The 46,683-nt window shown below is 61.1% G+C and carries 41 protein-coding genes and 1 pseudogene (1 of these 42 running past the window's edge); 6 read left to right on the top strand and 36 right to left on the bottom strand.

Features of this window, described 5'->3' with window-relative positions:
• Together cobA and CUN63_RS29765 are read left to right on the top strand one after the other, a co-directional pair.
• A protein-coding gene (cobA, locus tag CUN63_RS29760) for a uroporphyrinogen-III C-methyltransferase (RefSeq protein WP_129444729.1) crosses the window boundary here: on the top strand, nt 1–831 show its 3' portion. 9 nt of this gene lie to the left of the window's left edge; 831 of the gene's 840 nt are visible here — the last part of the coding sequence; the start codon falls outside the window, past its left edge; it ends in the stop codon at nt 829–831.
• The gene (locus CUN63_RS29765) at nt 828–2,321 is read left to right on the top strand and encodes a nitrite reductase (RefSeq protein WP_129444730.1); all 1,494 of its coding nucleotides are present in this window, start codon (nt 828–830) and stop codon (nt 2,319–2,321) included. The genes cobA and CUN63_RS29765 overlap by 4 nt, the downstream gene beginning before the upstream one ends.
• A gap of 169 nt (nt 2,322–2,490) precedes the next feature.
• Here CUN63_RS29765 and CUN63_RS29770 read toward each other — a convergent pair whose 3' ends face one another.
• The 22 genes and pseudogenes from CUN63_RS29770 to gabT all read right to left on the bottom strand — a co-directional run bounded on the left by CUN63_RS29770 (nt 2,491) and on the right by gabT (nt 25,576).
• A complete protein-coding gene (locus CUN63_RS29770; RefSeq protein ID WP_129444731.1) occupies nt 2,491–3,234 on the bottom strand; it encodes an SDR family NAD(P)-dependent oxidoreductase in 744 nt (247 codons plus the stop codon).
• Between the two features lie 110 nt (nt 3,235–3,344).
• Nucleotides 3,345–3,848, bottom strand: a complete 504-nt coding sequence (locus CUN63_RS29775) for a nitrous oxide reductase accessory protein NosL (protein ID WP_129444732.1) — start codon at nt 3,846–3,848, stop codon at nt 3,345–3,347.
• Nucleotides 3,849–3,881: 33 nt separating this feature from the next.
• Nucleotides 3,882–4,712 (bottom strand): ABC transporter permease, encoded by an 831-nt coding sequence (locus CUN63_RS29780; protein WP_129444733.1) that lies wholly within the window; start codon nt 4,710–4,712, stop codon nt 3,882–3,884.
• Nucleotides 4,709–5,632, bottom strand: coding sequence for an ABC transporter ATP-binding protein (locus CUN63_RS29785; protein WP_129444734.1), 924 nt, complete (start codon nt 5,630–5,632; stop codon nt 4,709–4,711). The genes CUN63_RS29780 and CUN63_RS29785 overlap by 4 nt, the downstream gene beginning before the upstream one ends.
• Nucleotides 5,629–6,918 carry a nitrous oxide reductase family maturation protein NosD gene (locus CUN63_RS29790; RefSeq protein WP_129444735.1) on the bottom strand — a complete coding sequence of 430 codons (1,290 nt, stop codon included), beginning with the start codon at nt 6,916–6,918 and terminating at the stop codon, nt 5,629–5,631. The genes CUN63_RS29785 and CUN63_RS29790 overlap by 4 nt, the downstream gene beginning before the upstream one ends.
• Nucleotides 6,919–6,945: 27 nt before the next feature.
• A complete protein-coding gene (nosZ, locus tag CUN63_RS29795) occupies nt 6,946–8,868 on the bottom strand; it encodes a TAT-dependent nitrous-oxide reductase (protein ID WP_371928239.1) in 1,923 nt (640 codons plus the stop codon).
• A gap of 53 nt (nt 8,869–8,921) precedes the next feature.
• The gene (gene nosR, locus CUN63_RS29800) at nt 8,922–11,135 is read right to left on the bottom strand and encodes a transcriptional regulator NosR (protein WP_129444737.1); all 2,214 of its coding nucleotides are present in this window, start codon (nt 11,133–11,135) and stop codon (nt 8,922–8,924) included.
• A 268-nt stretch (nt 11,136–11,403) separates the two neighbouring features.
• Nucleotides 11,404–12,792, bottom strand: a complete 1,389-nt coding sequence (gene hemN / locus CUN63_RS29805; protein WP_129444738.1) for an oxygen-independent coproporphyrinogen III oxidase — start codon at nt 12,790–12,792, stop codon at nt 11,404–11,406.
• 22 nt (nt 12,793–12,814) lie between these two features.
• On the bottom strand, nt 12,815–14,158 hold the full coding sequence (locus CUN63_RS29810) for a coproporphyrinogen III oxidase (RefSeq protein ID WP_129444739.1): 1,344 nt from the start codon (nt 14,156–14,158) through the stop codon (nt 12,815–12,817).
• Nucleotides 14,159–14,274: 116 nt separating this feature from the next.
• On the bottom strand, nt 14,275–14,718 hold the full coding sequence (locus CUN63_RS29815) for a CopD family copper resistance protein (protein ID WP_129444740.1): 444 nt from the start codon (nt 14,716–14,718) through the stop codon (nt 14,275–14,277).
• A gap of 903 nt (nt 14,719–15,621) precedes the next feature.
• Nucleotides 15,622–16,062, bottom strand: a complete 441-nt coding sequence (locus CUN63_RS29825) for a CBS domain-containing protein (RefSeq protein ID WP_129444742.1) — start codon at nt 16,060–16,062, stop codon at nt 15,622–15,624.
• A gap of 40 nt (nt 16,063–16,102) precedes the next feature.
• Entirely contained in the window at nt 16,103–16,480 is a 378-nt protein-coding gene (gene nirD / locus CUN63_RS29830) for a nitrite reductase small subunit NirD (RefSeq protein WP_129444743.1), read from the bottom strand.
• A complete protein-coding gene (nirB, locus tag CUN63_RS29835) occupies nt 16,480–19,041 on the bottom strand; it encodes a nitrite reductase large subunit NirB (RefSeq protein WP_129444744.1) in 2,562 nt (853 codons plus the stop codon). Before nirB ends, nirD begins: the two co-directional genes overlap by 1 nt.
• 94 nt (nt 19,042–19,135) lie before the next feature.
• Entirely contained in the window at nt 19,136–19,381 is a 246-nt protein-coding gene (locus CUN63_RS29840) for a hypothetical protein (RefSeq protein WP_129444745.1), read from the bottom strand.
• A 20-nt stretch (nt 19,382–19,401) separates the two neighbouring features.
• Nucleotides 19,402–19,970, bottom strand: a pseudogene (locus tag CUN63_RS32480) (OprD family outer membrane porin).
• A complete protein-coding gene (locus CUN63_RS32490; RefSeq protein ID WP_256657625.1) occupies nt 19,949–20,131 on the bottom strand; it encodes an OprD family outer membrane porin in 183 nt (60 codons plus the stop codon). Before CUN63_RS32490 ends, CUN63_RS32480 begins: the two are co-directional and overlap by 22 nt.
• Before the next feature lie 14 nt (nt 20,132–20,145).
• On the bottom strand, nt 20,146–20,523 hold the full coding sequence (locus tag CUN63_RS32495) for an OprD family outer membrane porin (protein ID WP_256657626.1): 378 nt from the start codon (nt 20,521–20,523) through the stop codon (nt 20,146–20,148).
• A 66-nt stretch (nt 20,524–20,589) separates the two neighbouring features.
• Complete coding sequence (locus CUN63_RS29850) at nt 20,590–21,795, bottom strand: DUF1624 domain-containing protein (protein WP_129444746.1); 1,206 nt, start codon at nt 21,793–21,795, stop codon at nt 20,590–20,592.
• Nucleotides 21,796–21,823: 28 nt separating this feature from the next.
• Complete coding sequence (locus CUN63_RS29855; protein ID WP_256657627.1) at nt 21,824–22,594, bottom strand: DUF4198 domain-containing protein; 771 nt, start codon at nt 22,592–22,594, stop codon at nt 21,824–21,826.
• Nucleotides 22,595–22,997: 403 nt separating this feature from the next.
• Nucleotides 22,998–23,486 (bottom strand): Lrp/AsnC family transcriptional regulator, encoded by a 489-nt coding sequence (locus CUN63_RS29860; protein WP_008055821.1) that lies wholly within the window; start codon nt 23,484–23,486, stop codon nt 22,998–23,000.
• Nucleotides 23,487–23,531: 45 nt separating this feature from the next.
• Nucleotides 23,532–24,188: an HAD family hydrolase gene (locus tag CUN63_RS29865; RefSeq protein ID WP_129444748.1), complete on the bottom strand. Its 657-nt coding sequence runs from the start codon at nt 24,186–24,188 to the stop codon at nt 23,532–23,534.
• 95 nt (nt 24,189–24,283) lie between these two features.
• Nucleotides 24,284–25,576 (bottom strand): 4-aminobutyrate--2-oxoglutarate transaminase, encoded by a 1,293-nt coding sequence (gabT, locus tag CUN63_RS29870; RefSeq protein ID WP_129444749.1) that lies wholly within the window; start codon nt 25,574–25,576, stop codon nt 24,284–24,286.
• Between the two features lie 272 nt (nt 25,577–25,848).
• Here gabT and CUN63_RS29875 point away from each other — a divergent pair, with 272 nt between their 5' ends.
• Nucleotides 25,849–26,775 (top strand): glyoxylate/hydroxypyruvate reductase A, encoded by a 927-nt coding sequence (locus CUN63_RS29875; protein WP_129444750.1) that lies wholly within the window; start codon nt 25,849–25,851, stop codon nt 26,773–26,775.
• 122 nt (nt 26,776–26,897) lie between these two features.
• Here the strand turns inward: CUN63_RS29875 and CUN63_RS29880 are convergent, their stop codons facing one another.
• The 13 genes from CUN63_RS29880 to CUN63_RS29945 all read right to left on the bottom strand — a co-directional run bounded on the left by CUN63_RS29880 (nt 26,898) and on the right by CUN63_RS29945 (nt 43,117).
• Nucleotides 26,898–27,977 carry a tartrate dehydrogenase gene (locus CUN63_RS29880; protein WP_129444751.1) on the bottom strand — a complete coding sequence of 360 codons (1,080 nt, stop codon included), beginning with the start codon at nt 27,975–27,977 and terminating at the stop codon, nt 26,898–26,900.
• A gap of 25 nt (nt 27,978–28,002) precedes the next feature.
• Nucleotides 28,003–29,460, bottom strand: a complete 1,458-nt coding sequence (locus CUN63_RS29885) for an NAD-dependent succinate-semialdehyde dehydrogenase (RefSeq protein WP_129444752.1) — start codon at nt 29,458–29,460, stop codon at nt 28,003–28,005.
• 261 nt (nt 29,461–29,721) lie between these two features.
• Nucleotides 29,722–30,879: an acetylornithine deacetylase gene (gene argE, locus CUN63_RS29895; RefSeq protein WP_129444753.1), complete on the bottom strand. Its 1,158-nt coding sequence runs from the start codon at nt 30,877–30,879 to the stop codon at nt 29,722–29,724.
• The gene (locus CUN63_RS29900; RefSeq protein ID WP_129444754.1) at nt 30,876–32,030 is read right to left on the bottom strand and encodes an FAD-binding oxidoreductase; all 1,155 of its coding nucleotides are present in this window, start codon (nt 32,028–32,030) and stop codon (nt 30,876–30,878) included. The genes argE and CUN63_RS29900 overlap by 4 nt, the downstream gene beginning before the upstream one ends.
• A complete protein-coding gene (locus CUN63_RS29905) occupies nt 32,027–33,418 on the bottom strand; it encodes an NAD(P)/FAD-dependent oxidoreductase (RefSeq protein WP_129444755.1) in 1,392 nt (463 codons plus the stop codon). The genes CUN63_RS29900 and CUN63_RS29905 overlap by 4 nt, the downstream gene beginning before the upstream one ends.
• Nucleotides 33,400–33,708 (bottom strand): (2Fe-2S)-binding protein, encoded by a 309-nt coding sequence (locus tag CUN63_RS29910; protein ID WP_129444756.1) that lies wholly within the window; start codon nt 33,706–33,708, stop codon nt 33,400–33,402. Before CUN63_RS29910 ends, CUN63_RS29905 begins: the two co-directional genes overlap by 19 nt.
• A complete protein-coding gene (locus CUN63_RS29915) occupies nt 33,705–35,546 on the bottom strand; it encodes an ABC transporter ATP-binding protein (RefSeq protein WP_129444757.1) in 1,842 nt (613 codons plus the stop codon). The genes CUN63_RS29910 and CUN63_RS29915 overlap by 4 nt, the downstream gene beginning before the upstream one ends.
• Nucleotide 35,547: 1 nt before the next feature.
• Nucleotides 35,548–36,423, bottom strand: coding sequence for an ABC transporter permease (locus CUN63_RS29920; protein ID WP_033062146.1), 876 nt, complete (start codon nt 36,421–36,423; stop codon nt 35,548–35,550).
• Nucleotides 36,420–37,376, bottom strand: a complete 957-nt coding sequence (locus CUN63_RS29925) for an ABC transporter permease (protein ID WP_129444758.1) — start codon at nt 37,374–37,376, stop codon at nt 36,420–36,422. Before CUN63_RS29925 ends, CUN63_RS29920 begins: the two co-directional genes overlap by 4 nt.
• A 45-nt stretch (nt 37,377–37,421) precedes the next feature.
• On the bottom strand, nt 37,422–39,059 hold the full coding sequence (locus CUN63_RS29930) for an ABC transporter substrate-binding protein (RefSeq protein WP_129444759.1): 1,638 nt from the start codon (nt 39,057–39,059) through the stop codon (nt 37,422–37,424).
• 94 nt (nt 39,060–39,153) lie between these two features.
• Entirely contained in the window at nt 39,154–40,428 is a 1,275-nt protein-coding gene (locus CUN63_RS29935) for an FAD-binding oxidoreductase (RefSeq protein WP_129444760.1), read from the bottom strand.
• 57 nt (nt 40,429–40,485) lie between these two features.
• Nucleotides 40,486–41,154: a haloacid dehalogenase type II gene (locus CUN63_RS29940; protein WP_129444761.1), complete on the bottom strand. Its 669-nt coding sequence runs from the start codon at nt 41,152–41,154 to the stop codon at nt 40,486–40,488.
• A 490-nt stretch (nt 41,155–41,644) separates the two neighbouring features.
• On the bottom strand, nt 41,645–43,117 hold the full coding sequence (locus CUN63_RS29945) for an aldehyde dehydrogenase (protein ID WP_129444762.1): 1,473 nt from the start codon (nt 43,115–43,117) through the stop codon (nt 41,645–41,647).
• Nucleotides 43,118–43,359: 242 nt separating this feature from the next.
• Here CUN63_RS29945 and CUN63_RS29950 point away from each other — a divergent pair, with 242 nt between their 5' ends.
• Nucleotides 43,360–44,217, top strand: a complete 858-nt coding sequence (locus tag CUN63_RS29950) for a GNAT family N-acetyltransferase (RefSeq protein ID WP_129444763.1) — start codon at nt 43,360–43,362, stop codon at nt 44,215–44,217.
• Between the two features lie 42 nt (nt 44,218–44,259).
• The gene (locus CUN63_RS29955; RefSeq protein WP_129444764.1) at nt 44,260–44,973 is read left to right on the top strand and encodes a cupin domain-containing protein; all 714 of its coding nucleotides are present in this window, start codon (nt 44,260–44,262) and stop codon (nt 44,971–44,973) included.
• Between the two features lie 27 nt (nt 44,974–45,000).
• Here the strand turns inward: CUN63_RS29955 and CUN63_RS29960 are convergent, their stop codons facing one another.
• Entirely contained in the window at nt 45,001–46,227 is a 1,227-nt protein-coding gene (locus tag CUN63_RS29960; protein ID WP_129444765.1) for an RtcB family protein, read from the bottom strand.
• 242 nt (nt 46,228–46,469) lie between these two features.
• Here CUN63_RS29960 and CUN63_RS29965 point away from each other — a divergent pair.
• Nucleotides 46,470–46,683: transposase domain-containing protein (locus CUN63_RS29965; protein WP_178082690.1), on the top strand; the 214-nt coding region annotated here is incomplete at its 3' end.

The raw sequence follows: 46,683 nt of genomic DNA on the forward strand, positions 1-46,683 counted from the left end.
TCAATTGCTATACCGGCCTCACTTGAGTCCCCGTTCCGACCGGGCGAAGTTGCCCTGGTCGGCGCCGGCCCCGGCGATCCACGCCTGCTGACCCTGCGCGCTTGGAGCCTGCTGATGCAGGCCGACGCCGTGGTCTATGACCGACTGATCAGCCCCGAACTGCTGTCGTTGATCCCCCTCACCTGCGCCCGCCATTACGTCGGCAAGGCCAGCGGCTGCCACAGCCTGCCCCAGGAACAGATCAACGAACTGCTGGCCGACCTCGCCGATCAAGGGCAGCGCGTGGTCCGGCTCAAGGGCGGCGACCCGTTCATTTTTGGTCGCGGCGCCGAGGAGCTGGAGTACCTGCTGCAACGCGGCATCGACTGCCAGGTGGTGCCGGGCATCACCGCCGCGTCGGGTTGCAGCGCTTACGCAGGCATACCGTTGACCCACCGCGACCTGGTCAATTCCTGCCGATTCATTACCGGCCATTTGCAGCGCGATGGCGAGTTGTCGCTGCCCTGGAGCAGCCTCGCCGACAGTAGCCAGACGTTGGTGTTTTACATGGGCTTGTCGAACCTGGGGATCATCGCTCAGCGTTTGATCGAAGCCGGGTTGTCGGCCGACACACCGGCGGCGCTGATCAGCAACGGCACGCGTCCCGACCAGCACGTCGCCCGTGGCAAGCTGCACCAATTACCGACCCTGGCGCTGGATTGTCCACCGGGCATTCCGACACTGACGGTGATCGGCACCGTGGTCGATCTGTTTGGCGCAGAACAACTGGAATACCCGGCGCGGCTTTACCCGGCCCAAGCACTGCAACGCCACGCCAAGGTGGCGATATGAGGCGCATGATCCTTGCCCAGCTTTTATGGGTCAGTACGGCCCAGGCCGGCGCAGCGGCTCCGGCATTTGAACAGGCGGCGGAAAACTATCAGCAGCATTGCCAGAGCTGTCACGGCATTAACCGTCTCGGCGGTGCGGGGCCGGCGTTGTTGCCGGAGAGTCTCAGCCGGATCAAACCAGACGAAATTCGCAGCGTGATCCAGAACGGCCGCCCCGCGAGCCAAATGGCCGGGTATGCCACTGTGTTCAGCCCCACGCAGATCGACGCGCTGGTGGATTACCTTCAGCAACCGCCCGCCACCCCGCCCACCTGGAGCAATGACGAAATTCTCGGCAGTCACTCGATGCTCGCGGATCTCGGCAAACTGCCCACCACGCCCCAGCATGGCGCCGACCCGCTGAACCTGTTCGTGGTGGTGGAAGCCGGCGACCATCACATCGACATCCTCGACGGTGACCGCTTTGAAGTGCTGGCGCGGTTTGCTTCGCACTTTGCCGTGCATGGCGGGCCGAAGTTTTCGCCGGACGGACGCTTCGTCTACTTCGCCTCCCGTGACGGCTGGATCAGCCTGTATGACTTGCACAACCTGAAGTTGATCGCCGAGGTCCGCGCCGGTCTCAACACCCGCAACCTGGCGGTGAGCAAGGATGGACGCTGGGTGCTGGTGGGCAACTATTTGCCCGGCAATCTTGTAGTGCTCGATGCCCGCGATCTGTCGCTGGTCAAAACCATTCCCGCCATCGGTCAGGACGGCACCGCGTCACGGGTCAGCGCGGTCTACTCCGCCCCGCCGCGGGACAGTTTTATCGTGGCGCTCAAGGACGTGAAGGAAGTCTGGGAACTGTCCTGGGCCGGCACACCGGATTTCGAACCACGGCGGATCCCGGCCGGGGACTTTCTCGACGATTTCTCTTTTTCACCGGACTACAAACAGCTGCTGGCCACGTCGCGCAAGGCCCAGGGCGGTCAAGTGATCGACCTCGACAGCGGCAAGGTGGTCACCGACATACCGCTGCCGGGCATGCCGCATTTGGGCTCGGGGACCTATTGGAAACGCAACGGCGAGTGGGTGTTCGCCACGCCGAATATCAGCAAGGGGCTGATCTCGGTCATCGACTTCAAGACCTGGAAACTGATCAAGGAAATCCCGACCCTGGGGCCGGGTTTCTTCATGCGCAGTCACGTCAACTCACGGTATGCCTGGAGCGACGTGTTCTTCGGGCCCGACAACGATGCGATCCACCTGATCGACAAACAGACCCTGGAGATCGCCCACACGCTGCGCCCGATGCCCGGCAAAACCGCCGCTCACGTTGAGTTCACCCGTGACGGTCGTTACCTGCTGTTGAGCATTTGGGCCACCGACGGTGCGCTGATCGTTTACGACAGCAACTCCCTGAAGGAGATCAAACGTATTCCGATGAACAAGCCTTCGGGCAAGTACAACGTGGGGAACAAGATTGAGTTTGCCGAGGGGACTTCGCACTAGGCCTTGGGTGTATATCCGTTTCTTCGGTAACGGCGGCTGGCGGTTTCGCTCTTACAGCGAGTCACTTGGAAAAGCCCCAAGTAACCCGCCGTAAGGGCGGAACCCTAAGTGGCCGTTACCGTAACAACGGATATGTACTCTATGTACTCCGAACGTAAACATTTACCCTTCAGCCCAAGGTGTAACCGTTATCGACCTTCCAGTCCTGACCATAGACACCCCGTGCACCCTGCGACAGCTGAAAGACAATCACATTGGCCACCGCCGCCGCGTCGAGAAAGTGACCCGGCAGCAGGCGTTTGGTGAGGTGAGTAGCGGTGTCTTCAAGCTGATCTTCGCTCAACCCCAAGTTGTCCCACATCGAGGTCGCCGTCGGTCCCGGCGAGACCAGATTAATGCGTACATCAAAACTAGCAAATTCCACCGCCAGCGTCCGCGCCTGAGCCGCGAGCGCAGCCTTGCTGGCAATGCAGGCGGCCAACCCGGGGAAGCTCGAACCGGTCAGGAAACTCCCGACAAACACCACCGACGCCGGGTTCGCCAATTCACCCCGCAACGCCGCCAGCGTATTCAACGCCCCAGCACCGTTGACCGCCCACTGGCGCTGGAAGGCCTGCATATCCAGGCTGTCGGCCATTTCGGCAATCCCCGCGTTGGGCACCAGATAGTCCACGGGACCCATCGCCGCCGCGCGCTCGGACAGTTCGCGCAGGTCTTGCTGGCTCGTGACGTCCCCGGCAAACCACTGCAACCGTTCGCCGTAGATCTGCTGCAAGGCCGGCAATTCACCGAGGGTCCGCGACATCGCAAGCACCTTGACCCCGCGCGGTAACAGCGCGGCGCACAGTGCCAGGCCAATCCCGGAGCTGGCACCCGTGACCACCGCCAAACGATCCTGAAACTCGGTTTTCATCATTTACTCCTGGGCATCACGGATGCCAAGCACTGGGGACATAGCGAGTCCCTATCTTTGAACAGGAGAAGAAAAAACGACTTGACGGCGATCAGATTTTTTCGACGTCGTTAGTGTTGCTGCAGCAGCGCCGGAGTGATCTCGCTGAACCGCAGCAAGTGACCGCCCTGTTCAGCGGCAAGCTTTTCAGCGGCCTCGCGACTGGAGAAGGACGCCAGCACCACGCCCATGGCACCTTTGAGTTGGGTGCCGACCACGTAGAACGCGTCTTTGGCATCGATCAGGTGAGCGTCATCCGGCGCATTCCAAGGGCTACGGCCCATGTCGTGGACATACAGTCTGGCATCGCCATGATGATTTTCCGGCTGCAACCACCAACCGATCATTTCCGCCGTGGAGCAGAACTTCTTGACCCCGGCCCGCTCGACGACCTCGCCCTTGGGCCCGGGGAATCCGTTGATGATCATTCCGCAGACATGGCATTCATCACTGGGATGAAAGGCTGCAGCGGCGCTGCTGTAGGTGGCTTGTGCCGGGTTGTCACAGGCCGTCAGCAACAGACACATCATCAGGCCCACCACAGCGCGGACCGTCGTCAGATAAAACGTGCTCATCGTCAACTGCTCCAAAACTATCAAAGTGGAAATTCATGTCGCCCGGCGACGAAACAACAGCCAGGCCGAGCCCAATGGCAGCGCCACCCAGAGCGACAGGCACAGCCAGAGCATCGAGCCCGGCATCGGCAAATCGCTGCCCAGCGTCAGCACACCCGCGGTACTGGCGCCGGGCTCAAAACCGGAGAGGTTGATCAGGCGGTAGATGTCAGCGGGGTTGAGCAGCAGCAACCAGGGCAGCACTTTGGGGTTGAACTGCCCTTCGCTGAGCACCAACAGCGCCAGCAAAGCCAGATCGAACACCAGCACGAAGAAGAACCAGACACCCAACGCCAGCCCGGCCGCCGTGGATTTCTCGGCGGACACACTGCTCAGCACATAGGCCAGCCCCAGAAACCCCCAGCCCAGCAACGTCGACGACGCCATGAACCGGCCAAAGGCCCAGAGCAGCAGGCTCAGTTCGACATCGTCCACCAGCACCGCGATGGCCAGCATGGCGCAGCCGAAACCGATCAGTGTCGCCAGCGCCAGGATCAACCCGTGGCCGACGAACTTGCCGAGCAGGATCTGCCCGCGACCCAGCGGATACGTCAGCAACAGCAGCAACGTGCCGCTCTCGTCCTCGCCGACGATGGCGTCATAGGCCAACAGCAACGCAATCAACGGCATCAAAAACGTCGCCAGACTGGCGAGGCTGGCGATGGTAGCCGGCACCGACGTGAAACCCAATTGCCCGGAGGCCGCGGCGCCCAGCCAGGCGATGCCGATGGCCAGCACCGCGAACAACACACTGATCGCCAGCAACCAGCGATTGCGCAAACCGTCGCTGAATTCCTTGCGGGCCATGTTCCAGACAGCGTTCATACGGCCTCCCCGATCGGCGCCGCAGCGGCCCGGCTCATGTAGTAGCGGTAAATATCTTCCAGAGACGGCTGATGGATTTCCAAGTCAGCCGGTTCGTCTTCATTGAGCAGTTGGCGCAACAGCCCGAGCTTGCTGCCATTGAGCGCGGCGACTTCAAGACCTTCGACGCCCCAGCGCTCGGTGACGTGCCCGGCGTTGTTCCAGCGTTGCTGCAAGGGCCCGGCGTGCTTCAGGCCGTTGGCGCGAATCAGCGTCGGCAACCCGGCTTCCTCGCGCAAACTGTGCAGACTGCCCAGAGCCAGCAGGCGGCCCTGGGTCAGAATCGCTGCGCGGTTGATGTGCGCCTCAACACCCGGCAACACGTGAGAACAGAGAATGATGCTGGTGCCCTGGCTGCGCAGGCGATCGAGCAAGCGATAAAGATCCTGGGTGGCGATGGGATCGAGGCCGACGGTCGGCTCGTCTAGCAGCAACAAACGCGGCTCGCCGAGCAGCGCTTGCGCCAGCCCCAGGCGTTGGCGCATGCCTTTGGAGTAGGTCTTGACCCGCCGATACGCCGCACCGGCCAGGCCGACCTCCTCCAGCAGTACGTCCACCTGAGCGGACGCGGCGCCTTTGAGTCGCGCGAAATGGCGCAAGGTCTCACGACCGCTCAGCTGCGGGTAAAAGGTCACGTTCTCCGGCAGATAACCAAGCAAGCGCCGCACGTGGGGATCACTGGGCAAACGGCCGAACACCCTGACCTGCCCTTCGCTGGGCTGGAGCAGGCCAAGCACCAGTTTCATGCTGGTGGTCTTGCCCGCGCCGTTGTGCCCGAACAAACCCAGCACTTCACCTTCCGCCAGGCTGAGGTTCAACCGATGCAACACGGTGGCGCGCCCATAGCGCTGGCTCACGCCTTGTAGGTCGATGACGTTCATGCGTTGGGCTCCTGGGTCAGGGTTTGAGTGGATGACTTCATCAGCGGATGACTGTCGAGCACTCCCGGCGATTTCATCACCGGAAAGGCCCGTTGCACCCAGCGCAGCAACTCGATGCCGGGGCTGTTCATCAACAGTCGCACCTGCGGGTACAGCCACAGCAGACGGTCGACGTTGTCATTGGGTTCGTAGGCGATATCGCCGAGGCCGTCGTTGTTGCGGTCCCAGCCCAGGTAATCGCTCCAGTAATTGCCCCGGCCATCCGCTGACCATTCCTGCAAGCGGGTGGCGACGTACTTGACCTGCCGCTGGTTGCCAACAAAAGCGTTGTCGGCGATGCGGTTATCTTCCGAGCCCGCGGTGAGATGGATGCCCACGGCGCTGTGCTCGAAGTGGTTGTGTTCGATGCTGTTGAACAGCGAGTTGTAGATGAACAACGCCTTGCCCTCGGCGCCGCTGATCATGCTGTCGCCGGTCGAGCCGTCGCGCACGTCAGTGACGAAGTTGTCACGCAAGGTTGAATAGGTGATGTAGTTCATCAGGATCCCGTAGTTCTGATCCTGTTCGGAGCGATTGCCGATCACCGTGAGCTTGCGGCTTTGCATCAAGGCGTAGCCGGTGCGGGTACGGCGGGTGGTGTTACCGATCAGTTGGTTATCGTTGGCGAACATGTAATGCACGCCGTAGCGCAGGTCTTCCAGGGTATTGCCTTGCAGCAGGTTGCCGTTGGAGGTGTCGATGTAGATGCCATCGCGGGTGTCGCGCACCTGGTTGCCAATGACCTTGGCGCCATGCACGGCATACAGATGAATGCCGTTGCCGCGATCTTGCGAGCGCATCGTCGGATCACCCTGAATGCGGTTGTCGATCAGGCTCACATCCGCAGTGCCGTCGACCCAGATACCGAACCCCTGGCCTTGCAGGCGATTGCCTTTAATCACCGCGCCATGGGCCTTGGGCTGGATAAACACTGCCGCGTTCATGGCCGTGAGGTCGTGGCCCCAGTCCAGAAAGGTGCAGCCCTCAATGCCGACATCCGGCGCACTGATGATCAAACCGTTGCCCTGCCCCTCGCCCTGAAATACCGCGCCCGGCTCGCAGACAATCTGCATCGGTTGATCGACGCTGAACGAACCACGGTATTCCCCTGCCGGCAGGTGCCAGCGTTGATCGGCATCCACCGTCAACGGCAACGTGGTGATGGGTTGCACCGCCAGCGCGCTGCCGGACATCAGTAGGAGCGCAAGCGCAATGACCTTCACCGGGTTTCCCTTGCTATCAGTCATTGCTTCGCTCCTGTCGATGGGCAACGGTCAGGCCTTCTCGACCTTCATGCGACCGACCATTTCCATGTGCAGCGCATGGCAGAACCAGCTGCAGTAGTACCAGTGCAGGCCGGCCTTGTCGGCGATGAAGGTGATCGATGAGGTCTGCTGCGGGCTGATCTCCATGCTGACGCCATGGTTGGTCATCACGAAGCCGTGGGTCACGTCTTCAATCTGGTCGATGTTGGTGATGGTCACCGTGACCTCGTTGCCCTGCTTGACGGTGAACTCCGGCAGGCCGTAGGCCGGGGCCATCGAGGTCATGTAGACGCGGACTTTGTTACCGTCGCGGATGACCTTGTTGTCGGTCTCCAGCTTGATCCCGTCTTTGGCGGCGATCGCTACGGTCTCGGCGAAAAACGGGTCGTTGCGGTCCCAGATCTTCTTGGTCTTGATCTGGTCGCGGCGGGCCATGACGCAGTCGTGGGGTTCGGCAAAGGCCGGGCCGTCGTGCACCAGTTTCATTTCCTCGCCGGAAATATCGATCAACTGATCGTTTTCCGGGTGCAGCGGGCCGGTCGGCAGGAAGCGGTCCTTGGAAAACTTGCTGAGCACCATCAGCCATTGGCCGTCGGCCTCGCGGGTTTCGGTCAGCGACGCATGGTTGTGCCCCGGCTGATACTGCACGTCGAGTTTCTGCTTGATGTAGTTGACCTTCTCGCCGGTGTAGGCGCGAACGGCCTCCTCCACGTTCCACTTCACTACCTGGCTGTCGATAAACAGCGTGGTGTAGGCATTGCCGCGGCCGTCGTAGGTGGTGTGCAGCGGGCCCAGACCCAGTTCCGGCTCGCCGACCACCGCGTCACGCGGGTCCTTCAGTTTGTCGTCGAACAGATCATCCAGCTTCGCGGTGGCGATGATCGTGCAAGTGGGCGAGAGTTTGCCGGCGGCAATGAAGTACTTGCCATCGGGCGTCATATTGATCCCGTGGGGGTTCTTCGGCACCGGGATGTAGCGGGTGAACTCGCTGTCCTTGCCGTCGTTTTTACGGCCGTCGACCACCGGCACCTTGGAGTCGCCCACGGTGATGAACTTGCCGGCCTTGATCGCCGCTTCAACGCGTTGAATGTTGAACACCACCACCCAATCGCGCTCATTGCGCATCATGCCGCCCAGGTCGTAGGCCTTCTCCGAGTTGTAGCAGGTAGAAGCCGCGTACTTGCCGGTGTAATCGGCGTCGGTGTTATCGAGGTTGCCGTCAACGATGACCTGGAAGGCCATCTCCATTTTCTCGGCATCGATGGCGTTGAACATGGTGTAGCTGTTCTTGTCCTGCAGGTCGAAGGTGCTGCCGTCATTGGGGTGAGGAATCACGAATTCGGCATTGGCGAACACGTATTTTGTGTGCGGCACTTTTTGCAGGCGTAGCCCGTGAACGGCCTGCACATTGGGCACGGTGAGCATCTTGTCGCACTTCATGATGTCCAGACGGATGCGCGCAACGCGGCTGTTGGCCTTGTCGTTAATGAACAGGTATTTGCCGTCGTACTTGCCGTCAGTCATGGACAAATGCGGGTGGTGGCAGTCGCCATTCCGGAAATGCGCGCTGTCGCCCATGATCCGTTTGCTTTCGTTGGTCAGGCCCCAACCGGTGGCGGAATCGACGTTGAACACCGGAACACGCAACAACTCGCGCATCGACGGAATGCCCATGATCCGCACTTCCCCCTGATGGCCGCCACTCCAGAAACCATAGTACTGGTCCAGCTCGCCCGGCCCGACGTGGGTTTTCAGTTGCGCGTCCTTGGCCGCTGCCGCCCATGTCTCACGGGTGAAGACCGCGCCACCAATGGCCGTGGCGCCGGCCAGTACCGCACCGGTCACCGCGCTGGTGCCCAGGAAGCCGCGACGACTGAGGCCGGTCGGTTCCGGCACTTCAGTGGTCTTTTTGGATTCTGTGTCGTTCATCAGGTGTTTTCCTTGAAGGGATAAAAACGGTCACTGCGGACGGGCGCTCGCGGGGTTCATTCCAGAGCGGTCACTTCCACGACAGGTATCAGTTGCACAGCGGCGGGTGCCGGTTTGCCGCGCTTCTTGCGCTTGTTGATCAGCGGCGGGCATTTGTTGTCGTTCTGGTACGTCATCTGGCAATCGAGGCAGTAGTGGCACTCGTTGGCATTGATCCGGCCATCGGGGTGAATCGCCTGGATCTCGCATTCCTTGGCGCACAGTTGGCAGGGTGTGCCGCAGTCCTTGCGGCGTTTGAGCCAGTCGAACAGGCGCAGTTTGGTCGGAATCGCCAGCGCCGCCCCCAACGGGCAGATGTAGCGGCAATAGACTTTGCGCGTGAAGATGTTGATGAGCAGCAGCGCCACCGCGTAGAGCACGAACCACCACTGGCGGTCGAACCTGAGGGTGATGACGGTCTTGAACGGCTCCACCTCGGCGAACAGCTCGGCGGTGGACATCGACTCCAGGGAGATGCCGAACAGCAGAAGCAAAATGATGTATTTGATCGCCCACAAGCGCTCATGCACCGCGAACGGCAATTCGTATTGAGGGATTTTCAGCTTGCGCGCGGCCTCGTTGATCAACTCTTGCAAGGCGCCAAACGGACACAGCCAGCCGCAGAACACGCCGCGACCCCACAGCAGAATGCTCGCGGCGGCGAAGACCCAGAGCATGAAGATCAGCGGATCGGTGAGAAACAGCTCCCAGCGGAAGCGCTCGAACAGCGCATGCACAAAGGTCAGGACATTGACCACCGACAACTGCCCCAGCGCATACCAGCCGATAAACACCACGGTAAAGACCAGGTAACCGCGGCGCAGCCAGTGCAGAAAATGCGGCCGGCGGGTGAACTTGTCTTGCAGGAACAGGATGGCCGTCAGCAGCAGCAACGCAGCCCCGAGGACGCCGATCTGGAAGTGTTTCTGGTACCAGATGGTCAACCACATTGGTCGGCTGGCTTCCTCGAGGGCCGCCAGTTCTTCGGCGCTGGGCAGTGGCCGTTCAAGGTACGGCTCGGGCAATTGATAAGGCAGTTCAAAGCTGCTGAACGTGCCACTGAGCGGCCCGGTCTGGCGACGCACCAGCAACTCCAGGGACCAGGGCGATCCCGGATCAAACTTCGCCGGTTCGCGCACAATGAAAATCGACATCTCAGTGAATTCCGGCATGCCCTTGGCGAACACGTCGGAGAGCCGCTGATGGTCCATGTCGCGAAAACTGATGACGTTGCCGAACTGGCGCAATTGCACCCGATCGAAAATCCCGCCGCGCACATACCCCGAGCCTTTATAGGAAAACAGCCCACGACCCAGCACCGCGATGGCCTGTTCGCCGGGCTTGAGGTCTTGCATGAGGAATCGATATTGATTGTCGCCCAGCAGCGCGCGGCCGATGGTCGGCGGATTCAGGTCGGCGGTGTAGAGCTCGATAAAGGTCTCATCCACCTGATCGGCGGCGGCGTTTTCCACGCCTTCGGCGTCGGTGCCCTTGAAGGCGGCGTCGACCTGGCCACGGGTCAGGTTCAAGCGGCGGATGGCACCGTTGCCGGTCAGTTGTTCCCAGGTGGCGGGCTCGAAAAAGTCCAGCCGTACGGTGGCGGGCTTGCGTGCCACACCGGCCGTGTCCTCGATCAGTTTCAGCGATACGGCCACCTCATGGGCGGCGCGCATGATGACCTCGTTGACCACCATCGCCGTGACGGTTGCGCCGGCGATGGCATCGACCGTGACCGCGTTCGGGTCACTGGAGTGGCCGACGACGACCCGCTGGCTGACCTTGATGCCTTTGTATTTGGCGCTGAAGCCGTGAAGTTTTGCCTCAGGGATGCCTATCAGCAGAATCGGCTCGTGGTGTTCCAGCACATAGGCATCCTGAATCATGCCGGTCGTGTCGAGAATCACTTGGGTGTTGATCGGTTTGCCCGAGTAGGCCGGAATATCCACCACGTCCAGGCTTTGGAACACATAACCAAGCACCTTGCCGGCGGCGGACAGTGTGCGCACCTTGAACGGGCCTTCGGGGGCGGAAACGGAATCGGTCAGAGGGAAGGTTTTCTCGATGCGCTGCTGCTCGATGTCACCGTACTGCTTGGCCTGCACCTCCTCGAAGGTGGCGAGCATCAGCATCAGCATGACCACCAGCCCGACGCCCCAGGCGCGCAGGTTGCCGTGTATCGAAGGCTGATGGATTGTCATGGGTTCGCTGATTTCAAAAGGGCTTTCGGTCATGTTAGGGAGCGTTGCGCCCCCTGCCCTTGATTGAAATCAACTTAAGAAAGTAGCCCCGGAAGACAGGCTCCAAGGTAATGCCGATCAGCTAAGCCATTTCAGCCGCAACGCAAACCTTGTAGCAGCTGGCGAAGCCTGCGTTCGGCTGCGGAGCAGTCGTGAAATCTAACAATGCGGTGCTTTAGGAACACCGTGCCGTCAGGTTTTACGACTGCTCCGCAGCCGAACGCAGGCTACGCCAGCTGCTACAAAGAGCATGTTTTGCCTCTCAAACCGTGCGGGAAAACTGGCCTTTTTGCTCACCACCCAGATAGGCGTCGAACGCCATTGCGGCACTGCGCATCATCAAATGCCCTTGTGGCAGCAGCACCAATTCGTCGCGGTGAATCTGCAGCAATCCATCGCGCACATGCTCGCCCAGCTGCGCCAGCGCCTCGGCAAAATACTCGGTGAAGCGAATGCCATGACGCGCCTCATACTTGTCGAACGCGATACGGCCATGGCACATCAGGTCGCTGATCACCTCGCGGCGCAGCAGGTCGTCGGCGTTCAAGCGATAACCCCGATGCACTGGCAACAACCCTTGATCGATACGGGCGTAGTACTGCGAAAGCGCCTTGACGCTCTGGCTGTAGCTGTCGCCAACCTTGCCGATCGACGACACCCCAAGGCCGATCAAATCGCAGTCGGCATGGGTGGAATAGCCCTGAAAGTTACGCTGCAAGGTGCCATTGGCCCGGGCCAGCGCCAGCTCGTCCTCCGGCAAGGCGAAATGGTCCATGCCGATATAGACGTAACCGGCCTCGGTCAGACGGCGGATGGTCAGCTCGAGCAATTCCAGCTTGCGCTCTGGTGGCGGCATGTCGGCGGGGCGAATCAGCCGTTGCGCGCGGACCATTTCCGGCAAATGCGCGTAGCTGTAGGCGGCAATCCGGTCTGGACGCAGCGCGATGATCTTGCTGAGGGTGACGTCGAAACTCTGCACGGTTTGCAGTGGCAGACCGTAGATAAGGTCGACGCTGATCGACTTGAATTGCGCCTCGCGCGCCGCCGCGACCAGCGCATAAATCTGCTCTTCACTTTGCAGGCGATTGACCGCCGCCTGTACGTCGGGGTCGAAATCCTGCACGCCGAAACTCAGGCGATTGAAGCCCAACTGGCGCAACGACTGAATCTGCTCGGTGCTGATGGTCCGTGGGTCGACCTCGATGGAGAACTCATGGTCATCGCTGTCATCCATGTTGAACGCCTGGTGCAGACAGTCCATCAGGTCCGCCAGCTGCTCGCTGGTCAAATAGGTCGGCGTGCCGCCACCCAGGTGCAACTGAGTGAGTTTGCGGGTGTTGTCGAACAAGGCCGCCTGCATCGCGATTTCACGCTTGAGGTACTTCAGGTACTCGACCGCGCGATGGGTTTTCTGGGTAATGATTTTGTTGCAGGCGCAGTAGTAACAAAGGCTTTTGCAGAACGGGATGTGGATGTACACCGACAGCGGTTTCGGCGCGGCCACCTGATTGCTGTCACGGGCGGCACGCTGATAGTCGTCAACGGCAAACGCCTGGTGAAACTGCGGCGCCGTGGGGTAAGAGGTATAGCGCGGCCCCGGTCGGTCATACTTTTCGACCAGGGCGCGATTGAAATCAAATGTCGTGTTCATGATCGATCAACTCGCAATGGGGCTAATGCTTCGCACCGCCCAAATCCTTTTCAAACAGGTTGCAGATGGCATCCACTTCCGGCCGACCGGCGGGAAGGATACTGATGAAACGATCTGACAACTCAATCAACCCATCCCGGCTCAATTGCTCCAGCAACGGCCAGACAGAGGAAAAGTACTTGGAAAAAACCAGACCGTAGCGCCTCTCGATGGCGCGGATATCCAGTTCCTGATCACAGGCCAGACGCTCCATGACCATCTGCCTGATCTGATCCCCCGCCTCGAAGCGCCAGCCTCGACACGTCGGCAATTGCCTCAGGTCCAGTTGCTGCTGATAGCGTTCAATCTCGTCGGTATTTTGCGTGTACAAATCGTCGATCTGGCTGATGGCACCCAAACCGAATCCAACATGATCGCAATAGCCGTGACGGGAGAAACCCTCACAGGTACGGCGCAACCGGCCTCGCTCCTGGGCGACCGCCAAATCATCATCAGGCCGGACAAACTGCCCAAGACCGATGTAGTGATAACCCGCGCAAATCAGTTGATCAAAGCAGATCTGGCGCATCGCGCCTTTATCGTCCTGGCGGCACAGCGCTCTGACTTTGTCACCGAGCACCGGCCGATAGCGCCGTGGCGGCCGGGCATAGTCGAACACCATGAGCCGGTCCGGCTCCAGCTCGATAATGGTCGCCAGCTTCAGCGCAAAACTGTCTGGCGTCTGCCAGGCATGGCCAAAACCCAGATCGACGTTGATGGATCGAAAGCCAAAGGTGCGCGCGGCATCCATGAGCGACTGGATCGGCGCCGGGTTCTGGTAGCAGGCCACCGACCTGTCACAGTCGGCGTCGATATCCGGAACGCCGATGCTCACATGATTGAATCCCTGGTCGCGCAGCAACCCCATGGTCGACCAGTCGGTATGGTGAAGGTCCACCTCGACGCTGTAGTCACCGCCTTCATGTTCAAGAAAGTTGAACCGGCCACGCAGATGACTCATCAGCCGCTCCAGATGGGCAGGCGCGGGTGTTCCGCCCCCCAGATGAAACTGCTCGACCCGTTGCTCTGCACCGAGGTGACAACCGACGAGATCGATTTCCTGCTCCAGATGCTGAAGGGACTGCTCGATACCGTTGTACTCGCTGGCGATATCACGTGGGGCACAGGAAGACGGCTTGAGGCTGGAAGGCAGTTGCACGTTCAGGGACAGCGGACGGCACTTCTGGCGGCTGACGCGCAGTGCACGAAGCAGATCCAGAGAGCCAATACCGTCATGAAATTTTTGCGTGTCGGCATGACAGTTAGGGTCAAGCACGCCTTGATCGCACCGATCGATCTCGCCTGGGTTGTGAAATAAATCGAGCATGACCGTCTCCGAGACTGGCTGCGGATTTTCAGTCTCCCGGTTTAACCATCAATGCTCCTTGATTTGCATCAAGCGCAAGCCAAGTGTCTGCACAACGGACCACCGGTCAAACCCGATTACCACGTCAGGTAAAACATGCCCTTGGCCAGCAGCACGATGACGATCATGTGGCAGAACAGGCTGCCATGGATGAAGTGCAGGTATCGCGGGCTCATCCGGCCGCTTTTGAACAACAACATGGCGCCGAGGAAATGCAGCAGCACACTCACGGCCACTGCGATTTTCAACGCCAGCAATGTGCCGAACGATGAGGCCAGTGGTGAGGCAAGGGCTGGCAAGTAGCGCAACCAGACCATGCCCAGCCCCGCACCGAACAACACCAGCAGCACCCACGGCATCAGCGAGCGGGCCCGGCGACCGATACCCTGCTCCACCAGCAGCATCACCCTGGCGGGTAGCTGTTTGCGGATGCTTTCCAGGAACAGGACTTCGAAGAGCACCGTGCCGATGAAGATCAGCGCGGCAAACAGGTGCAAGGTCAGAATCAGTGGATAGATCATGGTGTTTTCGCCTTGGGTCAAGGCAACCCGCGCTACGGCGAACATTGGGGTGAGCGCACTGGCTGTCGGTCTCTTGAGACTACAGAGACTACTTGGCCATGCGGTTGATACCGATCAAGAAACCCGCAAAACCCCCAAGCTCGGTGATTCCAGGCACACACATGCGTAGCGAGGGGGCCGACCTGTCTGTTGTTGATCGTGTGTATATCCGTTTCTTCGGTAACGGCTGCTTAGGGTTCCGCCCTTACGGCGGGTCACTTGGAAAAGCCCCAAGTAACCAAGGGCTCTTGCCCCTTTCGTTCGGTGCCTCGCCTAGGCTCGGCATGCCCTCGCTCCGGTCCTGCTCCGTGGGCCCGCCGCCATCGGCCATCCATGGCCGGGGGCGGCTAACCCGGCATCCATGCCGGGTTGCCCACTGCGCAGAACCTGCGCTCGGCCTCTCGAGGGGGCGGTGCATCAAGATCAAAAGCTGCAGGCGAGCTAACGCTCGGCCTGTTGAGTGGTGAGTAGCAAAAGCTGTACGCCGATCTGCTTTATGTGGGAGCGGGCTTGCTCGCGAAGCTGTTGATCTTGCCGTTGCCGTTGCCGTTGCCGTTGCCGTTGCTTTGGCTTCAGATCTGCCGCCCCTTTCCCAGAGGCCGAACGCAGGCGTTGCGCAGGGGGCACCGCGGCAAGGATGCCGCGGTAGCCGCCCCCGGCCATGGATGGCCGATGGCGGCGGCCCCCCGGAGCAATGCCGGAGTGAGGGCATGCCGAGCCAAAGCGAGGCACCGAATGGCGGGGCAAAAGCCCTTGGTTACTTGGGGCTTTTCCAAGTGACTCGCTGTAAAAGCGAAACCGCCAGCAGCCATCACCGCAGAAACGGATATGTACCCCAACCTGAAGTGAACAGCGAGGCCCCGTTCAGTGCCCACGAATGTAATGCTCCAGCTGCCGAATCAGATCAGCCTGTTCAACGATGGCTTCCTTGACCAAATCCCCAATCGATAACAGACCAATCAGTTCGCCACCATCCACCACCGGCAAGTGACGCAAATGGCTGTCGGTCATGACCGCCATGCAACGCTCGATGCTCTGCTGACTGTCGGCGGTCACCACGGGCGCGCTCATGATGTCGCGCACCGGCGTACCGACCGAAGAGCGCCCCTGCAGCACGACCTTGCGCGCATAGTCGCGCTCGCTGATCACGCCGACCACCTGCCCGGCCTCGATCACCGGAAGCGCGCCCACGTTCTTTTCGGCCATGATCCTCAGGGCTTCAAGCACCATTTCATCGGGCGCGATGCTATGCACCTGGCGGTTTTGCACGACCTTGAGTTTCAGCAATTGTGCGGCTGTTTTCATCAGTGCCTCCGATACCGTTGCGCGATCCTGTTGACCACCTTCAAGCCACCCCGACTTGCACCGCGCCGGCGTTCAACCGCACAGGCCAGACACGCAGTCGCTGTTGCGGGTACTCCAGGCAGCTACCGTCCTCAAGCCTGAAATGCTGTTTGTAGATCGGCGAAGCAACCACCAGATCCCCCTTGATGCTGCCCACCAACCCGCGACCAATGACATTCGCCCCGGATTGCGGGTCATGATTGTCGATGGCATAGAGGGTCCGACCCTCGGCACCCGGCAGGTAAAACAGCGCCACCTGTGCGCCATCGAGCCAGACGACAACGCCGGAGTTGCTGACCAGGTCCTGTTGCTCGCACACCGTTTGCCAGGCCTCGGTGTTTTCCAGGGAATCGATGCGTTGGGTATTGGACTGGCTCATCAGGCAATCTCCTCGATAACAGGGATAAGGTTGAGTTCGGCGGCCATGATCGGGCGCCGCTGGCCGCGTTCCTGGACAAAGTGGATGTCCGGGTCCGGGCGTTTATCGTTGACGAAGGTACGGAAGCGCTTGAGTTTTTCCGGGTCTTTGAGGGCGTTGGCCCACTCGCATTCATAGCGGTTGACCACCAGTTGCATCTGCGATTCGAGCTCTTCACCCAGCCCGAGGCTGTCGTTGATGATCACATCCTTGAGGTAATCGAGGCCGCCTTCCAGGCTTTCGCGCCAGACCGAGGTACGCTGCAATTTGTCGGCGGTGCGGATGTAGAACATCAGGAAGCGGTCGATGTAGCGGATCAGGGTCGCATCGTCGAGGTCGGTGGCGAACAGCTCGGCATGGCGTGGGCGCATGCCGCCGTTGCCGGCGATGTAAAGGTTCCAACCTTTCTCGGTGGCGATCACGCCAACGTCTTTGCTCTGGGCCTCGGCGCATTCCCGTGTGCAGCCGGACACCGCGAATTTGAGTTTGTGCGGTGAGCGCAGGCCCTTGTAGCGGTCCTCGATGGTCAGGGCCATTTGCACACTGTCCTGCACGCCATAACGGCACCAGGTGCTGCCGACACACGACTTCACCGTGCGGGTCGATTTGCCGTAGGCGTGCCCGGTTTCGAAACCCGCTTCAATCAGCTCGGCCCAGATGTCCGGCAACTCATGCAATTGCGCGCCAAACAGGTCGATACGCTGGCCGCCGGTGATTTTGGTGTAGAGGTCGTATTTCTTCGCCACCACACCAATCGCGATCAGTTTGTCGGCGGTGATCTCGCCACCGGGGATGCGTGGCACCACCGAATAGGTACCGTTTTTCTGCATGTTGGCCATGAACGTGTCGTTGGTGTCCTGCAGCGGCACCAGCGATGCGTCCATGATCGGCTGGTTCCAGCACGACGCGAGGATCGATCCCACCGCCGGTTTGCACACGTCGCAACCGGTGTGGCCACGGCCATGCTTGGCCAGGAGTTCTTCGAAGGTGCTCACCCCTTCTACCCGCACCAGCGCATAAAGCTCCTGACGGGTATAGGCGAAGTGTTCGCACAGGCTCTTGTCGACGCTGACGCCACGAGCAATCAACTCATGTTCGAAAACCTGCTTGAGCAGCCCGGCACAACCGCCGCAACCTGTGCACGCCTTGGTCTGTGACTTGAGGAGGCCGAGGTCGGTGCAACCACCGTCGATGGCCGAGCAAATGGAACCCTTGGTGACGTTGTGGCACGAGCACACCGTGGCCGCTTCGGGCAACGCCCCCGGGCCCAGGGTCGGCGCGCCTTCGGACGACGGCAGAATCAGGCTGACGGGTTCCGCCGGCAGCGCAATCGCGTTCTGCATGTATTGCAGCAGCGTGTCGTAATAGCTGTTGTCACCGACCAGCACCGCACCGAGTACGTGCTTGCCCGTCGCGTCCACCACCAGGCGTCGATAGCTGGCCGTGGTTTCGTCGATGAACTGATAACTGCGTGCGCCTGGCGTGCTGCCGTGGGCGTCGCCGATGGAACCGACATCGACGCCCAGCAGCTTGAGTTTGGTCGACATGTCCGCGCCCATGAACGGCTCGGCGGTTTCATTGCACAGCAGTGCGGCAACACTGCGAGCCATTTGGTAGCCCGGGGCGACCAGGCCAAAAATGCTGCCGTTCCACGCGGCACACTCGCCGATGGCATAGATGTTCGGATCGCTGCTCTGGCATTGATCGTCAATTACAACGCCGCCGCGCGGGCCGACTTCCAGCGAGCATTGACGGGCCAGTGCGTCTTGCGCACGGATACCGGCGGAAAACACGATCAGGTCGGTTTCAAGGAATTCGTCATTGGCGAAATTCATGCGGTAGCGGTATTTCTCGCCTGCGCTGATCGATTGAGTGCCGCGCGACAGGTGCACACCGACGCCGAGGCGTTCGATCTGCGCCTTGAGCGCCAGGCCACCGTATTCGTCCAGCTGCACCGGCATCAGGCGCGGGGCGAATTCCACCACATGGGCTTCCAGCCCCAGGGTTTTCAGGGCGTTGGCCGCCTCCAGGCCCAGCAAGCCACCGCCGACCACCACACCGCGTCGGGCGTTGCTTGCCGCGGCACGAATGGCGTCGAGGTCTTCAAGGGTGCGATACACCAGGCGCGAATCGCCCTCGGCGCCTTCGATCGGTGGCACAAACGGATAGGACCCGGTGGCCAGCACCAATTTGTCGTAGGAGACACAGCCTTGCGCGGTGATCACCTGGCGGCGGGCGCGGTCGATTTCCAGGACCGGCACCCCCAAATGCAACGTGACGCCCGGGGTCTGGTACAGCGAGGCTTCACCGAGGGCCAGTGACTCGGCATCACGGCCGGAGAAATACTCGGAAAGGTGCACACGGTCGTAGGCGCGCATCGGCTCCTCGCTGAACACGTGCAGCCGATAGTGATCAAGGGCACCGCGTTCGATCAGCTGTTCGACACAATGATGTCCGACCATGCCATTGCCGATCACGATCAGCGTTTGCAGCTTGTTCAAAGTGGCAACATTGGAATTCATAAGAGACACCCGTCGATAGCTGTTCAAAAAGCAAAAAAAACGCCTGAAACCTTGCGGTTCCAGGCGTCTTTGCCTGTTCGTTTACGGTGCTAAGTCAGGCATCTATGCCGGATTCACCGATGTTGCCCGCGACCTGTTCGGCCAATCGATCGTCGTTGACCGAGGGGGCTGCCCACTCGACTGTGTTCACAGTGGGCCTGAACAGTGTCTTGCAGACTTTGTGCCAGTCGGCCATTGGCAGTCCTTGCGCCAGTAAACGTTGACCACGGGTGTCCATGAACGCCCGATGTTTGCCTTCGCATAGTGCAGAGGCGTGTTGCGCGGCCTTATAAAAGTGCACAAAGGCGATCCCGTTCCGGATCAGAATTTGCCACCCAGCGGGTATTCGATCGCCAGGCGGATCTGATTGGCGTCCAGTTCTGCTTGCGCCGCATTCGCGCGATGAACCGCATGGCGCAGGCTGAACGCGAGGTTTTTCGCGACGCCCGACTGCACCACGTATTTGGCCTGCAGATCACGTTCCCAATGCTTGCCGCCCTGCCCGTAGCCCAGCCATTTGTAGCCGCCGTTTGGGTCCATGTGCGTACCGTCAATACCGCTGCCGCGCACGTACAGGGTGCCGAAGGTCAGGCCGGGAATGCCGTAACTGGCCATGTTCAGGTCGTAGCGCGCTTGCCAGGAAGCCTCCCGGGGCGCGTTGAAATCGGACAGTGCCACGGCGTTACTCAGGTAAATCGCGCCACGGGTCACGTAATCGAAAGGCGTGTCGCCATCGACCTTTTGATAACCCAGGCGAAGCTGTGGGCACCGAGCTTGTAGGTCGACAGCAAACTCCAGGTGGTGTTGTCGATGCGGCCGGACAAGGCCTTGCCGGTGTCCTGGGTTCGGTACAGATTGAGATCAAAGATCAGGTCCTGGCCTTCCGCCAACGGCTGGGTGTAGGCAATTGGCGACTGGTCAGCAGCCAGCCGGTGGCGGTCTCCGGCAGCAAGCGGCTGTCGGATGAACCGAACACCGGGGTTTTCACCCGCTGCTCGCCGTAACGCAGTTCAGTCGAGGAAAACCGCAGCTTGGCCACGGCTGAACTCATCCTTGGGGTGCCCGTCATTGTCCACGCCCAACACCCGCGCCTTGCCGGCCCGCCCGCCCGCCGCCGCTGTCCAGTTGCCAGCCGGAATAGACATGGGCGTCCAGGCCCAGCCCCACGGTGCCGGCGGTGTAGCCGGAGGTGAAATCGGCCATCAGGCCGTAGGCCCACTCCTCGGCCAGGTCGCTGCGTTCGGCGCGGGGCTTGAAGGCATTGCGCGCTCCATTGCTCAGTGAGCCGTGTTCATAGTCGCGACGGTCGTAGAGGCTGCGGTTCAGCAGGCTCCATTGGCTGTCTTCGATAAAGCCTGTTGCGGTGTCTTGCTCTGAAGCCAGGGCGAGCAGGGATTGCCCGCCCAATGCCAATAGCAGGGTGTGCGTCGATAGGGTTTTCACAGTGCAACTCCACAGAATTCGGGGTCTGCAAGGTGTCCCGCCGAACGGGGGACACCGTAGGTCACCTCAGAGGTATTTGAGGATCGCGATATCGCGGCGGCGCTGTTTGAGGTTGGCGAACCAGCGCGTCGGGAAGAACAGCAACACCCCGAGGATCACACTCCACAGCCACACCGTGGGCAGGTTGTCGAAGCCATAGTAGGCACCCTGATTGGCGCCCCAGATCGCGACTGCCACCAGGTACATGGCCTTGAGTACGTACAAGTGCAGCAAATAGAAGAACATCGGCGCCCCGCCGTAAATCGCCAGGGTCGCGGTGGACCAGCGATCCTGCAGCTTCTCGAACAGCGCCAGCAAGATCAGCGAAAGTCCAATCGTCGGCATCAGGAACATCAACGAGGGCGGGTACTTCTTGGCGCTCATGAAACTCATGAAGGTGCGCAGCGAATCACCGGTTTGCACCCAGGGCTTCTCGCCATAGACGTTCAGGTAGCGAATGAACACGAACGCCACCAGCAGGCCGGCGCCCAGTTTAAGCAGGCGGGAAATCCGCTCGGCCGGGTCCATGTCCTTGCCGAACCACGGCCCGATCCCCCACCCCAGCAGGATCACGCCAATCCAGGGCAATACCGGGTACGTGGTGCGGGCCCGGGTGAATTCGGTGATGTCGATGAACACCCGCTGATGCAGGATCGACCACGGCACGAAGAACGGCGACTCCGGCCCAACGGTCACGCCATCGAGCAGGTTGTGCCCGGCGACAATGGCCACGCCGAGCACGATCAGCCAGCTGCGTTTGAAGTGCAGCAAACCGGCGAGCACGATCATGCAGATGCCGATGCACCAGATCACCTGCAGCCACAGGGTCTTGGGCGGGAACTCGGCGTTCCAGGCAAAGCACACGAAGGTAACTTCGAGAAACACCAGGAACAACCCGCGCTTGAGCAGGAACACCGAGGTTTCTTTCGCCGTGTGTTTCTGGCTGTAGAGCCAGGCCGACAAACCGGTGAGGAAGATGAATGCCGGGGCGCATATTTCGCTGAGCATGCGGGTGAAGTACAGGTCCGGCGTGACGCTCAACGCATCGATCGGGTCGGTGACCTGACGGTGCAGCAGAAAAGTTTCCCGCACATGGTCGATCAGCATCAACAGCATGACGAAACCGCGCAGGGCGTCGATCGCCAGCATGCGGGTGTTGGCCTTGACGGCACTGGTTGCAAGCGCAGGGGAAGCGGTTGTCGCCGGCCCTGCCAATCCTGAAGATGGGGTCATATCAGTCACTCATGTAGTGGTCCAGGGGTCAGGCCTGTTTCTTCAGCCTGGCGACTTCCGATGCCGGCAGCTGCGACGGCGCGCGCGGCAACGGCGTCTGGCCCTGTGATCGATAGAACGACAATGTCGAACTGAAGCTCTTTATATCGAACGGTTCGGCCTTGCCTTGAGGACTGATTCGCTCGCCGGGCGTGCGGTCCTTGTATTCCACAGCCACCACATAGGTGCCCTGCCACGGCAGATCGAAGCTGACTTTGCCCGCGGCGTCGGTGCGCTGGGTGAACACTTCACCGGAACCGGTTTCCAGCACCACGTCCTGGTCGGCCAACGGTTTGGACGCATAGAACACCTGGAACTGCGCCTTGCCAGCATCGGCGAAACCGGTGGGCACGATGTCCAGGGTCAGTTCCGGGGTGCGTGCGCGCAAGTCACCGACCCAACGGGTCGCTGGCGTCCAGTGAGTCTTCAGCGCCTTGTCCGCCTCATGAATATCGAAAATCGGATAGTGCGGGTCCTGGGCCAGCAGCGAGTCATCTGCCCGGGTTTGATGCGCCACCGTAAAGGCCTGACGCTGCAAGGTCAGTGTCAACGGCTGGGACCGGTTACTGATCGACCAGCCCTTGAGTTGCTGGAACCGGTCCATCCCGCCCGGCGTGACTTCCAGCATGTTCTTGTCATATTCCCCGTAGTACAACGCCAGGGGTTGCCCGGGTGGTTGTTCATACCAGATTTGATGCGCCTCGCTGCTGCTCGCCAGCAGGAAGACGCCGTAACCCAATAGTGCTTTTGCGTTGCTCATTCGCATTTTTTTACGCTCCGATTGGTGTTATTCAGCGGGTCATTGCAGCCGCATCGTTTTATCGAAACCAGCAAGACAACAAACCGCTCCCCTCTCTCTGAACGCATTACACCGCAGAGACTTTTGCGCGTTGTTCTGTATTCATCGGTCGCGGCGCATCTGAAGACTGTTTTGCAGGCAGCAAACAGCTGTTTATGCGGACTGCGCCAGCATGAAGCGCCTTAGGCAGTTCCAGAGGCCCAATGTCCAAACACAGTGCGTCGCGGAACTGCAAAACAACTGTGGGAGCGAGCTTGCTCGCGATGGCGGCGAGTCAGTCGGTAAAGATGTCGACTGATCAACCGCTATCGCGAGCAAGCCCGCTCCCACAGGGCATTCGTGTTGGTGTTGAGATTGGAGTCTGTCAGTGGCGCAGGAGCTTGCGCAGCGGCACGCCGTCCTTGAGTACCGGAGACTTGATGACGATGTAGCTGAAGTACTTGGAGATGCCGATGTTCTTGTCCAGCAGGCTTTCGATCACTTCCTGATAATGCTGGATGCTGCGGGTCATGAAGCGCACCAGATAATCGTAGCCACCGCTGATCAAATGGCATTCGAGCACTTCGTCCACCAGACGGATGTTGGATTCGAACTTGGCGAAGTCTTCGCGCTTGTGGTCGCTCAAGGTGATTTCGGTAAACACCGTCACCGAATCGGTGATCTTGGCCAGGTTCAGGTGCGCCTTGTAGCTGGAAATATACCCGGCCGACTCAAGCCGTTTGACCCGTTGCAGGCAGGGACTGGCCGACAACCCAACCGCATCGGCCAGGCTGACGTTGGTCATGCGCCCGTCCTTTTGCAGCTCCACCAGGATGCTGATGTCGATTCGGTCCAGTTTGACTAACCCTTCCATTGCGTACCTCTTGACTGCCGTTTGTAAGACAATCTTCTAGCAAAATCAGCGCCGTAAAGACAGCTGATGCTGAGCCACCAGATCCGCCATGCTGTTAATACAGTAATCCGCCGCGCAGGGCGTGGGGTGTTTTGAGCGGCCGCGACAGATCAGGCACACGTCTTTGGCCGCCTGTCGACCGGCCGAAGGACGGGTCACGTGCAGGATGCTGCCGGGTTCAAGTTCGTTGGCCTTCAACCACTCTGGATCGAGCAACGGGTCGCTGGCCAGTGAGATGAAATCGTCGGGCATGATCCCCAGTCGCTCACACAGCAACCCTCGATCCTCGGCATCCCGGTCGCCGTGCACCAGCAAGCGGTAGAACTTGCGCAGGTACAACATCGCCCCGGGCGCGTCCTCGAACAGCGACCAGCCGGCCGCCGAACGGGCAAAGCTCATGCCCTCCTCCCAGCTGGCTTTCAGGCCCCAGCGCTCGGCCAGCTGGCGATGGGCGAAGCACAGCACGCCACTAAAGCCGAGTTCAGCGAAACGCGGATAGAGCGCACGCACCACCTCGCTGTATTCGGCCAGCACCTGTTCCTTGTCCAGATGACCGCCTCGGCTGTCCAGCAGCGGTTGCAGTGCCGTCCAGACACCCGAGTCCCGATCGACCAGGACCTCATCGCAATCGATGAGCAGTGCTCGATATTCAGTCAGCCCCATGGTGCGCAAAGCCTCCGATGATGTATTCCATCAATCCATGCTCCATAAACGCTCACGGACGATGCCTTGTGGCACCGCCCCGAGCGGCCATGAGCTCAGTTCAAGACCCGTGCCAATGCTGCTTCAAGAATCTGCAGCGCTTCATCGACCTGTTCTTCGGTGGTCACCAGCGGTGCGAGGAAGCGCAACACGTTGCGGTACACACCGCATTTGATCACCAGCAAACCACCGGCCCGGGCTTCATCGATCAGTCGCTGATTCAGGTCGGCGTCCGGCGAGCGGGCCTCATCATTTTTGATCAATTCGATCGCCAGCATGAACCCGGCGCCGCGCACGTCGCCGATTTGCCCGTGACGGGCCTGCAAACGCAGCAGCCCCTGACGCAAACGCTCGCCCAGTGCTTCGCTGCGGGCCAGCAATTGTTCCTGCTCGAAAGCCTCGATCACCGCCAGCGCGGCGGCGCAAGACAAGGCATTGCCACCGTACGTGCCGCCCAGGCCACCGGGTAGCGGCGCGTCCATGATCTCGGCCTTGCCGACCACCCCGGACAACGGCAAGCCACCGGCCAGGCTCTTGGCGACGGTCACCAAGTCCGGCTGAATGCCGGCGTGCTGGAAACCGAACCACTTCCCGGTACGGCCGAAACCGGTCTGGATTTCATCAAGAATCAGCACGATGCCGTGCTTTTCCGTCAGCGCGCGCAGGGCCTGGAGAAACTCCGCCGGCGCCGACAGGAAACCACCGTCGCCCTGCACCGGTTCGATGATGATCGCGGCGACACGCTCAGGGGCAACCTGGGTGGCCAGCAACTCGTCGAGGGCCTTGAGCGCCATCTCGCTGGTGACGCCGCGATAGGCATTCGGATACGGAGTGTGGAAGACCTCCGGCGCGAACGGCCCGAAGTTCTGCTTGTACGGCTGGCTCATGCCGGTCAGCGTGGTGCCGAGCAAGGTACGGCCGTGGAAGCCGCCGCGAAAGGCGATCACGGCCGAGCGGTTGGTGTGAGCGCGGGCGATCTTCACCGCGTTTTCCACCGCCTCGGCACCGGAGGTAAAGAACGCCGCTTTATACGCTTCTTTGCCACCGATCATTTCACACAGGCGCTGGGCCAGATCGAGATAAGGCTTATAGGCCACCACCTGGAAACAGGCGTGAGAGACCTTTTGCAATTGCGCCTGCACCGCAGCGACCACCTTCGGGTGGTTGTGACCGATGTTCAGCACACCGATGCCGCCGACAAAATCCAGGTAGCGCTTGCCGTCCACGTCCCACAACTCGGCACCTTGGGCGCGATCGATCACCAACGGGTGAGCGGTAACCAAGCCACGCGGCACGAATTGATCGCGCTGACGAAGCAAATGAGGGGTTTCGTCGACTTTGCTATTCATGGCATTTCCCATCGTGAGTCCGGCAACCGGGAGGTGGTTGCGATGGTGTTCAGGTTAAGCCTTGCGCGAAACGATCTACGCCGAACTTGGCCCCTGAGAAATTCGGATCGACTGTTTTCACCCTGCCAAACGGCAGATTCCTTTCGCCCGCCGAATCTGCCGGGCCGTCGCCGATCGAACATCACGAAACCCGTTTAACCCGGCGCTTTCGACAGATCCTGCGCTGGCATTGCGCGATGATGTTCAGCACCTTCATCCTTCAGGACATGCCCATGGCCCTGCTTTATAAAGCTGACCCTGTGCGCGGCGAACAGTGGCAAGCGCTGTTCGCCGAACACGCCCCGGATATCGAATGGCGCGCCTGGCCGGACATCGGTGATCCGTCTGAGATTGAATACTTGGGCGCATGGCAGGCACCGGATGATCTGGAAACGCTGCTGCCAAATCTGAAAGTGTTGTTCGCGTTGTCCGCCGGGGTCGATCAACTGGACCTCAGTCGCTTGCCCGTGAGCTTGCCGGTGGTGCGCCTGCTGGACCCCGGCATCACCCGCGGCATGTGCGAGTACGCCAGTTTCGCGGTGCTGAGCCTGCACCGGGACATGCTTCGCTATCGCCAGCAGCAAATGGCGCGGTGCTGGCAAGCGCACTTGCTGCAACCGGCGACCACGCGCCGGATCGGGGTCATGGGCCTTGGCACCCAGGCTCAGCAGATTCTGGCGACATTGCAGCCGTTGGGCTTTGCCTTGTCGGGTTGGGCGCGCAGTGCGCATCAGGTCGCTGGCGTGGAATGCTATGCCGGGCGCGAGCAACTGCCGGCGTTCCTCAGCCAGTGCGACATTCTGCTGTGCGTGCTGCCGCTGACTGAGCAGACCCAGGGCATTCTTGATCGTGAGTTGTTCCGGCAATTGCCCCATGGCGCGGCGTTGATCAACATGGGCCGTGGCGGGCATCTGGTGGAAAGTGATCTGCTGGAGGCGCTGGACAGCGGGCAGCTCAGTGGCGCGGTGCTCGATGTACTACTGGAAGAACCGGCGCCGGCGGATCATCCGTTTTGGGACCATCCGCAGATTCTGCTGACACCGCATATTGCCGCGATGACGCAGCCGGAGAGTGCGTTTGGGGTGTTGTTGGAGAATATTCGGCGGCATCAAAGAGGCGAGCCGATGGTGGGCCAAATCGATCGCACCCAAGGTTACTGAACACACGCAGATCCAATGTGGAGCGGGCTTGCTCGCGAAGGCGGCGTAACATCCAACATCATCGTTGACTGATACACCGCTTTCGCGAGCAAGCCCGCTCCCACATTGGTTGGGCGGTGGGTTTAAAGAATGTCGGCGATGGCTTTGCCAACCTCCTGAGTCGACCCCTTCCCTCCCAAATCCGGCGTAATCGGCCCATTGGCAATCACATCCTCGATCGCCTGCAAAATCCCGTCATGCGCCGCGCGATAGCGCTCATCTCCATTCCCCAGGAAATCCAGCATCAACGCCCCCGACCAGATCATCGCAATGGGGTTGGCGATGTTCTGCCCATAGATGTCCGGCGCCGAGCCATGCACCGGCTCGAACAGCGACGGAAAGCGGCGTTCGGGATCGAGGTTGGCCGACGGCGCAATACCAATGGTCCCTGCACACGCCGGCCCCAGGTCGGACAGAATGTCGCCGAACAGGTTCGACGCCACCACCACATCAAACCGGTCCGGTTGCAGCACGAAACGCGCGCACAGAATGTCGATGTGCTGCTTGTCCCAAGTGATGTCCGGGTACTGCGCCGCCATCAATGCGGTGCGCTCGTCCCAGTACGGCATGCTGATGGAAATCCCGTTGGACTTGGTCGCTGCCGTCAGGCGCTTGCGCGGCCGGGTCTGGGCCAGCTCGAAGGCGAACTTGAGAATCCGGTCCACGCCGCGTCGGGTAAACACCGACTCTTGCAGCACGAACTCATGCTCGGTGCCTTCGAACATCTTGCCGCCCACCGACGAATACTCGCCCTCGGTGTTCTCGCGGATCACCACGAAATCGATGTCCCCCGGTTTGCGTCCGGCCAAGGGGCACGGCACGCCGGGGAACAGCCGCACAGGGCGAATGTTCACGTACTGATCGAAGTCCCGACGGAACTTGAGCAGCGAACCCCACAGGGAAATGTGGTCTGGCACTTTGTCCGGCCAGCCCACGGCGCCGAAGTAGATCGCGTCGAAGCCTTTGAGCTGTTCGAACCAGTCGTCGGGCATCATTTGCCCGTGTTCCAGGTAGTAATCGCAATGCGCCCAATCGAGCACTTCAATGCTCAGATCCAGCTGCCACTTCTTCGCTGCTTGCTTCAGTACTCGCAGCCCTTCCGGCAGGACTTCCTTGCCGATGCCATCGCCGGCAATCGCGGCGATTTTGAATGTCTTGCTCATCAATCTGCCTCCCTGTGTCTGTGAATTACAGCCCACCGATGTGGAAGGCTTTGACTTCAAGGTATTCGTCCAGGCCGTACTTGCTGCCTTCGCGGCCTAGGCCTGACTGTTTGATGCCGCCGAACGGGGCGACTTCCATGGAAATGATCCCGGTGTTGAGGCCGACCATGCCGAATTCCAGCGCCTCGCCGAAACGCCATGAACGACGCAAGTCCTGGGTGAAATAGTAGGCACCCAAACCGTAAGGCGTGGCATTGGCCAGCGCGAGGGCTTCGGCTTCATCGGTAAAGCGCATCAACGGCGCCACCGGGCCAAAGGTTTCTTCGTTGGCCAGCAGCATGCCTGCGTGGGCCTCGCCGAGTACCGTGGGTTGAACAAACTGGCTGTCGCCCTCGGGAATCCCGCCGCAGAGCAAACGTGCGCCCTGGCTCAGGGCATCGTCGATGTGCCGCGCGACTTTGCTCACCGCCGCCGGGTTGATCAGCGGGCCGATGGTGACGTCGGCGTCCAGGCCGTTGCCGACCTTGAGCTTGCCCACCTCCTCCACCAGGCGCTGGGCGAAGCGTTCGTAGATGCCATCCTGCACCAGAATGCGATTGGCGCAGACGCAGGTTTGCCCGGCGTTGCGAAACTTGCTGAGCATGATGCCGGCCACCGCCTGCTCAAGGTCAGCGTCATCGAACACAATGAACGGCGCGTTGCCGCCCAGTTCCAGGCTCAAGCGCTTGATGTGTTCGGCGCTTTGGCGCATCAGCAAGCGGCCGACGGCGGTGGAGCCGGTGAAGGAAATCTTGCGCACGCTCGGGTTGCCGGTCAGCTCTTCGCCGATCCCGGCGGGCATGCCGGTCAACACGTTGAACACCCCGGCCGGGATGCCGACCCGTTCGGCCAACACCGCCAGGGCGAGGGCTGACAACGGCGTCAGGTCCGAGGGTTTGACGATGATCGGGCACCCGGCCGCCAGGGCTGGTGCGCATTTACGGGTGATCATCGCGTTGGGGAAATTCCACGGGGTGATCGCGGCGCAAACTCCCACCGGTTGCTTGAGCGTCAGCAGTCGGCGGTCACCGCTGGGGGCCGGCATGGTTTCGCCGTAGACCCGCCGGGCCTCCTCGGCGAACCATTTGACGAAACCGGCGCCGTAGCGAATTTCGCCTTTGGCTTCGTTCAACGGTTTGCCCTGTTCGCAGGTCATGATCAGCGCCAGGTCGTCGAGGTTGTCGATCATGGCCTGATACCATCGCTCCAGCAGCGCCGCACGTTCCGCTGCCGGGCGAGCGCGCCAGGCCGGCCAGGCTTTTTCGGCCGCTTCGATGGCGCGACGGGTTTCCGCGCCTTGCATCGCCGGTACGCGGCCAATCAACTGACCGCTGGCCGGGTCAATGACGTCCAGGGTCGCGGCGTTGTCGGCGCCGATCCACTGCCCGTCGACATAGGCAAGTTCTGCCAAAAGGCTGGGGTCTTTCAAACGATTATTGAGCATGGTCGAGTCCTGATCCGAGACACGCTCCAGTCTAGGGAGGTGTGGCGGGTGAGGATGCTGAAAGCGATTTCAGGACAGTGTCGGATGCTGAAATTAGCGGTGAAACGGCAGATTCATGATCTGTCAGATCAACACAAAACCATGTGGGAGCGGGCTTGCTCGCGAAAGCGGTGTGTCAGTTGTCATAAATGCTGACTGACACGACGCCTTCGCGAGCAAGCCCGCTCCCACATTTGATCTCTGTTTTGCCGTAGGACTTGATTACTGCTTCAGGGAACCCAGCAGGCCATCAAGAAACCGCTCACCGGCCTCCATCTGGCTGATCTCGATGAACTCGTCCGGCTTGTGCGCCTGTTCGATCGAGCCCGGGCCGCAGACCACCACCGGCACATCCAGACGCTGCTTGAACAGCCCGCCTTCGGTGCCGAACGATACTTTGGCGGTGCCGGTATCCGGCGCGGCGAAGTTCTTCAGGAAGCGCACCGCTTCGACGCTCGGGTGCGTATCGAGGCCGGGATAGACGTTGACGGTTTCAATGTCGATCGCGGCGACACTGGACAGTTTTTTGGCCTCACGCACGATGACTTCGGCACGCTCGCGCATCTGTTCCAGAAACTGATCCAGATCGTCCGCCGGCAAGTTGCGCACTTCGAAGTCCAGGGTGCACAGATTCGGCACAATGTTCAGCGCCTTGCCGCCAACAATCTGTCCGACATGCACGGTGCTGTAGGGCACGTCGTAGTCCGCATCCTGGGTGCCCTGCTCTTGCAACTGCTGCTGGCTTTGACGCAGCGCGGCGATGAAATCGCAGGCCACATGAATCGCATTGACCGAGCGCGGTGCCAGCGAGGAATGCGCTTCCAGGCCCCGACAGTAGGTGCGGTAAGAACCCTTGCCCTTGTGCCCCAACACAAACTGCATGTTGGTCGGTTCACCGATCAGGCACAAAAACGGTCGTACCGGCGCAAGGTGTAACACGTCCAGCAAGCGGCGCACGCCGACACAACCTGTTTCTTCGTCATGGGACAGCGCCAGTTGCAGCGGCCGGCTCAACGGGCTGTCCGCCGCGTCGAGCATGGCGTCGATGGCCAATGCAATGAAGCCCTTCATGTCGCAACTGCCACGGCCGTAAATCCGCCCGTCCTGCACCGTCGCCTGAAACGCCGGGAAGGTCCAGGCCTGCCCCGCCGCCGGCACCACGTCGGTATGCCCGGACAGCAGAATCCCCGGCAACTCGCGTGGGCCGGTGCTGGCGAACAGGTTGGCCTTTTTGCCGGTTTCATCCTTGACGATCAGCGACTCGATGCCCTTGGTCAGCAGCAAGTCACGCACGTACTCGATGAGGGCCATGTTCGACTCCGACGACACGGTGTCGAAGGCCATCAGGCGTTTGAGAATATCCAGTACACGGGGTTTCATGAGGCCTTGCTCCGTTGCTCGGCTGAGAGGGCGAACCGGTTGATGGAGAACGGCTCAATCGACGTGCTGGTGCTGCCGGTGCTGATCAGTTCGGCCATCACGTCGCCGACGCCAGGACCGAGCTGGAAGCCGTGGCCGCAGAAGCCGAAGGCGTAGAACAAACCATCGACGGTGCCGCTGGGGCCCATCACCGGCAGGGAGTCGGGCAGATAACCTTCGATGCCGCTCCAGACCCGAATGATGTTCAGGTTGCCGACACCCGGCAGCAGACGGCGCATCTGCTCCATCTGATTGAGGATGCTGCGCGGCTCGACATAGGCCCGGCGATTGAGCATGTCCGGTTTGCTGCGGTAGCCGCCGCCGATGACGATGTTGCCGCGCGGGATCTGGCGAAAATAGATCACTTCCTCGGGAATTTTGGTGTACACGCCGATCACGGTCGGCAAGGCGTAAGGCACCGGTTCGGTCACGGCCATTTGCGGGCCGTGGGTGTCCAGTGGCACCGGTTCGCCGAACTGCGCCGACAGCTTCTGGCCCCAGGCGCCGGCGGTGATCAACAGCTGGGCGGCGCTGAACTGGCGGCCATCGGTGGTGGTGACGTTGAACTCGCCACCGACCTTCTGCACTTCGGCGACTTCCGTCTGTTCTTCGATCCGCGCGCCAAGTCGCCGTGCGGCACGGGCAAACGCCGGGGCGGCCAAACGTGGGTTGGCGTGGCCGTCGTGGGGCGCGTAGGAGCCGCCCTTCACGTCCGGGCCGAGGAACGGGAACCGCGCGTGCAGTTCAGCGCCGCGAAAGATTTTCAGATCCAGTTGCGCCGCTTCGGGCGCTGCCGCGTAGGCTTCCAGTTCAGGGATTTCGTCTTCGCGGTAACACACACGCATGTGCCCGCTGGCGATGAATTCGAGGTCGTCGTCGATCAACTCCGGCAAGCGTTTCCACAGCGCCCACGAACGGTTAGCCAACGCCAGCTGCCCGAGGAATCGGCCCTGGCGCCGTACGTTGCCGAAGTTCACGCCGCTGGCGTACTGACCAATCTGGTCGCGCTCCAGCAGGATCACCGACTGACCGCGCTGACGCAGAAAAAACGCCGCCGCCGAGCCCATCAGGCCGCCGCCGACGATCACGACATCGGCTTTATGAACCGTCATGGCGACACCTCCTCGGTGAGCATCGATAGGGGTTTGACCGGCGCCTGACCGCGCTGCCGACCGACCTGTTGCACGCTGACACCAGCAGCGGCAGCAATCACCTCGGCCCCGGCCTGGGAACAATAACGTCCCTGGCAACGGCCCATGCCGACGCGGCTGAACGCCTTGGCCCGATTGACTTCGCAGGCACCATTTTCGCTGACGGTGCGGCGCAATTCGCCGGCGCTGATCATTTCGCAGCGACAGACGATGGCGGCATCCGGTAAAGCTTTGGCTTGCGCCGACGGCCAGGGAAACGCCTGGGCCAGCCCCAGGCGAAACTGGTCCATCACCGCCAGCGCGTGGCGTTGTTCGTCGCGCAACCCGACATTCAGCGGTTGCTGCAGGTCCTCCAACAGCGCCATGGCGACCAGCCTTCCGGCGTGTTCAGCGGCATCCGCGCCGCGAATCTTCGAGCCGTCCCCGGCCGCGTACACACCACTGACCGAGGTTCGGCCATCCTCATCAACCGCCAGCAACCATTGGCTGGACGCCTCATCGAAACGCAGGCGACAACCGGCAAGGTCCGCCAATTGCGTTTCCGGGCGCAGGTGATAACCCAGGGCCACGGCGTCGCAATTGACCGTCAGGGTTTCCCCGCTCGCCGTGCTGACCCGCACGCCACTGACGCCGCTCGCCGCGTCGCCCAGCACTTGCAGGGGTTTGATCCCCAGGTGTACCGGGATTTTCGCCTGATACAGCTGCGCCAACAGTTTCATCCCGGTGAACAGTAATCCGGGACGCGCCAACAGTTTGGGCATGGCAAGGATGCGTTTGCTCAGCGGCGAGGTGTCGAGCACTGCCGCCACGTTGGCGCCGGCTTTGACATATTGGCTGGCCACCAGATACAGCAACGGCCCGCTGCCCATGAACACCACGCTGTGGCCAATGGAAACAGCTTGGGATTTGAGTGCGATCTGTGCTCCGCCGAGGCTGTAGGTGCCCGCCAGTTGCCAGCCTTCGATCGGCATCAAGCGATCGGTAGCGCCAGTGCAGAGGATCAACGCGTCGTAATCCACCATCGTATACTTGCCCTGTTTCACGCAGCACAATTGCCCCGCTGTGAGGTTCCACACCAGCGTGTCCGGTCGGTAGTCGATCGATCCGCGCAAGCGATCGAAGCTTTGGTGCAGGTCCCGGGCTTTGGCGGCTTCGGTGCCGTACAGCGTGGCGTAATCGCGGGTGAAGCCTTCCGGTTGGCGACGGTAGATCTGCCCGCCATCCCGGCGATTTTCATCGATCAGGATCGGTTTGAAACCCGCGTCCAGCAGGGTTTCGGCACAACGAATACCGGCCGGCCCAGCGCCGACAATAACGACTTTATTAGAGCTCAGCCGTGCAGTGGCCATGTCGCCTCCGGTTGTGTGGTGACGATGTCCAGCCCATCACGGACTTCATTGGAACAGGCACGCAAGCGTTCGCCGCTGCGGGTCCAGACCCAGCAATCCTGGCAAGCGCCCATCAAACAAAAACCGGCGCGGCGGCCCGAATCGAATTCCGACTGGCGCAACGCCGAGCCCTGGGTCAGCAGCGCGACCATCAGGGTATCGCCCAGCAACGCCTCGATGGGTGCGCCGTCCACCTTCAGATTGACGGTCGGTCGGCCCTGCTCGGCCAGCCTCACAAAACGCCCCTTCATGCATAGGCTCCCTGGGTCATGATGTTCAAATCCTGCTGGGTTTTCAGCAGCTCGGCGGTGTCGTGGTGGCAAAGGATTTCGCTGCCACCGGCGATGATCCGGCGGTTCGGCGCGGTGCGATTACACAGGCTGTCGACCCGCACCGGGCACCGATTGAGAAAGGTGCACAGCTCTGGCACGTTGGCCCTGGCGCCGATTGGCGGCAGTTCGCCGCAAGTGGTGCCACAGTTCTCCAGCCAGCCCTGACGCAGTTCCGGCACCGAATGGATCAACAGGTCGGTGTAAGGATGGAACGGGGCTTGGGCGAACGCTTGCCGAGTGCCGGCCTGAACCTTGTGGCCGCTGTACATCACCACAATGTCATCACACAGCGCGCGGACGGTGGAGATGTCGTGACTGATGAACAGGTACGAAACTCCCACTTCCTGACGCAGGTCGCGCAGCAGTTCGAGAATCGCCGCGCCGACCACGGTGTCGAGCGCCGAGGTCACCTCATCGCACAGAATCAGGTCCGGTTTGGCCGCCAGCGCCCGGGCCAGATTGACCCGCTGTTTTTGCCCGCCGGACAGTTCATTCGGACGCCGTTCCGCCATGTCTCGCGGTAGGCGCACCAGGTCCAGCAACTCGCCGATGCGCTCGCGCAATGCGGCGCCCTTGAGACCGAAATACATCTTCAGCGGCCGGCTCAGAATGGTGCTGACACTGTGCATCGGGTTGAGCGCGGTGTCGGCATTCTGGAACACCATTTGAATGCGGCGGAACTGTTCGGCGGTGCGCTCGGACAGGCTGCCGCCCAGCGGTTGACCATCGAAGGTCAGCCCGCCCAGCGCCGGGGTCAGCAGCCCCGCCACCACCCGTGCCAGGGTCGATTTGCCCGAGCCCGACTCACCGATCACGCCGATGGCCTGGCCCCGGCGCACGGTCAGGTCGATGTCTTCCAGCACCCGAATCGACGGCATGCCGTGCATGTTCTTGTTGCCGTAACCGGCAGTCAGGCCCTGGATGGTCAGCAAGGGCGTGTCTTGCGCCACATCGCAGGGCGGACGAATCGTCGTGTCCGGCCGCGCCGCCGCCAGCAGGCTGCGGGTGTATTCGTGGGCCGGGCCTTTGAGTAATGGCGCGGTGGCACTTTGTTCGAAAATCTCACCGCCGTTGAGTACCACAATCTGATCGGCCATTTGCGCGACCACGGCAAGGTCGTGGGACACGTAAACCGCCGTCGCCCCACGTTCGCGCACCACCCGTTTGAAGGCGCGCAGCACGTCGATCTGGGTCGTCACGTCGAGTGCCGTGGTCGGTTCATCGAGCACCACCAGCAGCGGATCGCTGATCAGTGCCATGGCCGCCATCACCCGCTGCAGTTGCCCGCCGGAGACCTGATGGGGATAGCGCTGGCCGATGCGATCGGGGTCCGGCAGCGCCAGGTCGCGAAACAACTCGACGGCCTTGGCTTCGAGCACGGCCCGGCTGCCCAGGCCATGAATCAACGCGCCCTCCACTACTTGATCGATCAGTTTCTTCGCCGGGTTGAACGCCGCCGCCGCACTCTGGGCGATATAGGACACCCGGTTGCCCCGCAGGCCTTGCAGCTCGCTTTCGCTCAACGCGAGCATGTCGTGCTCGCCGATCTGCACCACGCCAGACGCCAGGCGACAACCGCGCCGGGCGTAACCGAGCAGCGCCAGAGCGATGGTGGTCTTGCCCGAACCGGACTCGCCAATCAACGCCAGCACTTCACCTTTGGCCAGGGAGAAACTCACACCCTTGACGATTTCTACTTCGCCGCGCTCGCCACAGGCGACCACGCGCAGGTTTTCGACTCGAATCAATTCACTCATTTCAATGGCCTCCCGAACGTCGACTACGTCGCGAAGACAGGCGGTCGATAAACAGATTCACACCGATGGTCAGGGTGCCGATGGCCAGGGCCGGAATCACAATGGCCGGCGCGCCCTGGTTGAGGCCGCCGATGTTTTCGCGCACCAGTGAGCCGAGGTCGGCATCCGGCGGTTGCACACCCAGACCGAGGAAGCTCATGCCGCTGAGCAGCAGCACGATGAAGCCGAAACGCAGCCCCAGGTCCGTCAGTACCGGGTTGAGCATGTTCGGCAGGATCTCCACGCACGCGATGTACAGCCGACGTTCGCCGCGAGTACGGGCCACTTGCACGTATTCCAGGGCTTCGATGTTCACCGCCATGCTGCGGGCGATGCGGAACGCGCCGGGGGTGAAGCTCAGCACCGCGGTGCAGATCAGCAAGGTAACCGACGAGCCGAAGGCCGAGACCATGATCAGCGCCAGCATCTTGCTCGGGATCGAGATAAAGGCGTCCATCAAGCGGCTGATCACCTCGTCCAGCCACTTCGGCGACACCACCGACAGCAGCGCGCAACTGGTGCCAAGACCGCTGGCCAACACCGCCGCCACCAACGCCAGGCCGACGGTGAAACGTGCGCCGACGAGGATGCGACTGAGCATGTCGCGGCCCAGGTAATCGGTACCGAACGGGTAAACGGCGCTGATGCTGTCAAAGACATTGTCAGAGACCACTTCACCCACCGGGTGCGGCGCCAGCCAGGGGCCGAAGATCGCCACCAGCAACCAGATAACGCACATCGCAGCCCCGATCAGACCCAGCCAGGCCGGACCATGAGACACCTTGCCAACCGACAGGTCCGGGGTCGCAGGCGTCGATTTCACAATGAGATTGTTCATTGGTTTCTCAGCCTCGGATTGGACAGAATCGCGCACAGGTCGGCAATCAGCACCAACCCCAGGTACGCCGTGCAAAACAGCATGGTGCAGGCCTGGACCAGCGCCATGTCGCGGTTGGTCACCGCATCAACCATCAGGCTGGCGATGCCGGGGTAGTTGAAGATCGTCTCGACGATTACCACCCCGCCCAACAGGTAAGAAAGACTCAGGGCGATAGCATTGGCGATGGGTCCGATGGCATTGGGCAAGGCATGGCGCAGCACAATGCGCATCGGGCTCACGCCTTTGAGCCGGGCCATTTCCACGTAGGGGCTGTCCAGTTGATCGATCACCGCTGCCCGGGTCATGCGGGCCATTTGCGCGACGATGACGCAGCACAGCGTCATCACCGGCAAGGCGTAAGTACGCATGAATTGCCAAGGTGAGGTGATGTCGCTGGCATAGGACAGCGCCGACAACCAGCCCAGGTTCACCGCAAAAATCAGCACCGCCAGGGTCGCCACCAGAAACTCCGGCACGGCCACCATGGCCAGGGTGAAAAAGCTCAGGAAGCTGTCGATGCGCCCCCCGCGGCCCATCGCCGAGCCGATGCCCAGAATCAACGCCACCGGCACTGACACCAGCGCCGTCGCGGCCGCCAGCATCAAGGTGTTGGGCACCCGCCCGGCCATCAACTCGCTGACCGACATGGCGTTGGAGACCGACTGGCCCATGTCGCCGCTCAGCAGGTTCATCAACCAGTGCAGGTAACGCAACACACCGGGCTGATCCAGCCCCAGTTTCAGGCGCAAGGCCGCCACCTGTTCCGGCGTGGCGAACTGCCCGAGCGATTGTTGCGCCGCGTCCCCCGGCAGTACCGCCGTGATCGCAAACACGACCATGGACACGATCAACAAAGTCACGATCGCGGCGCCCAGGCGCCGGCCGATCAACCACAGTGTGTTGCTATTCATCGCCCTACCCTCATGCAATGTCCCCGTCGCTTCAACCACTGCTCATCAAGCGTCCAGCCAGACCTGCTCGGCGAACATGTAGCCCATGAAACCACCCAGCGGGTTGCTGCCGTAACCTTTGATGCGCTGGTCGACACCGTCGATGTTGCTGATGAACACCGGCACGCCGATACCACTGTGGTCATGCACCAGGGTCTGCATGTCGGCGTACATCTTGGTGCGCTTGGCGTCGTCGGTTTCACCCCGGGCGAGCATCAGCAACTGATCGAACTGATCGTTCTGCCAGCCCGATTCGTTCCACGGCGCTTTCGACTGGAAGAACTGCGAGAACATCACGTCGGCGTTCGGCCGCGGGTTGATGTTGCCGAAGCTCAGCGGGTGCTTCATCCAGTGATTGGACCAGTAGCCATCGCTCGGCAGGCGATTGACGTCGAGCTTGAGCCCGGCCTGTTTCGCCGACTGTTGCAAAAGCACCGCGATGTCCACCGAACCGGTGGCGGCCGGCGATGCGACCAGCGGCATGGTGATGCTTTCCATGCCGGCCTTCTTGAGCAGGAACTTGGCTTTTTCCGGGTCGTAGACCCGTCGCGGCAGGTCGGCGTTGTAGTAGCGCGAACCGGGGGAAATCGGATGGTCGTTACCGACCACGGCAAAGCCCCGGAACACTGCGGATTTAACCTGTTCACGGTCCAGCAGGTGCTTCATGGCCTGAGTGAATTCGGCGCTTTTACCCGGCATCTGATCCTGGCGGATGATCAGGTCGGTGTAGTTACCCGATGGCGCATCCACGACCCGGTGTTTGGCGCTGGCCTTGATGCGCGTGGTCGAGCGCGGGTTGACCTCGTTGATCATGTGTACGTCGCCCGACAACAGCGCGTTGACCCGCGACGGTTCGTCGGCAATGGCGATGAACTCGATTTCGTCCAGGTACGGCAGGCCCGGTTTCCAGTAGCCGGTATTGCGCGCGGCAATCGAGCGCACGCCCGGTTTGAATTCCTTGACCTTGAACGGCCCGGTGCCGATGCCCTGGTTGAAATCGGTGGTGCCTTCCGGAACGATCATCAGGTGCGACACGGCGAGGATCGACGGCAATTCGGCGTTCGGCGCGCTCAGGCGGATTTGAACTTCGTTGGGGCCGCTGGCTTTGATTTCTTCGAACTGCGCCATCAGCGGCATGACCTTGGAGCCGGTCAGCGGATCCTTGTGGCGCGACAGCGAGTACACCACGTCGGCAGCGCTCAGGGTCTTGCCGTTGTGGAAGGTCACGTCCTTGCGCAGGGTGATGGTCCACAGCGTGGCGTCGGTGTTGTCGATGCGCTCGGCCAGTTCCAGTTGCGGCACCAAGTGGGCGTCGAAACGGGTCAGGCCGTTGTAGAACATGAAGTGGCGCACGTAGTCGGTCGACAACGCGCCTTTGGCCGGGTCCAGCGTATCGGCGGTGGAACTGGACATGCCGGCGACGCGAATCCGCCCGCCCGGTTTGCCTTTGCCGGGGGTGGCGGCTTCTTCGGCAAACAGTTTACCGGCGGCGCCGAACAGGCTGCCGGCGCCCGCCGCAGCCACACCGGCCACGCCGAGCATCTGCAAGGCGTTGCGGCGCGACATGCCGCGATTTAGGCCTTCGAATACCCGTAGGCTTTCCTGGCCGGAGATCAGTTGGGAGTCGATCTTGTTGTCAGTCATATCAGTTGTACCTGTCGAAAATGAGAAGGCTCGAGTGTCCCGGTTGACCGGAACGTCCTGGAAACGCAAACGACGGTGACGCCACAACATCAACTCAATGCAAATAATCCTGGAAGCGGTAATAGGCACCTACGAACGGCAGGAACCACGGTTTGCCGAAATGGCCTGGAATCGCCGGCCATTCGAGTTCACGCCAAGGGTTGGCTTCGACGTTGCCGGCCATGACATCGGCCATGACCTGGCCCATGTGCACCGACATCTGCACGCCATGGCCGCTGTAGCCCATGGAGTGATAAACACCGCCGTGCTGACCCGCCCGAGGCAGTCGGTCTGAGGTCATGTCCACCAGCCCGCCCCAGCAGTAGTCGATCTTCACGTTGGCCAACTGCGGGAACATCTGCACCATCGCCGCGTGCAGCACCTTGCCGCTTTTGGCGTCGTTGACGCTGTCCGACATGGCGAACCGCGCACGGCCGCCAAACAGCAGGCGATTGTCCGGGGTGAGGCGGAAGTAGTTACCGATCATGCGGCTGGTGACATAGGCGCGGCGGCCCGGCAACAACTGCTCGATCAGCGACGGTGGAAGGACTTCGGTGGCGATGACAAAACTGCCCACCGGCACGATCCGCCGCCGATACCAGCCCAAACCACCGTGCTGACAGGCGCCCGTGGCCAATAACACCTGACCGGCGTGCAGCGATCCTTTGCTGGTGTTGACCTGATAACCGCCGGCCTGGGCTTTCCAGTCAGTGACCGAAGTGCCTTGATGGATCAGCGCGCCGTGACGTGCCGCTGCCTCGGCCAACCCGACACCGAAGCGCCCGACATGCATCTGCACGCCGTTGCGCTGCAGCAAGCCACCGTGGAACTGCGCGGAATTGACTTCCGCGCGGGTCTGCTCGGCGGTCAGCAATTCGACGTCGGCATCGACTTCCTTGCGAATCAGTTCGCAGGTCCGTGCCAGCCCTTCGTAGTGCATGGGCTTGGCGGCCAGTTTGAGCTTGCCGTTGCGAATCAGGTCGCAGGCGATTTGCTCCTGCTCCACCAACGACACCACGCTCTGCACCGCGCTTTCGTAGGCTTGGTAATAAGCCCGTGCCTTGTCGGCACCGAGGCTGGCGCTGAGCCCGGCGTAGTCCTGGGCAACGCCGGTGTTGCACTGGCCGCCATTGCGCCCCGACGCTTCACCGATGACCCTTCCGGCCTCCAGCACCACCACACTGGCGCCCTTCAAGGCCAACGCCCGGGCCGCCGCCAGGCCGGTGAAACCACCACCGACGATGGCCACGTCGACCTGCCCGGGCAATGCGCCGAACTGTGCACCGCTGAACGCCGGTGCGGTGTCGAGCCAGTAGGATTCACTGCCCATGTCTAACCCGCCTATGCCAAAAAAAGAATGCGTTGAAGAGCGCCGTTACCGTTCGACTCAGAGACCAACCAGTGCGGCCAGCCCGCCAATATCGGTGATCTGCTGGTAGCCGTAGAAGGCATTGGCCGGGACTTCGTGACCACGGGCGACGAAGGCCTTGTTCTTGATCTTCATGTCGTGGGCCGGCATCAGGTCATAACGGAAGCTGGAGGACACATGCAAGATGTCTTCCGGTCCGCAGTTGAGGTTGTCGAGCATGTACTCGAACGCGGCCAGACGCGGCTTGTAGGCCTGGGCCTGTTCGGCGGTAAAAACCTTGTGGAACGGCGCGCCGAGTTTGTCGACGTTGGACATGATCTGGCTGTCGCTGGCGTTGGAGAAAATCACCAGCGGGATCTTGTCGGCGATTTTCGACAGGCCGGCCGGCACATCGGGGTGCGGGCCCCAGGTCGGTACGGCGTCGTAATACAGTTGACCTTCGTCACGGTACTCGATGCCCCAGCGCTTGCAGGTCCGCGCCAGTGCGGTCTTGAGGATTTCGTCATATGGCATCCAGTCACCCATGACCTGGTCCAGGCGGTAGGCCGAGAAGTCCTTGACGAACTGATCCATCTGCTCGGGCTTCACGCGATCGGCGAACAGCTCGCGAGTCATCGTGCCCATGTGGAAGTTGGTCAGCGTACCGTAGCAGTCGAACGTAATGAATTTGGGGCGAAGAAAGCTCATTGAGTGCGGTCCTGAAGTTCGTTGAGGTCATGGCGTGACAAGCATTCGCTCCGTTACCGAAGCTGTGATGCAACGCTGCAGCACACCGTCATTACAACACTGTGAAATCAGCAGATGGCGTTAAAAGCGACCTTCGCTCGATACAAACCACCGTTTTGGCGCCTGCCCTCAGCAGACTTTGCGGCGCGCACAAGCCTTGGGCAAACCCCGTATTTGTGCGCTCTTATGGGCCTTTATAGCCCTGCAAGGCCCGATCACGCACCGATCTACCGCAGAACCTGCGCCGGGCTGAACGAAAACGGGCGCTTCCTTGCGGAAGCGCCCGTTTGGGTGCTGATTCAAACGTGGCGAATATCTGGAGGTTGCTGAGAACCTGTGGGAGCGGGCTTGCTCCTGGCGGCGATCCGACGAAGGCGGTGTGTCAGGCAGCATTGATGTCGACTGACACTCCCTCTTCGCGAGCAAGCCCGCTCCCACAGGGGGATTTGTGTTATTGCACGATATCGATCAGCACACTCTTGAAGCGTAAATTGGCTTCGAACGCTTCGCGCCCCAGGTCCTTGCCGATGCCGGAGCGTTTGTAGCCGCCGGTCGGCAGGATGTAGTCGTTACTGCGCCCGTAACGGTTAACCCAAACGGTCCCCGCCTCCAGCCGCCGGACCAGACGCAGGGCGCGATTGATATCGGCGGTGTGTACACCCGCCGCCAAGCCGTAGGTGGCGTGCGCGGCCAGGCTCAGCGCCTGTTCTTCATCATCGAATGCCTGCACCGTGAGCACCGGGCCGAAGATTTCTTCGCAGACGGCCGGGTTGTCATTGTCCAGCCCCATCAGCAACGTCGGTTGGTAATAAGCGCCGCCCAGACCTTCAAACACTCCGCCGCCGGTCAGCACTTCAGCACCAGCCTGACGCGAGCGTTGGACGATACCGTCGATGCGACTGGCTTGCAGTCGGGAAATGATCGGCGACAACGTGCTCTCGGATGACCAGGTCGGCCCCGGGTGTAGTTCCTCGAAATACGCCTGCAAATGCGCAACAAAGGGTTCCATGATCGAGCGCTGGATCAACAACCGCGAACCAGACACGCACACCTGCCCGGCGTTGCCGGTGATGGCCAGCGCCACGGTGCGCGCGGTTTTGGCGATGTCCGGTACGTCGGCGAACACCAGTTGCGGGCTCTTGCCGCCGAGTTCCAGGGTCACCGGTTTCGGCCCCACCAGCGCACAGGTCGACATGATGCTCGACCCGGTCGCCGTGGACCCGGTGAACGTCACTTTGGCCACTCGCGGATGGCGGCACAAGGCATCGCCCGTGATGCGGCCATCGCCCTGGATAACGTTGAAAATCCCCGCCGGAATGCCCGCCTGCAGTGCCAGTTCGGCAAAGCGCAGGCTGGAGAATGGCGTCAGCTCCGAAGGTTTGAGCACCACGGCATTACCGGCTGCCAACGCCGGGGCCACCTTCCAGGAGGCCATGCTCAAGGGGAAATTCCACGGTGCGATGGCGGCAATGACGCCGTAGGGTTCGGCGATCTGCATACCCAGTCGATCGGTCTGGGTCGCTGCCACGTGACCGCCATGCTTGTCCGCCAGTTCGGCGAAGAAGCGAATGCCTTCGGCGACATAAGGAATGTCCCAGGCGATCACATCTTTATGAGGACGCGTCGAGCCCACGGCTTCCAGCGGTGCCAGAATGGCGGCGTCCGCCTCGATCAGATCGGCCCAGCGGCGCATCACCCGCGCTCGCTCCCGGGGTGGACGGCTGGCCCAGTCACTGCGGTTGAACGCCTGCCAGGCATCAGTGACCGCCTCATCCACCAGGTCGGCATCGGCGATTGGCAACTGAGCATAGACCTGGCCGTCAGAGGGGCGCACCACCTCAAGCCCGGGTTGCGCATCGCGGTACTTTCCAGCAATGAAGTGAGCGCTGCGCACAGCGATAAGGCGGGGATCGAAGCTATCCATGGAGCACTCCAAATAAGGGACGACGCGTCGTGAACTCAGGTCTCCATCGTAGAAAAAAAGCCCTGGCATTTGCTGCCGACCTTGCGGTGCATTTAAGTAGTAAGTGTGGTCTGCCGGCCTCGGGCTTGCGGAATCTGCCGAATGCTCCAGCCCCCCTTGTCAGGCCTTCGCACAGATGGGATACAGGCACCATCGCGCTGGAAATCCGGCCGCTCGCGCACACTGTCCAACGGAGACTCGCCATGTCCGCCTTGCAACAACCTGCTTATGTCTATCGGCCAATGACGGCCGCCGACCTGCCCTCGGCCCACGCCTTGTCCGTGCAGTTGAAGTGGCCCCATCGCCTGGACGACTGGGCGATGCTGCAACGGGTCAGCGACGGCTTTGTGGTGCTGGATGGCGCGCGTCTGATCGGCACGGCATTCGCCTGCCCCCAGGGTGGCTTCACCACCATTGGCCTGGTGATTGTCAGTGATGACTATCAAGGCAAAGGCATCGGCCGCAAGCTCATGGAACAGGCTCTGGATGCCTGCCAGTCACGCACCCCGATGCTCAACGCCACACTGGCAGGCGCACCGCTTTATGCCAGCCAGGGCTTTGTCGAATTCGGCCGAATTCAGCAGCATCAGGGCAACGTCAATGCACCTGCACCCGCCGCACTGGCCGACGGCGAACATTGCCGTGCACTGAACGCGGCGGATCAGGCTCGCGTGCTGGCTTTGGCCAACGCCGGCAGCGGGCTGGATCGCGAAGCGGTGCTCGCGGATCTGTTTGAAGTGGTCGAGCATTCGGTGGGGATCGAGCGCGACGGCCAGTTACGCGCCTTCGCCTTGCTGCGCCCCTTCGGCCGTGGTCGTTGCATCGGCCCGGTCGTCGCCGAAAACCTCGAACAGACTAAACACCTGATCGCCGTGTTGCTGGCGCACGTACCGGACGCCTTCGTACGCATCGACATTCCGGCAGACAGCGGCCTGGCCGAATGGCTGGAGTCGGCGGGTTTGAGGCAGGTCGATACCGTGGCGCAAATGGCCAAGGGCACGCCACCGCAAACAGCCAATGGCGTCCAACAGTTCGCTGTGGTGACTCAAGCCATTGGCTGACCGCTATCCCCCACAGTCCTTTTTTTTAGGAGCGTCACCCGTATGTCTGAACTTACCGTTCTGCTGTTGGCTCGCGCCGACGGCAGCCGCGTTACCACGTCTTTTACAGCAGCGTCTTTGGGTGCTTTCGATCCGTTCAAGGGCGGTCGCCAGCTGGCCTATAACGGCCCGGATGGCGTATCAGCGGGCATCGTGCACATCAGCGGAACGCTCGATAGCAATGACTTTCCGCACACCGAAGTGATCGTGGTCCACGCCGGCCACGTCGTGCTGCAATCCGAAACGCAGACGCTGGAATTGGGTGTCGGGGCCAGCGCCGTGATAGGTCGCGGGACATCGCTGCGACTTCAGGCTCATGCTGATACGTGCTGGGCCTTTTGTGCCGTCACCAGCCCCGCCGCAAACCCGACACCCGGCCTGACCGCGCTCGACCCGCTGGACATGCTCTCGCCTTCGGTCGCACCGGAACCGCAGATTTTGATAGGGCCGACGCCGCAGTGTCGGTCACACAATGCCTTCGAAGACGACGCCATCCACCTGCGCGTCGGCGTTTGGGATTCGACACCGTATGAGCGTCACGGCCGGCCCCACAAACTCCATGAGCTGATGAACCTGATCGAAGGCAGTGTCACCTTGCTGGCGCCTGATGGAACGAGCGTGGAGGTCAACACCGGCGACAGTGTGTTTGTGCCGCTCGGTGCACCGTGCGCGTGGAAAAGTACGCGGTATGTGCGCAAGTTCTATGCGGTGAAGTAGTGCAAGGCATACCCGTGCCCATTTTTCCTATCCTTTTACGCACACCACCTGACGCAAGGTGTGCAGCACCTCCACCAGCTCGCGCTGGGCGTGCATGACCTGGTCGATGTCCTTGTAGGCCATCGGAATTTCATCGATGACGGCAGCATCCTTGCGGCACTCCACGTGGGCGGTGGCTCGGATCTGATCTTCGACGGTGAACAGGCTTTTCGCCTTGGTACGACTCATGGTGCGGCCGGCGCCGTGGCTGCAGGAGCAGAATGAATCCTCGTTACCCAGCCCACGGACGATGAAGCTTTTGGCGCCCATCGAGCCCGGGATAATCCCCAACTCGCCCTTCTTGGCCGACACCGCGCCTTTGCGGGTGACCAGAATATCCTGACCAAAATGTCGCTCTTTCTGCACGTAGTTGTGGTGGCAGTTCACCGCTTCCAGCGCCACCTCAAAGGGCTTGTTGATTACTTTTCGTGTCGCCTGAATCACCGCTTGCATCATCAATGCACGGTTCTGCCTGGCGAAGTCCTGAGCCCAGCCGACCGCTTCGACGTAGTCAGCGAAGTGCCGGCTGCCCTCTTTAAAGTAAGCCAGGTCACGGTCCGGCAGATTGGCGAGGTGCTGACGCATATCCGCCTGGGCCATTTGAATGAACAGGTTGCCGATAGCGTTGCCGACGCCACGGGAACCGCTGTGCAGCATGAACCAGACCCGGTTGGTTTCATCCAGGCACACCTCGATGAAGTGATTCCCGCTGCCCAGCGTGCCCAAGTGCCCACGGTTATTGGTGTTGGCGAGTTTCGGGTACTTGTCGGTGATCGCCTTGAACCGTGGGTCCAGTGCCGCCCAAGCCCGGTCCGCCTGATGCGGAACGCTGTCCCAGGCGCCCTTGTCCCGACCGCCGCGCCCACTGGTGCGACCATGGGGCACCGCTTTCTCGATCGCGCAACGCAAGCCATGCAGGTTGTCTGGCAAATCACTGGCGGTCAGCGACGTGCACGCGGCGATCATGCCGCAACCAATATCCACTCCGACGGCGGCCGGAATGATCGCGCCGACCGTGGGAATCACGCTGCCGATGGTCGAACCCTTGCCCAGGTGAACATCAGGCATCACGGCCAGATGCTTGAAAATGAACGGCATCTTGGCGGTGTTCATCAATTGCTGTCTGGCTTCGTTTTCTACCGGAACGCCTTCGGTCCACAGCTTGATCGGTTTGCCGTTGGCGACTTCCAGCAGTTGGTAGGTATGTGCTTGCATGACTTCGATTCTTTTCGATTGGCCGATTGTTCGGCGTTGTTCTGGCGCCTGAGGTGAAAAAGGTATAGCAGCCGACGCGCCAGCTTTGATTTTCCTACTTCGCGGAAAAAAGGGGACAAATTTATTTACTCACTGATAACAGAAACGCCGCTCAGTGAGCGCAATGCTGTTCACTTAAGGATTGTTGACTAATCCTCAGGCAGCAGGAAAATCCGGAATCTGATAAGGATTCCGGATTTTTTATGTCTGTTGCTCAGGATTTAAGCGCGGTTTTGGATTTTGCTGAGCAACCGCTCTCTCGCCTTGAGGTGTTCACCGATCATATTCCTCATGATTGGATTACCGCGGCGGCCGCTCTGGCGGATAAAGCCACGATCCGACGTCGGCGCTTGCCTTCGGACGTAGTCCTTTGGCTGGTAGTCGGGATGGCACTTTTCAGAGGTGAGCCAATAGTCG

The organism is Pseudomonas sp. ACM7, from assembly GCF_004136015.1.
Taxonomy (GTDB): Bacteria; Pseudomonadota; Gammaproteobacteria; order Pseudomonadales; family Pseudomonadaceae; genus Aquipseudomonas; species Aquipseudomonas frigoris.

What these genes read in the sequence shown, in the direction of transcription:
- CUN63_RS29935 (WP_129444760.1), bottom strand. Translation starts at nt 40,428, where the DNA reads ATGGGCAGTGAATCCTACTGGCTCGACACCGCACCGGCGTTCAGCGGT.
- CUN63_RS29775 (WP_129444732.1), bottom strand. Translation starts at nt 3,848, where the DNA reads ATGAGCACGTTTTATCTGACGACGGTCCGCGCTGTGGTGGGCCTGATG.
- CUN63_RS29905 (WP_129444755.1), bottom strand. Translation starts at nt 33,418, where the DNA reads ATGGCCACTGCACGGCTGAGCTCTAATAAAGTCGTTATTGTCGGCGCT.
- CUN63_RS29945 (WP_129444762.1), bottom strand. Translation starts at nt 43,117, where the DNA reads ATGGATAGCTTCGATCCCCGCCTTATCGCTGTGCGCAGCGCTCACTTC.
- CUN63_RS29855 (WP_256657627.1), bottom strand. Translation starts at nt 22,594, where the DNA reads ATGAGCAACGCAAAAGCACTATTGGGTTACGGCGTCTTCCTGCTGGCG.
- CUN63_RS29865 (WP_129444748.1), bottom strand. Translation starts at nt 24,188, where the DNA reads ATGGGGCTGACTGAATATCGAGCACTGCTCATCGATTGCGATGAGGTC.
- CUN63_RS29810 (WP_129444739.1), bottom strand. Translation starts at nt 14,158, where the DNA reads ATGCTCGATTTATTTCACAACCCAGGCGAGATCGATCGGTGCGATCAA.
- CUN63_RS29920 (WP_033062146.1), bottom strand. Translation starts at nt 36,423, where the DNA reads ATGAACAATCTCATTGTGAAATCGACGCCTGCGACCCCGGACCTGTCG.
- CUN63_RS29885 (WP_129444752.1), bottom strand. Translation starts at nt 29,460, where the DNA reads ATGCTCAATAATCGTTTGAAAGACCCCAGCCTTTTGGCAGAACTTGCC.
- nosR (WP_129444737.1), bottom strand. Translation starts at nt 11,135, where the DNA reads ATGACCGAAAGCCCTTTTGAAATCAGCGAACCCATGACAATCCATCAG.
- CUN63_RS29930 (WP_129444759.1), bottom strand. Translation starts at nt 39,059, where the DNA reads ATGACTGACAACAAGATCGACTCCCAACTGATCTCCGGCCAGGAAAGC.
- CUN63_RS29825 (WP_129444742.1), bottom strand. Translation starts at nt 16,062, where the DNA reads ATGAAAACAGCCGCACAATTGCTGAAACTCAAGGTCGTGCAAAACCGC.
- hemN (WP_129444738.1), bottom strand. Translation starts at nt 12,792, where the DNA reads ATGAACACGACATTTGATTTCAATCGCGCCCTGGTCGAAAAGTATGAC.
- CUN63_RS32490 (WP_256657625.1), bottom strand. Translation starts at nt 20,131, where the DNA reads ATGAGTTCAGCCGTGGCCAAGCTGCGGTTTTCCTCGACTGAACTGCGT.
- CUN63_RS29780 (WP_129444733.1), bottom strand. Translation starts at nt 4,712, where the DNA reads ATGAACGCTGTCTGGAACATGGCCCGCAAGGAATTCAGCGACGGTTTG.
- nirB (WP_129444744.1), bottom strand. Translation starts at nt 19,041, where the DNA reads ATGAATTCCAATGTTGCCACTTTGAACAAGCTGCAAACGCTGATCGTG.
- CUN63_RS29915 (WP_129444757.1), bottom strand. Translation starts at nt 35,546, where the DNA reads ATGAGTGAATTGATTCGAGTCGAAAACCTGCGCGTGGTCGCCTGTGGC.
- gabT (WP_129444749.1), bottom strand. Translation starts at nt 25,576, where the DNA reads ATGAATAGCAAAGTCGACGAAACCCCTCATTTGCTTCGTCAGCGCGAT.
- CUN63_RS29960 (WP_129444765.1), bottom strand. Translation starts at nt 46,227, where the DNA reads ATGCAAGCACATACCTACCAACTGCTGGAAGTCGCCAACGGCAAACCG.
- CUN63_RS29860 (WP_008055821.1), bottom strand. Translation starts at nt 23,486, where the DNA reads ATGGAAGGGTTAGTCAAACTGGACCGAATCGACATCAGCATCCTGGTG.
- CUN63_RS29900 (WP_129444754.1), bottom strand. Translation starts at nt 32,030, where the DNA reads ATGACGGTTCATAAAGCCGATGTCGTGATCGTCGGCGGCGGCCTGATG.
- CUN63_RS29880 (WP_129444751.1), bottom strand. Translation starts at nt 27,977, where the DNA reads ATGAGCAAGACATTCAAAATCGCCGCGATTGCCGGCGATGGCATCGGC.
- CUN63_RS29940 (WP_129444761.1), bottom strand. Translation starts at nt 41,154, where the DNA reads ATGAGCTTTCTTCGCCCCAAATTCATTACGTTCGACTGCTACGGTACG.
- CUN63_RS29955 (WP_129444764.1), top strand. Translation starts at nt 44,260, where the DNA reads ATGTCTGAACTTACCGTTCTGCTGTTGGCTCGCGCCGACGGCAGCCGC.
- CUN63_RS29910 (WP_129444756.1), bottom strand. Translation starts at nt 33,708, where the DNA reads ATGAAGGGGCGTTTTGTGAGGCTGGCCGAGCAGGGCCGACCGACCGTC.
- CUN63_RS29925 (WP_129444758.1), bottom strand. Translation starts at nt 37,376, where the DNA reads ATGAATAGCAACACACTGTGGTTGATCGGCCGGCGCCTGGGCGCCGCG.
- CUN63_RS29765 (WP_129444730.1), top strand. Translation starts at nt 828, where the DNA reads ATGAGGCGCATGATCCTTGCCCAGCTTTTATGGGTCAGTACGGCCCAG.
- CUN63_RS29875 (WP_129444750.1), top strand. Translation starts at nt 25,849, where the DNA reads ATGGCCCTGCTTTATAAAGCTGACCCTGTGCGCGGCGAACAGTGGCAA.
- CUN63_RS29770 (WP_129444731.1), bottom strand. Translation starts at nt 3,234, where the DNA reads ATGAAAACCGAGTTTCAGGATCGTTTGGCGGTGGTCACGGGTGCCAGC.
- CUN63_RS29850 (WP_129444746.1), bottom strand. Translation starts at nt 21,795, where the DNA reads ATGACCCCATCTTCAGGATTGGCAGGGCCGGCGACAACCGCTTCCCCT.
- CUN63_RS29790 (WP_129444735.1), bottom strand. Translation starts at nt 6,918, where the DNA reads ATGACTGATAGCAAGGGAAACCCGGTGAAGGTCATTGCGCTTGCGCTC.
- argE (WP_129444753.1), bottom strand. Translation starts at nt 30,879, where the DNA reads ATGAAACCCCGTGTACTGGATATTCTCAAACGCCTGATGGCCTTCGAC.
- CUN63_RS29815 (WP_129444740.1), bottom strand. Translation starts at nt 14,718, where the DNA reads ATGATCTATCCACTGATTCTGACCTTGCACCTGTTTGCCGCGCTGATC.
- nirD (WP_129444743.1), bottom strand. Translation starts at nt 16,480, where the DNA reads ATGAGCCAGTCCAATACCCAACGCATCGATTCCCTGGAAAACACCGAG.
- CUN63_RS29950 (WP_129444763.1), top strand. Translation starts at nt 43,360, where the DNA reads ATGTCCGCCTTGCAACAACCTGCTTATGTCTATCGGCCAATGACGGCC.
- CUN63_RS29785 (WP_129444734.1), bottom strand. Translation starts at nt 5,632, where the DNA reads ATGAACGTCATCGACCTACAAGGCGTGAGCCAGCGCTATGGGCGCGCC.